The 56,107-nt window shown below is 74.8% G+C and carries 52 protein-coding genes (1 of these 52 cut by a window edge); 28 read left to right on the forward strand and 24 right to left on the reverse strand.

Annotated elements, in window-relative coordinates:
* From WA788_RS20375 to WA788_RS20390, 4 genes are all read right to left on the reverse strand, one after another.
* A partial coding sequence (locus tag WA788_RS20375) for an FAD-dependent monooxygenase (RefSeq protein ID WP_335979348.1) occupies nt 1-1,132 on the reverse strand: 1,132 nt, incomplete at its 3' end.
* A 216-nt stretch (nt 1,133-1,348) separates the two neighbouring features.
* Nucleotides 1,349-2,950, reverse strand: a complete 1,602-nt coding sequence (locus WA788_RS20380) for an alpha/beta fold hydrolase (RefSeq protein WP_335979350.1) — start codon at nt 2,948-2,950, stop codon at nt 1,349-1,351.
* 92 nt (nt 2,951-3,042) lie between these two features.
* The gene (locus tag WA788_RS20385; RefSeq protein ID WP_335979352.1) at nt 3,043-3,723 is read right to left on the reverse strand and encodes a sulfotransferase family protein; all 681 of its coding nucleotides are present in this window, start codon (nt 3,721-3,723) and stop codon (nt 3,043-3,045) included.
* A gap of 60 nt (nt 3,724-3,783) precedes the next feature.
* Entirely contained in the window at nt 3,784-4,230 is a 447-nt protein-coding gene (locus WA788_RS20390) for a carboxymuconolactone decarboxylase family protein (RefSeq protein ID WP_335979354.1), read from the reverse strand.
* 333 nt (nt 4,231-4,563) lie between these two features.
* Here WA788_RS20390 and WA788_RS20395 point away from each other — a divergent pair, with 333 nt between their 5' ends.
* The 5 genes from WA788_RS20395 (at nt 4,564) to WA788_RS20415 (ending at nt 9,601) form a co-directional block, all read left to right on the forward strand.
* Nucleotides 4,564-5,352, forward strand: coding sequence for an SDR family oxidoreductase (locus WA788_RS20395; RefSeq protein ID WP_335979356.1), 789 nt, complete (start codon nt 4,564-4,566; stop codon nt 5,350-5,352).
* 180 nt (nt 5,353-5,532) lie between these two features.
* Entirely contained in the window at nt 5,533-5,892 is a 360-nt protein-coding gene (locus WA788_RS20400; RefSeq protein ID WP_335979358.1) for a non-heme iron oxygenase ferredoxin subunit, read from the forward strand.
* Nucleotides 5,889-6,656, forward strand: coding sequence for a gamma-glutamyl-gamma-aminobutyrate hydrolase family protein (locus WA788_RS20405; RefSeq protein WP_335979360.1), 768 nt, complete (start codon nt 5,889-5,891; stop codon nt 6,654-6,656). The genes WA788_RS20400 and WA788_RS20405 overlap by 4 nt, the downstream gene beginning before the upstream one ends.
* Before the next feature lie 212 nt (nt 6,657-6,868).
* Nucleotides 6,869-8,635 (forward strand): FAD-dependent monooxygenase, encoded by a 1,767-nt coding sequence (locus WA788_RS20410; RefSeq protein WP_335979362.1) that lies wholly within the window; start codon nt 6,869-6,871, stop codon nt 8,633-8,635.
* Between the two features lie 90 nt (nt 8,636-8,725).
* Complete coding sequence (locus WA788_RS20415) at nt 8,726-9,601, forward strand: NmrA family NAD(P)-binding protein (protein WP_335979364.1); 876 nt, start codon at nt 8,726-8,728, stop codon at nt 9,599-9,601.
* A gap of 169 nt (nt 9,602-9,770) precedes the next feature.
* Here WA788_RS20415 and WA788_RS20420 read toward each other — a convergent pair whose 3' ends face one another.
* Complete coding sequence (locus tag WA788_RS20420) at nt 9,771-10,547, reverse strand: alpha/beta fold hydrolase (RefSeq protein ID WP_335979365.1); 777 nt, start codon at nt 10,545-10,547, stop codon at nt 9,771-9,773.
* Between the two features lie 190 nt (nt 10,548-10,737).
* Between WA788_RS20420 and hemG the strand changes: the two genes are divergently transcribed.
* From hemG to WA788_RS20435, 3 genes are all read left to right on the forward strand, one after another.
* Nucleotides 10,738-12,219: a protoporphyrinogen oxidase gene (hemG, locus tag WA788_RS20425; protein ID WP_335979367.1), complete on the forward strand. Its 1,482-nt coding sequence runs from the start codon at nt 10,738-10,740 to the stop codon at nt 12,217-12,219.
* A gap of 47 nt (nt 12,220-12,266) precedes the next feature.
* Nucleotides 12,267-12,875: a mycothiol-dependent nitroreductase Rv2466c family protein gene (locus WA788_RS20430; RefSeq protein WP_335979369.1), complete on the forward strand. Its 609-nt coding sequence runs from the start codon at nt 12,267-12,269 to the stop codon at nt 12,873-12,875.
* A gap of 166 nt (nt 12,876-13,041) precedes the next feature.
* On the forward strand, nt 13,042-13,488 hold the full coding sequence (locus tag WA788_RS20435) for a YdeI/OmpD-associated family protein (protein ID WP_335979371.1): 447 nt from the start codon (nt 13,042-13,044) through the stop codon (nt 13,486-13,488).
* 19 nt (nt 13,489-13,507) lie between these two features.
* On the opposite strand, the gene WA788_RS20440 is transcribed toward WA788_RS20435, so the two are convergent.
* The 3 genes from WA788_RS20440 to WA788_RS20450 form a co-directional block, all read right to left on the reverse strand.
* Nucleotides 13,508-13,951 carry a DUF6059 family protein gene (locus WA788_RS20440; protein ID WP_335979372.1) on the reverse strand — a complete coding sequence of 148 codons (444 nt, stop codon included), beginning with the start codon at nt 13,949-13,951 and terminating at the stop codon, nt 13,508-13,510.
* A gap of 178 nt (nt 13,952-14,129) precedes the next feature.
* A complete protein-coding gene (locus WA788_RS20445; protein ID WP_335979374.1) occupies nt 14,130-14,582 on the reverse strand; it encodes a carboxymuconolactone decarboxylase family protein in 453 nt (150 codons plus the stop codon).
* A gap of 208 nt (nt 14,583-14,790) precedes the next feature.
* Nucleotides 14,791-16,887, reverse strand: a complete 2,097-nt coding sequence (locus tag WA788_RS20450; protein WP_335979376.1) for an MMPL family transporter — start codon at nt 16,885-16,887, stop codon at nt 14,791-14,793.
* A gap of 695 nt (nt 16,888-17,582) precedes the next feature.
* Between WA788_RS20450 and WA788_RS20455 the strand changes: the two genes are divergently transcribed.
* Nucleotides 17,583-18,404 carry an AfsR/SARP family transcriptional regulator gene (locus WA788_RS20455; protein WP_335979377.1) on the forward strand — a complete coding sequence of 274 codons (822 nt, stop codon included), beginning with the start codon at nt 17,583-17,585 and terminating at the stop codon, nt 18,402-18,404.
* A gap of 107 nt (nt 18,405-18,511) precedes the next feature.
* Here the strand turns inward: WA788_RS20455 and WA788_RS20460 are convergent, their stop codons facing one another.
* Nucleotides 18,512-19,303: a hypothetical protein gene (locus WA788_RS20460; RefSeq protein WP_443034070.1), complete on the reverse strand. Its 792-nt coding sequence runs from the start codon at nt 19,301-19,303 to the stop codon at nt 18,512-18,514.
* Between the two features lie 492 nt (nt 19,304-19,795).
* A complete protein-coding gene (locus tag WA788_RS20465) occupies nt 19,796-22,513 on the reverse strand; it encodes an FAD/NAD(P)-binding protein (RefSeq protein ID WP_335979381.1) in 2,718 nt (905 codons plus the stop codon).
* Nucleotides 22,514-22,711: 198 nt separating this feature from the next.
* On the opposite strand from WA788_RS20465, the gene WA788_RS20470 reads away from it, so the two are divergent.
* Nucleotides 22,712-23,182, forward strand: coding sequence for an RrF2 family transcriptional regulator (locus WA788_RS20470; RefSeq protein ID WP_335979383.1), 471 nt, complete (start codon nt 22,712-22,714; stop codon nt 23,180-23,182).
* A gap of 248 nt (nt 23,183-23,430) precedes the next feature.
* Here WA788_RS20470 and WA788_RS20475 read toward each other — a convergent pair whose 3' ends face one another.
* Nucleotides 23,431-24,294 (reverse strand): bifunctional 5,10-methylenetetrahydrofolate dehydrogenase/5,10-methenyltetrahydrofolate cyclohydrolase, encoded by an 864-nt coding sequence (locus tag WA788_RS20475; RefSeq protein ID WP_335979385.1) that lies wholly within the window; start codon nt 24,292-24,294, stop codon nt 23,431-23,433.
* Nucleotides 24,295-24,909: 615 nt separating this feature from the next.
* Between WA788_RS20475 and WA788_RS20480 the strand changes: the two genes are divergently transcribed.
* From WA788_RS20480 to WA788_RS20490, 3 genes are read left to right on the forward strand one after another with little or no spacing between them, the layout of a single operon-like run.
* On the forward strand, nt 24,910-25,512 hold the full coding sequence (locus tag WA788_RS20480) for a sigma-70 family RNA polymerase sigma factor (RefSeq protein ID WP_335979386.1): 603 nt from the start codon (nt 24,910-24,912) through the stop codon (nt 25,510-25,512).
* A complete protein-coding gene (locus tag WA788_RS20485) occupies nt 25,502-26,287 on the forward strand; it encodes a hypothetical protein (RefSeq protein WP_335979387.1) in 786 nt (261 codons plus the stop codon). The genes WA788_RS20480 and WA788_RS20485 overlap by 11 nt, the downstream gene beginning before the upstream one ends.
* Nucleotides 26,288-26,346: 59 nt before the next feature.
* Nucleotides 26,347-26,580 (forward strand): hypothetical protein, encoded by a 234-nt coding sequence (locus WA788_RS20490; protein WP_335979390.1) that lies wholly within the window; start codon nt 26,347-26,349, stop codon nt 26,578-26,580.
* 205 nt (nt 26,581-26,785) lie between these two features.
* Here WA788_RS20490 and WA788_RS20495 read toward each other — a convergent pair whose 3' ends face one another.
* The gene (locus WA788_RS20495) at nt 26,786-27,838 is read right to left on the reverse strand and encodes a zinc-binding alcohol dehydrogenase family protein (protein ID WP_335979392.1); all 1,053 of its coding nucleotides are present in this window, start codon (nt 27,836-27,838) and stop codon (nt 26,786-26,788) included.
* Nucleotides 27,839-27,983: 145 nt separating this feature from the next.
* On the opposite strand from WA788_RS20495, the gene WA788_RS20500 reads away from it, so the two are divergent.
* Together WA788_RS20500 and WA788_RS20505 are read left to right on the forward strand one after the other, a co-directional pair.
* Nucleotides 27,984-28,646, forward strand: a complete 663-nt coding sequence (locus tag WA788_RS20500) for an SGNH/GDSL hydrolase family protein (RefSeq protein WP_335979395.1) — start codon at nt 27,984-27,986, stop codon at nt 28,644-28,646.
* 149 nt (nt 28,647-28,795) lie between these two features.
* On the forward strand, nt 28,796-29,632 hold the full coding sequence (locus tag WA788_RS20505; RefSeq protein WP_335979397.1) for an SDR family NAD(P)-dependent oxidoreductase: 837 nt from the start codon (nt 28,796-28,798) through the stop codon (nt 29,630-29,632).
* A 161-nt stretch (nt 29,633-29,793) separates the two neighbouring features.
* Here WA788_RS20505 and WA788_RS20510 read toward each other — a convergent pair whose 3' ends face one another.
* The 3 genes from WA788_RS20510 to WA788_RS20520 form a co-directional block, all read right to left on the reverse strand.
* The gene (locus WA788_RS20510; protein ID WP_335979399.1) at nt 29,794-30,504 is read right to left on the reverse strand and encodes a G1 family glutamic endopeptidase; all 711 of its coding nucleotides are present in this window, start codon (nt 30,502-30,504) and stop codon (nt 29,794-29,796) included.
* 419 nt (nt 30,505-30,923) lie between these two features.
* Nucleotides 30,924-31,820 carry an SDR family oxidoreductase gene (locus tag WA788_RS20515; protein WP_335979401.1) on the reverse strand — a complete coding sequence of 299 codons (897 nt, stop codon included), beginning with the start codon at nt 31,818-31,820 and terminating at the stop codon, nt 30,924-30,926.
* Between the two features lie 190 nt (nt 31,821-32,010).
* On the reverse strand, nt 32,011-33,537 hold the full coding sequence (locus WA788_RS20520) for an MFS transporter (protein ID WP_335979403.1): 1,527 nt from the start codon (nt 33,535-33,537) through the stop codon (nt 32,011-32,013).
* Between the two features lie 75 nt (nt 33,538-33,612).
* On the opposite strand from WA788_RS20520, the gene WA788_RS20525 reads away from it, so the two are divergent.
* The 3 genes from WA788_RS20525 to WA788_RS20535 all read left to right on the forward strand — a co-directional run bounded on the left by WA788_RS20525 (nt 33,613) and on the right by WA788_RS20535 (nt 36,337).
* Nucleotides 33,613-34,509 carry a LysR family transcriptional regulator gene (locus tag WA788_RS20525; RefSeq protein WP_335979405.1) on the forward strand — a complete coding sequence of 299 codons (897 nt, stop codon included), beginning with the start codon at nt 33,613-33,615 and terminating at the stop codon, nt 34,507-34,509.
* 242 nt (nt 34,510-34,751) lie between these two features.
* The gene (locus WA788_RS20530; protein ID WP_335979407.1) at nt 34,752-35,603 is read left to right on the forward strand and encodes a helix-turn-helix domain-containing protein; all 852 of its coding nucleotides are present in this window, start codon (nt 34,752-34,754) and stop codon (nt 35,601-35,603) included.
* Nucleotides 35,604-35,653: 50 nt separating this feature from the next.
* Nucleotides 35,654-36,337, forward strand: coding sequence for a hypothetical protein (locus tag WA788_RS20535; RefSeq protein ID WP_335979409.1), 684 nt, complete (start codon nt 35,654-35,656; stop codon nt 36,335-36,337).
* A gap of 362 nt (nt 36,338-36,699) precedes the next feature.
* Here the strand turns inward: WA788_RS20535 and WA788_RS20540 are convergent, their stop codons facing one another.
* Entirely contained in the window at nt 36,700-36,897 is a 198-nt protein-coding gene (locus tag WA788_RS20540; RefSeq protein ID WP_335979411.1) for a DUF397 domain-containing protein, read from the reverse strand.
* 905 nt (nt 36,898-37,802) lie between these two features.
* On the reverse strand, nt 37,803-38,453 hold the full coding sequence (locus WA788_RS20545) for a VOC family protein (protein WP_335979414.1): 651 nt from the start codon (nt 38,451-38,453) through the stop codon (nt 37,803-37,805).
* A 323-nt stretch (nt 38,454-38,776) separates the two neighbouring features.
* On the opposite strand from WA788_RS20545, the gene WA788_RS20550 reads away from it, so the two are divergent.
* Together WA788_RS20550 and WA788_RS20555 are read left to right on the forward strand one after the other, a co-directional pair.
* A complete protein-coding gene (locus tag WA788_RS20550; RefSeq protein WP_335979416.1) occupies nt 38,777-40,375 on the forward strand; it encodes an alkaline phosphatase D family protein in 1,599 nt (532 codons plus the stop codon).
* Nucleotides 40,376-40,390: 15 nt separating this feature from the next.
* A complete protein-coding gene (locus WA788_RS20555; RefSeq protein ID WP_335979418.1) occupies nt 40,391-41,242 on the forward strand; it encodes a discoidin domain-containing protein in 852 nt (283 codons plus the stop codon).
* Between the two features lie 103 nt (nt 41,243-41,345).
* Here the strand turns inward: WA788_RS20555 and msrA are convergent, their stop codons facing one another.
* Entirely contained in the window at nt 41,346-41,861 is a 516-nt protein-coding gene (gene msrA / locus WA788_RS20560; RefSeq protein WP_335979421.1) for a peptide-methionine (S)-S-oxide reductase MsrA, read from the reverse strand.
* A gap of 16 nt (nt 41,862-41,877) precedes the next feature.
* On the opposite strand from msrA, the gene WA788_RS20565 reads away from it, so the two are divergent.
* The 3 genes from WA788_RS20565 to WA788_RS20575 are packed head-to-tail and all read left to right on the forward strand — an operon-like array spanning nt 41,878 to nt 43,308.
* The gene (locus WA788_RS20565) at nt 41,878-42,096 is read left to right on the forward strand and encodes a hypothetical protein (RefSeq protein ID WP_335979422.1); all 219 of its coding nucleotides are present in this window, start codon (nt 41,878-41,880) and stop codon (nt 42,094-42,096) included.
* A gap of 34 nt (nt 42,097-42,130) precedes the next feature.
* On the forward strand, nt 42,131-42,703 hold the full coding sequence (locus WA788_RS20570) for a COG4315 family predicted lipoprotein (RefSeq protein WP_335979423.1): 573 nt from the start codon (nt 42,131-42,133) through the stop codon (nt 42,701-42,703).
* Nucleotides 42,661-43,308 (forward strand): DUF6529 family protein, encoded by a 648-nt coding sequence (locus WA788_RS20575; protein WP_335979425.1) that lies wholly within the window; start codon nt 42,661-42,663, stop codon nt 43,306-43,308. The genes WA788_RS20570 and WA788_RS20575 overlap by 43 nt, the downstream gene beginning before the upstream one ends.
* A 41-nt stretch (nt 43,309-43,349) precedes the next feature.
* Here the strand turns inward: WA788_RS20575 and WA788_RS20580 are convergent, their stop codons facing one another.
* The 3 genes from WA788_RS20580 to WA788_RS20590 are packed head-to-tail and all read right to left on the reverse strand — an operon-like array spanning nt 43,350 to nt 46,004.
* Nucleotides 43,350-44,366 (reverse strand): NAD(P)/FAD-dependent oxidoreductase, encoded by a 1,017-nt coding sequence (locus WA788_RS20580; protein WP_335979427.1) that lies wholly within the window; start codon nt 44,364-44,366, stop codon nt 43,350-43,352.
* Nucleotides 44,363-44,923: an isoprenylcysteine carboxyl methyltransferase family protein gene (locus WA788_RS20585; RefSeq protein WP_335979429.1), complete on the reverse strand. Its 561-nt coding sequence runs from the start codon at nt 44,921-44,923 to the stop codon at nt 44,363-44,365. Before WA788_RS20585 ends, WA788_RS20580 begins: the two co-directional genes overlap by 4 nt.
* A gap of 7 nt (nt 44,924-44,930) precedes the next feature.
* Nucleotides 44,931-46,004 carry a type III polyketide synthase gene (locus WA788_RS20590; RefSeq protein WP_335979430.1) on the reverse strand — a complete coding sequence of 358 codons (1,074 nt, stop codon included), beginning with the start codon at nt 46,002-46,004 and terminating at the stop codon, nt 44,931-44,933.
* Between the two features lie 134 nt (nt 46,005-46,138).
* Between WA788_RS20590 and WA788_RS20595 the strand changes: the two genes are divergently transcribed.
* On the forward strand, nt 46,139-46,984 hold the full coding sequence (locus tag WA788_RS20595) for a UbiA family prenyltransferase (RefSeq protein WP_335979603.1): 846 nt from the start codon (nt 46,139-46,141) through the stop codon (nt 46,982-46,984).
* A 45-nt stretch (nt 46,985-47,029) separates the two neighbouring features.
* Here WA788_RS20595 and fahA read toward each other — a convergent pair whose 3' ends face one another.
* Complete coding sequence (gene fahA / locus WA788_RS20600; protein WP_335979432.1) at nt 47,030-48,268, reverse strand: fumarylacetoacetase; 1,239 nt, start codon at nt 48,266-48,268, stop codon at nt 47,030-47,032.
* A gap of 215 nt (nt 48,269-48,483) precedes the next feature.
* Between fahA and WA788_RS20605 the strand changes: the two genes are divergently transcribed.
* The 3 genes from WA788_RS20605 to WA788_RS20615 all read left to right on the forward strand — a co-directional run bounded on the left by WA788_RS20605 (nt 48,484) and on the right by WA788_RS20615 (nt 51,455).
* Entirely contained in the window at nt 48,484-50,049 is a 1,566-nt protein-coding gene (locus WA788_RS20605; protein ID WP_335979434.1) for an SDR family NAD(P)-dependent oxidoreductase, read from the forward strand.
* 39 nt (nt 50,050-50,088) lie between these two features.
* Nucleotides 50,089-50,538: an SRPBCC family protein gene (locus tag WA788_RS20610; RefSeq protein ID WP_335979437.1), complete on the forward strand. Its 450-nt coding sequence runs from the start codon at nt 50,089-50,091 to the stop codon at nt 50,536-50,538.
* A gap of 182 nt (nt 50,539-50,720) precedes the next feature.
* Nucleotides 50,721-51,455 (forward strand): dienelactone hydrolase family protein, encoded by a 735-nt coding sequence (locus WA788_RS20615; protein WP_335979439.1) that lies wholly within the window; start codon nt 50,721-50,723, stop codon nt 51,453-51,455.
* Between the two features lie 67 nt (nt 51,456-51,522).
* On the opposite strand, the gene WA788_RS20620 is transcribed toward WA788_RS20615, so the two are convergent.
* On the reverse strand, nt 51,523-53,247 hold the full coding sequence (locus tag WA788_RS20620) for a carboxylesterase/lipase family protein (protein ID WP_335979441.1): 1,725 nt from the start codon (nt 53,245-53,247) through the stop codon (nt 51,523-51,525).
* A 479-nt stretch (nt 53,248-53,726) separates the two neighbouring features.
* Between WA788_RS20620 and WA788_RS20625 the strand changes: the two genes are divergently transcribed.
* Nucleotides 53,727-55,448, forward strand: a complete 1,722-nt coding sequence (locus WA788_RS20625) for a penicillin-binding transpeptidase domain-containing protein (protein WP_335979442.1) — start codon at nt 53,727-53,729, stop codon at nt 55,446-55,448.
* Between the two features lie 151 nt (nt 55,449-55,599).
* On the opposite strand, the gene WA788_RS20630 is transcribed toward WA788_RS20625, so the two are convergent.
* Nucleotides 55,600-56,107: the 3' end of a LacI family DNA-binding transcriptional regulator gene (locus WA788_RS20630; protein WP_335979443.1), read on the reverse strand. It continues 578 nt past the right edge of the window; 508 of the gene's 1,086 nt are visible here — the last part of the coding sequence; its start codon lies beyond the right edge, outside the window; the stop codon is at nt 55,600-55,602.

Below are 56,107 nucleotides of genomic sequence, written 5' to 3' on the forward strand. Positions count from 1 at the left end.
CGCCCATCGGATACCGGATGCCCAAACCGCTGACGACGCCGGCCAGTTGCCCGGCCGCGTCCTTGTGCGCCACCAGCTCGGCCAGCACCTCGCGGACCGGGTCCATGGCGTCGTCGCCCAGGTACAGCATCGACGCGGCCTGCGCGTTGCGCACCAACGCCGCGCCGACCGGGTGGCGTTCGGCGTGGTACGTCTCCAGCAGCCCGTCCGGGGCCCGCCCGGCCAGCACCAGCGCCAGCTTCCAGCCGAGGTTCGCCGCGTCCTGGAGACCGGCGCTCAGCCCCCACGCGGCCAGCGGCGGCATCGCGTGCGCGGCGTCGCCGGCCAGCAGCACCCGGCCCTGCCGGTACCGGTCGGCGAGCCCGGCCGCATTGCCGCAGGCCCACAGCCACAGCGGCCGCGCGCCGTGGATCGACTCGCCGGTCAGCCGCTGCCACGCGTCGGCGACCCGCTCGAAGGTCAGGGTGCCGGGGTCGGGGTCGGGCGGCAGGGTCCGGTCATGGACCACGACGCGGTAGCGGCCCTCGCCCAGCGGCGTGCACACCACCATGTTCCCGCCCGGCAGCCGCTCGCCGATCGGCCGCGGGCGCAGCGTGACGCCGCTGATCTCCGCGGTGTACATGCCCCGTGTCGCCGCCCGCCCGGTCACGGTGATGCCCGCCGCCGCACGGACCGCGCTGTGCGGGCCGTCGCAGCCGACCACGTAGGCGGCGGCCGCCTCGCCGGGGCCGTGCGGCCCGTCGAAGGACACGGTCACGCCGTCGGCCGTCTCGCGCAGCCCGGTCACCTCGTGGCCGCGCCGCACCGGGACGCCGAGTTCGGCGAGCCGGCCCTCCAGCATTTCCTCGGTGCGGGCCTGCGAAAGGCCCAGCACCCCGCTGTGGTCCTCGTCGAGCATGCCGAGGTCGAAACGCACCCCGCCGAAGTGCCCCATCGGGCCCCAGCGGAAGGGCGCCAGCCGGGACAGCAGGCCGCGCTGCGCCAGGGATTCCGCGGCCCGCCGGTTGAAACCGAGCGCGCGGGATTCCCCGGACCGGGCGGAGAGCTTTTCGTAGACGGCCACCTCCACGCCGCCCAGACGGAGTTCGCCCGCCAGTAACAGGCCGACCGGGCCGGCCCCGACAATGATCACGCCAGTTTCCACAAGGGCCCTCCAACATAGGGCGGGTGGTGAGTCATCGGCTCAGAATTGCATGCCGCCGGGCGCGCTCGCAATGAGAAGAGGCGGTGCGTGAAAAGGCCGGCGGAGCCTTGCGAAAAAGCGGCGGATACACCGCGTGCGAAAAGGCGTTCAACCGCGGAATTTCCGCGGTTGACGCCTTGTCGCGGCACTTCGTGAAAGCCGGTGTCAGCTTTCGGCGGGCGGCGCCGGTGCCGGATTGGCCGCGCAGGTCGCGTCGGCGCCCGGGCCGGCCGCCGGGCGGCTGCCGTCCTTGAAGAAGGCGCTGACGTACGCGTTCATACAGGCGTTGGCGTTGCGGGACATGGACGTCTCGTGTTCGAAGCCGCCGTGCTCCACCACCAGCCGGGAGTCGGGGAACTCGCGCTGCATCCGCAGGGCGCCCGACAGCGGGGAGTTGCCGACGTCGTCGCCCTGGAGCAGCAGCACGTCCGCGCCGCTGCCGATCCGCTGCGGTGTCGCGGCCGGCACCGGCCAGAAGGCGCAGGGCGCGTTGTACCAGGCGTCGGACCAGGTCATCATGTGGTCGCCGGCGGCGTACCGCGCCGCGTAGTCCTGCTGCCAGCGCTTCCAGTCGTGCGGCCAGGGCGTGTCGACGCACTGCACCGCGCTGTACATGGCCTGCTTGTTCTGCGTCGGCGTGCCCGGCACGCCGAAGCCCGCCTGGAGCCCGGCCGGGTCCGCGCGCAGCACCCAGTCGGCGAGCGCCTTGGCGTTCGCGGCCCAGGAGGAGCGGCGGTAGAGGCTGACGAGGAAGATGTCGGAGTACTCCGACGGGCCGATCTGCCCGCTGATCGGCGCTCGGCGGACCGCGTCCATGCCCTGGTAGTAGCGGGCCTCGACGGCGGCCTCGGTGGTGCCCAGGTGGTAGGTGGCGTCATGGGCGGCGATCCAGGAGAAGTACGTGCCGGCGCTCTTCTCGAAGGTGTCGCTCTGCGCCAGGTCCGTGGCGTACCAGGTGCCGGCCGGCGCGACCACGGTGTCCAGCACCATCCGCCGCACCCGGCTGGGGAACATGGAGGCGTAGACCGCGCCGAGGTAGGTGCCGTAGTCGTAGCCGAAGTAGCTGATCCGCTGCTGGCCGAGCGCCTGCCGGATGCTGTCGAGGTCCCGGGCGGCGTCCTTGGTGCCGAGGTACGGCAGCACGTCGCCGTAGGCGTCGCCGCAGCTGCGGGCGAAGCTGCGGGCCCGGTCCACCCAGGTGCTCATCTCGGCGGCCGTGCGCGGCACGTAGTCCGGCCGGGCCTGGCCCGGCCACAGGTAGGCCGGGTCGCAGGTGACCATCGGCTCGCTGGCGCCGGTGCCCCGCGGGTCGAAGCCGATCCAGTCGTACTGGGCGCCGGTGCCGGTCGGCAGGCCGGAGGTGCCGGTGGCGAAGCGGGTGGGCAGGTCCCGCCCGAACTGGCCCGGCCACTGGCCGCGGTTGAGCAGCACCACGCCCTGGTACTGGTCGTCGGGCGCGGTGTGCCGGGCCCGGGTCAGCGCCAGGGTGATCTGCCGGCCGCCGGGCTCGGCGTAGTCGAGCGGCACCCGCAGGGACCCGCACTCCAGCCCCTTGAGGAGGGTGCCGACGAGCGGGTCGCTGTCCGGGCAGGGCGACCAGCTGATGGTCCCCGCCGCCGGCGTGACCGCCGTGACCGCCGCCGCAGCCGTCCTGGCCGCCGCGGGCCCGGTGGCCGCCTGCGCCGGTGCGGCCGCGGCCACCCCGGCGAGCGCGGCCGCCGTGGCCACCGCCGGGACGAGTCTTCGTCTCCGTGACGTCTTCCGCATCGTGTCTCCCCCATCGTGTCCGGCGGCCCGCCGGCGTCGGCCGGCCGGTGCCGCAGCTGCTCTCTGGTTGCGTCGCGCCGACGGGCGGGCGGTCAGGGCCGGTTGACGCCCTCGGGCGCGAGCGGACCGCCCGCGCCGCCCATCCGCCGCATCCGATCCCGCATCGAGGCGGTGGTGTTGACGTGCGGGAACTCCTCCGCCGGCACCTCGACCCCGAGGAAGTCGCACAGCGGCTCCCAGCCCTGCTGCACGTCGAGGACGAGCAGCCGCTCCCGGGGGACGGAGTCGATGATCTGCTGGTTGCGCCGGTGGTACACCTCGATCGCCTGGGCCCGGTCCTCGAACCGGCCGTCGAAGAGCCCGTCCCACGTCATGGCGGTCGTCATCCGCAGCACCCGGGCCTGCCGGGAGCCCTCCTGCGGCGGGTCCTCCCGGCCTTTGAGCACGAACTGGAAGAGCGTGCGGTACGTGCTGTCGTACCAGCCCTCCGCGTCGCGCACCGTGAGCACCACCTTGGCCGCGGGGAACGCCTCGGCGATCGGGCGGTAGTAGAAGGAGGGCGGACCGTCCACGGCGGAGGTGTAGCCGTCGAACACCGCGGCCCAGTCCGGCTCCTCGCCGTCGCAGACGATGCCCTCCCACTGCCGCAGCCGCTTCTCGTCGCCGACGATGTCGAACATGTGGTAGCAGGGGCCCAGGCCCAGCCGCTCCAGTGCCACCTGCAACGACGTCGTCCCGGTCCGGCCCAGGCCGGCGTTGATGAGCTTGAGCATCGTGATGACTTCCCTCCGTGCGTACGGTCGGCAGGCGCCTGCCGAGGCGGTCGGCGCGCGTCAGCGCCAGTCGGCCGGTACCTGCCGGGTGGAGACGTTGACCCGGTTCCAGAGGTTGACCAGGCCGATGTGGAGGACCAGCGCGGCGAGTTCCTCCGCCGTGAAGTGCGCCTCGGCCTGCGCCCAGACCTCGTCGGCCACCGGGTCCTCCCGCCCGCTGATCTCGGTGGTCGCCTCGGCCAGCGCCAGTGCGGCGCGCTCGGCCCCGGAGAAGCAGTCCGCCGCGCGCCACCCGGCCACCCGCGGCAGCCGCTCGTCGGCCGCGGCGGCCGGCCCGAGGTCGGCCGGCAGCGTGTAGCGGCGGCCGTTGATCTGGCTCACCCGCAGCCGGACCAGGTCCAGGGTCCGCTGCGGCACACCGGTCGCGCCGATGACCTTGGACAGGTCGAGCAGCGGTTGCAGGGCGTCCGGCACGATCAGCGAGGGGTTGTTCATCCGCGGTGGCATCGGGTCATCTCCTGGGAGTCGGGGCCGAGCCGCGCCGCCCGAGCGCCCCCTTCCGGGTGCGCGGCGGCGGGTGCCGGGGCCCAGGCTGCCGCCCGGCACGCGGCGGCGGCAACTGAACGCACCGGAACGCCGTGCGGCCGGTGGCACCCGGCGTGCTCGACTGCGGAGCGGGCGCGGTTGAGCACGCCCTGAACGGCCCGGGCGTCGACAACCGCCGTGCCGGTGCGCACAGTTCGGGGAACCCCCGCCACCACGGGAGGGGCCTCGCACACGCCGGCCGGGGCGGCCGGACCACCGCAGAAGGGACGGGCCACGATGACCGGGGAGGCCGCGATGACCGGGAAAGCCGCCGTGACCGGAGAAGCCGGGGAAGTCGGGGAAGTCGGGGAAGCCGACACCGCCGGGAAGGTCGCGCTCGTCACGGGCGCCAACAAGGGGATCGGGTACGAGACGGCGCGCCAGTTGGGGCAGCGGGGCATCCGCGTCCTGGTCGGCGCCCGGGACGAGGGACGCGGCAAGCAGGCGGCCGACGCGCTGGCCGCCGGCGGCATCGACGCCGAACCGCTGCGGCTGGACGTGACCGACGCCGCCGGCGTCGCCGAGGCGGCGGCCCGTATCGAGCGGCGCCACGGCCGCCTGGACATCCTGGTGAACAACGCGGGCGTCGCCGGCGGCTTCACCGGCGCCCCCAGCCAGGCCACGGCCGACGACCTGCGCGCGGTCTACGAGACCAACGTCTTCGGCGTGGTCACCGTCACCCGCGCGATGCTGCCGCTGCTGCGCCGCGCCCCGGCGGGCCGCATCGTCAACATGTCCAGCCACATCGGGTCGCTGGCCCTGCACGCCGACCCGGACTCCCCGCTCGCCGGGGTCAACATGATCGCCTACCAGTCCTCGAAGACCGCCCTCAACGCGCTGACCCTCGCCTACGCGAAGGAGCTGCGGGGCACGGCGGTCAAGGTCAACGCCGCCCACCCCGGCGTGGTGGCCACCGACATCAACCACCGCCGCGGGCACCGCACCCCCGCCCAGGGCGCCGTGATCGCCGTACGGCTGGCGCTGCTGGACGCCGACGGGCCGTCCGGGGCGTCGCTGGCCGAGGAGGGCCCGGTGCCGTGGTGACGGCCGCGGGCGGGCGGGACAGCCGGGCGGGGCGGGCGGGCCCGGGTGCAGCGAGCCTCGTCCGCTCCTCGGGCCGTACTCCACCGCGCGCGGGCAGGGTGGCGGGCGGCCGGCTCCCCGCCCCGCTGCGGCGGGGACCGAGCGGCCGCCGGAATCCGACGGAGGAGGAGAGCCCGACCGATGAGCTTCGTCAAGGTCTGCCCGGAAGAGAAGGTCCCGGCCGAAGGCGCGATCGCGGTGGAGGTCGACGGCACCGCGGTCACGCTGGCCCGCAGCGGCGGCACGGTCTACGCGGTCGGCGAGCTGTGCTCCCACGCCGAAGTGCCCCTCGCCGGGGGCGAGGTCTACGACGGGACGATCGAGTGCTGGCTGCACGGCTCCTGCTTCGACCTGAAAACCGGCGCCCCCTCGGGCCCGCCCGCGACGCGCCCGATCCCCACCTACCGGGTGAAGGTCGAGGACGGCTACGTCCACGTCGCGCCGGGCCCCGCGGTCGCGGCGGGTGAGCCGTCCGGCGAGCTGACGGGCGGTCAGGCGTGACGGCCGCGGCAACCGGAACCCGGCGCCCGGTCGTCGGGATCGCCGCGCGGACCGCGCCGGTCACCCTCCAGGGCAGCGCGCTGACGGTCAGCCTGGCGCTCCAGTCCCATGTGGACTTCCTCGCCGCGGCCGGCTGCCTGCCCGTGGTGCTGCCGCTGGGCCACGGCGCGCAGGAACTCGCCGGCACCCTCGACGGCCTGCTGGTGCCCGGCGGCCCCGACGTCGACCCCGCGCTGTACGGGCAGCCGCCGCACCCCAGCACCCGGGCCGTCCGCCCGGACCTGGACCGCGCCGAACTGGCGCTGATCGGCGCGGCGCTGGCGGCGGACCTGCCGCTGCTCGCCGTCTGCCGCGGCATGCAGCTGCTGAACGTGCAGCGTGGCGGCACCCTGCACCAGCACCTGCCGGAGACCACCGGCGACGACTCCCACCGCCCGGCCACCGCCGGCTTCACCTTCGGCCGGCACGCGCTGGAGCTCCGGCCCGGCAGCCGGGTCGCGGGCATCCTGGGCGACAGCGGCGCCGAGTCGTTCTGCCACCACCACCAGGCCGTCGACACCGTCGGGACCGGCCTGACCGCGACCGCGTGGGCCCCCGACGGGACGGTCGAGGCCGTCGAGGCCGACGGCCGGCCCTTCGCCGTGGGCGTGCAGTGGGAGGCGGGCCAGACCGCGGACGACCGCTTCCACCGGGCGCTCGCGGGGGCCGCTGCCGCACGGGCCGGGCGCCGGCACCCGCAACCCGCGGGGTCCACCCGTCCTTGACCGCGGCTACAGACGCCGTCGGCACGCTACGAGAACACCGCGGCCGAGCACACCGCCGCGCACCCGCACCACCACTCCCGCACACCACCACCCCTGCGCACCACCCCAGTCCGCGTCAGTGCCAGGACGCGGCGGGCCGACCGGCGACCGGCGGCCCGGCCCGTGCGGCAGCCCCCGCGAGCGCGCGGCTGCCACCTCCAGGAAGGACCACAATGGCAGCAGTCGAGGTTCCGGTACTGATCGTGGGCGGCGGCGGATGCGGCCTGGCCGCCTCCAACTTCCTGTCCGACCACGGTGTGGCCCATCTGCTGGTGGAGCGGCACTCCGACACCGCCCACGTGCCGAAGGCGCACTACCTCAACCAGCGCACCATGGAGATCTTCCGGCAGCACGGACTCGACCGGCCGATGACCGAGCAGGGCGCGCCCCTGGAGCTGTTCGGCGGCCTGCGCTGGCTGACCTCGCTGGCCGGGGACGAGCCCATGGACACGCGGCTGATCCACGAGATGGACGCCTTCGGCGGCGGCGTGCTGCGCGAGCGCTACGCCGCGGCCGGCCCCGTCCTGCCGGTCAAGCTGCCGCAGGTCAGGCTGGAGCCGATCCTGCGCCGCACCGCGGAGGAGCGCAATCCCGGCCGGGTGCGCTTCGGCCACGAGATGACCGGCTTCGAGGACCGGGGCGACCACGTGGTGGCCGAGATCCGCGAGGTCGCGACCGGCGAGACCACCACCGTCACGGCGCAGTACCTCATCGGCGCCGACGGCGGCCGCACCATCGGCAGCGCCCTCGGCATCGAGATGCAGGGCCTGCACGGCCTCCTCGACGTCACCACCGCCTACTTCGCTGCCGACCTGTCGCCGTGGTGGCAGGAGGGCACGCTGCTCACCCACTTCCTCAACGCCTACGACCCCGACCTGTGCAGCAACCTCATCGAGATGGGGCCGAGCTGGGGCAAGGCGTGCGAGGAGTGGGTGCTGCACTTCCCGCCGATGCCGGACGGCCGCCTGGACGAGGAGGCGGTCACGGCCCGCATCCGCGAGCTGCTGCGCGTGCCCGACCTGGAGCTGACCCTGCACCACGTGACGAACTGGACCGTGGAGGCGCTGGTCGCCGAGCACTACCGCAAGGGCTGCGTGCTGCTGGCCGGGGACTCCGCGCACCGCCAGCCGCCGACCGTCGGCCTCGGCCTCAACTCCGGTATCCAGGACGCCCACAACCTCGCCTGGAAGCTGGCCGCGGTGCTCTCCGGCCGGGCCGGCGACGCCCTCCTGGACAGCTATGAGGCCGAGCGGCGCCCGGTGTGCCGGCACAACGTCGACTGGGCGGTGTCCGCCGCCTCCCACCACCAGACGGTCCTGGAGACGATCGGGCTGGGACCGCACGCGCCCCAGCAGCGCCGGGAGCGGATGTTCGCCCGGTTCTTCGAGGAGTCCCCGATCGGCGACGTGGTGCGGGCGCGCACCGCGGAGATCCTCGACACCCACCGGGCCGGCGGGCAGGCCCACGACCTGGAGATCGGCTTCGCCTACGAGCAGGGCGCGGTGCTCCCCGACGGCAGCGCGCCGCCGCCGCGCACCGCGATGCGCGACGTCTACCACCCCACGACCCGGCCCGGGCACCGGCTGCCGCACGCCTGGCTGGAGCACGACGGCCGGCGCGTGTCGACCCACGACCTGGCCGGCCCCGAGCGCGGCTTCGTCCTGCTCACCGGCCCGGACGGGGCCGCCTGGTGCGAGGCGGCCGCCCAGGTCGCGGAGAAGCTCGCCACCCCGGTCACCGCGGTCCGGATCGGCGGCGCCGGCGCCCCGTACACGGACACCGACGGCGGCTGGGCGGCCGTACGGGGGACCGCCGCGGACGGCGCGATCCTGGTGCGCCCGGACAACCACGTCGCCTGGCGTGCCGCGACCGCCGCGGACGACCCGGCGGCCGCCCTGGCCGACGTGCTCACCCGGCTGCTGGCCGGCCCCGGCGCGTAGCGGTTCGCGGCCCGGACACGGCAGGCGGTCCAGGAAGGCCCGCACAGCGCAACGACCAGGCGGCTGAGGCAGCCGAGACGGAGGCAGACGGTGACGGTGGACGGGACGGTGCTGGTCCTGGGCGGGACCGGCAGACAGGGCGGCGCGGTGGCCCGTGAACTGCTGCGCCGCGGGCGGACGGTGCACGCGCTGGTGCGTGCGCCGCAGTCCGCGGCGGCGCAGGCGCTCGCCGCGCGGGGCGCGGTGCTGGTGCCCGGCGACTTCGACGACGAGGCGTCGCTGCGCGCGGCGATGACGGGGGTGCACGGCGTCTTCAGCGTCCAGACCTTCCGCACGCCGGGCGGGTCGGACGCCGAGGAACGGCACGGCAGGACAGTGGCCGACGCCGCCGCGGCCACGGGCGTCGCGCACTTCGTGTACAGCTCGGTGGGCGGCGCCGAACGCGGCAGCGGCATCCCGCACTTCGAGAACAAGTGGCGCATCGAGCAGCACATCGACAAGCTCGGGCTGCCCGCGACCGTACTGCGGCCGGCGATGTTCCACGACGTGCTGCGCGACATCGGCCCGCGCCGCGCGGACGGCGGGCTCGTCCTCGGCCTGTGGCTGCGCCCGCAGGTCGCGGTGCAGGTCATCGCGACCTCCGACATCGGCGCGTTCGCCGCGGACGCCTTCGACGACCCGGACGCGTGGCTGGGCCGGCAGGTCGAGATCGCGAGCGACGAGTTGACCGGGCCGCAGATGGCCGAGGCGTTCGCGCGCGTCTCGGGCCTGCCGACCCGGTACGAGCAGCAGTCCTTCGAGCCGCTGCGGGCCGCCCGCCCGGACCTGGCCCGGATGTTCGACTGGCTGGACCGCGAGGGCTACCGCGCGGACCTGCCCGCGCTGCGCCGCCGGCGCCCGGACCTGGTCGGCCTGGAGAGCTGGCTGCGGGCGAACTGGACGGTGCCGCCCGCCGCTTCGGACTGACCGCGCGCACCGCGACCGGCCCGCCTCCGCGGCACAGGGGAGGCGGGCCGGTCGTGTGTGCCGCAGGCGGCGCTGCGCCGTCGGCGCGGGGAGCGCACGTGCGCGTACGGCACGGGGACCCGCGGGTCCCCGTGCCGTACGCGGTGGTTCGGGCGGTCGGCGCCGCCGCTCAGGAGGTGGCGAAACCGGCGAGCACCCGGCCGAGGATGTCGGTGTGGATGCGGTGCCAGGTGCCCGGCAGCCCCATGCCCCAGCCGTTGGGCAGGGCGCGGGCGGTCGCGCGGGCGGCGTCGCGCAGCCAGTCGCCGGTGCTCTCGCTGTGGACGACGAGCGCGGGGACCCGCAGCGTCGCGAGGCGCTGCTCGGGCACCTCGAAGTCGCCGAGGATCGCGGTGTCGTACAGCAGCGTGTGGGCGTTCGTCTCGTTCGTCGCCCACAGCGGGCCGCGCCGCCAGTCCGCGAGGACCGCGGGGGACAGGCCGAGCAGTTCGGTGAGCCAGTACTCCGCGGTCTCGCCGCGCCGCCCGTCCGCGAGCAGCCCCCGCAGCACCTCCATGCAGTCGGCCGGCGGCTTGGGGTACCCGGCGGTGCGGAAGTACGGCTCGTGCAGCGCCAGTCTGGTGATGGGCAGCCCGGCCATGGCCGCCTCGAGCGCGAGGTTCGCGCCGGTGGACCCGGCGAACACCACCGCCGCGCCGCCCGCCTCGTCGATCAGCGCGGCCAGGTCCTCGATCTCCCGCTCGACGGCGTACGCCGGGCTGTCGCCGCTCTCGCCGCGCCCCCGGCGGTCGTAGACGTACACGGTGCAGTGCGGGGCGAGTTCGGGCACCAGCGCGTCGAAGATCGTGTGGTCGCGGAACGCGCCGTTCATCAGGACGATCGGCGGGCCGTCGCCCGCCGACCGGTAGGCGATCGTCGTGCCGTCCCGCGATACGACCTTCCGCATGGCGCTCTCCTCACGCTGGGCTGGTGGTGGCCGGTACCGCCACTGTCCGGCAGGCCGGTGGACGGCCGGTCGAGCGCCGATCGCACGCCACCGCCCGGGCCGCGGGCCGGGGTCCACCCGGACTCGACCGGGACTGCCGCCGGGCCTGTCGACACTGGGGCCACACCCAATCCATGAGGGAGCCGGCGGAATGGCGGACAACGGAATGTCTCGGACGCGCGAAGTCCCGCATGTGGTCGTCGTCGGGGGCGGTGTCGCGGGCCTCGCGGCGGCGTTCTTCCTGCGGAACGAACCGGTGCGGGTGACGGTCCTGGAGGGGTCGTCGCGGATCGGCGGGCAGCTCGCCGTCTCGGAGCTGGCCGGCACCGTCGTCGACGAGGGCGCCGAGTCCACGTACGCCAAGCGCCCCAAGACCGCGCGGCTGCTGAAGGAGGCCGGGCTCGCGGACCGGGTCGTCTCGGCGGGCACCAAGGCGATGGCGATCAGGACCGGCGGCGCCCTGCGCCCCCTGCCGGACCGCCAGTTCATGGGGGTGCCCTGCGACATGGACGAGCTGGCCGGCGCCGGCCTGTTGTCCGGCGCCGCGGTGGACCGGGCCCGCGAGGACGCCGTGCGGCCCATGTCAGCGCCGGACGGCGACGTGTCGGTGGCGCAGTTCGTCGGGGCGCGGCTGGGCCGCGAGGTCGTGGACCGGCTCGTCGACCCGTTCCTGGCCGACGCGTACTTCGGCCGCGCCGACGAGCTGTCCGCCGCGGCCACGCTCTCCCCGCTGGTCGGCGCCGCCCGCCGGCACCCCTCCCTGGCACAGGCGGCGGCCGCGCTGATCCCGCCGCTGCCGGCGGACGGCGTACGGCCCCCCACGGGCATCTCCACCCTCGTCGGGGGCCTGGGCCGGCTGCCCCGGGTGCTCGCCGACGCCCTGCTCGCCGCGTCGCCCGGCTCGGCGGTGCGCACCGGGTCCGCGGTGCGGGAACTCGCCCGCGCCGCACACGGCTGGCGGCTGACCGTGGACACCGCCGCCGGGACGCAAGTGGTCGACGCGGACGCCGTCGTCCTCGCCGCGCCCGCCGGAGCGGCCGGCCGGCTGCTCGCCGGGGTGCCCGGAGCCGGCGCCGCCGCGAGTGAGCTCAGCGGAGTCCCGCACGCCGGCTCGGTGATCATCACCCTCGCCTACCCGCGCGGCGCGCTCGACGCCATGCGTGCCCTGGGCCACAGCGGCTACCGGGTGCCCGCGGTGGACGGGCGGCCGATGAAGGTCGTCACCTTCTCCACCGTCAAGTGGCCGCACCTGGCCGGCGAGGTGGAGATCGTACGCTGCCAGGCCGGGGGCAGCGGAGACGGCGCCGTGCTGGAGCGCGACGACGCCGACCTCGTCGCGCTCGCCGCGGCCGAGGTCGCGGGCGCCGCCGGGGTGGTGGGCGACCCGGTGGCGGCCCGGGTCAGCCGCTGGGCCGACGCGGTGCCCCAGTACACCGTCGGGCACCTCGACCGGGTGGCGCGGATTCGCGCGTCCGTGGCCGCGCAGCCCTCCCTCGCGGTCTGCGGCGCCGTGTACGACGGCGTCGGGATCGGCCAGTGCGTGGTCAGCGCGCGGGGGGCCGCCGACCAGGTGCTCGGTTCGCTGCGCGCCGCCGCGCCGGCCGCCCCGGCGGCGGCGCGGGCCCGGGACTGACGTGCCGTCCGCACCGCATCCCCGTTCCGTCCCTTTGGAGGCCCGACGTGGCGCAAGGCACCCCGACCCCTGTCGACTTCTGGTTCGATCCGCAGTGCCCCTGGGCGTGGATCGCATCGCGCTGGATGCACGAAGTGGCGCTGCTGCGGCCGGTGGAGGTGCGCTGGCGCGTGATGAGCCTCGCCGTCCTCAACGAGGGCCGCGACCTGCCGGAGCGCTGGCGGGCGGCGAACGGCATCGGCCCGGTGCGGGTGTGCGCCGCCGCCGAGCAGAAGTACGGCCCCGAGGTGCTCGGCCGCCTCTACACCGAGCTGGGCACCCGCTACCACCATGAGAAGGCGCCGCGGGACCGGGCCACCGCCGCGGCGGCGCTCGAAGCCGCGGGCCTGGACGGCGACCTGGCGGAGGCGATGGACACCGCCGAGTACGACGCGGCGCTGCGGCGCTCGCACCGCGAGGGCATGGAGCAGGTCGGCGACGACGTCGGCACACCGGTGATCTCGGTGGCCGGGAACGCGTTCTTCGGGCCGGTGGTCACCCCGGTGCCGCGCGGCGCGGCCGCCGCGAAGCTGTGGGACGGGGTGCTGGCGGTCACCTCGACCGACGGGTTCTTCGAGTTGAAGCGCACCCGCGACCGCAGGCCGAGCTTCGACTGACCGCGGCCGGCCCGCTCCCTCACACCCGAACACGCCGTGCCCCGTTCGCCGTTGCGGACGGGGCACGGCCAATGGTGATAATGCTCGCAGAACGCCGAGGGGGCCGCGCCCCCGCGGCCGGATCGCGACACTGGACCCGGACCGGCCCCGCCGACAGGAGCAGACGATGAAGTTTCGGACCCAGGTCGAGCCCCCGGAGCCCATGCGCGGGCTGGAGGTGCCGCCCGAGATCGTCGAGGAACTCGGCGGGGGAGCGCGGCCGCCGGTGACCATCACCGTCAACGGCCACACCTGGCGCAGCCGGCTCGCCATCATGCGCGGCCGGCACCTGATCGGCTTCAGCAAGGCCAACCGGGCGGCCGCGGGCGTCGACACCGGCGAGGAGGTCGAGGTCGAACTCGCCCTGGACACCGCGCCGCGCACCGTGACCGAGCCCGAGGACTTCGCCGCGGCGCTGAAGGCCGACCCGGTGGCCGCCACGGCCTACAACAGCCTCACGCCCAGCCGCAAGCGCGAGCACATCCGGGCCGTCGAGAGCGCGAAGAAGCCCGAGACCCGGGCCCGCCGCATCGCCAAGGCGCTGCTGACGCTGCGGGAGCAGGACCTGTCCTGACCGGCCGGGGGAGCGGCGCTCAGCGCTTCGGGCGCCGCTGCTCCCGCGCGTCCGGCTGCCGTTCCCGTGCGTCCCGCTTCCGCGGGTGGTGCTGCTCCCGTGCGTCCCGCTCCCGCTCGCGTTGCTGCTCCCGCCGCTGCTCGCGGTGCTGCTCCCGCTGCCGCCGGCGGTGCTCTTCCCGCTGCCGTTCCAGGTGCCGCCGCTCGGCCTGCCGGCGACGGCGCCGCTCCTGCCGGTCCTGCCGCCGCCACTGGCGCAGCAGCGAGCGCTCCAGCGCGCTCAGCGGGTCCTGCGGGCGCAGGCGTTCGGGGTGCGCGGGCGGCGGGCCGTCCGGCTGCTCCGGCTCCTGGTCGAAGGGCGGCCAGCCCGGCACCCACAGCCCCAGGGCGTGCATGGCCCCGTAGGCGCCCAGGGAGCGGCACACCTCGCCGACGAAGCGCCTGAGCAGGGCGAGGGCGGCCATGGACGGGGTCCCTTCGCGTCGTGCCCCCCGGTGCGGGAGGCGGTGACGCTACTGTCCGCGGCACGGTTGGAGCCGGGCTGGAAGCCCGCTCAAGCAGGTGCGGGGCCGCCGGGCGCGCACGCGGACGGCCCCGGGTCCCCGCCGGGCGGGGAGCCGGGGCAGTGCCGCGCGGGGCCGGTCAGCCCCAGTCGCCGGCCATCTGCTGGGTGGTGACGTTGAGCCGGTTGAAGAAGTTGGTGAGCGCGACCATCAGCACGATCGCGGCCAGGCCCTTCTCGTCGAAGTGGTCGGCGGCCGCGTCCCAGACCGCGTCCGGCACCGGGTCGCTGCGGTCGGCCAGCCGGGTGGCGTGCTCGGCCAGCGCCAGCGCGGCGCGCTCCTCGTCGGTGAACAGGGTGGTCTCGCGCCAGGCGGCGACGGCGAACAGCCGCTCCTCGGTCTCGCCGCTCTTGCGGGCGCCGCGGGCACCGGAGTCCACGCAGGAGCTGCACCCGTTGATCTGGCTGGCGCGCAGGTGGACCAGGTCCAGGGTCGTCTTCGGGACGCCGCCGGAGTAGATCGCCTTGTACATGTCCTGGATGGACTGGGTGGCGCCGAGGATCATCGCCGGGTTCTTCATGCGCGCTTCCATGGTCATTGCCTTTCGTGCCTTTCGGGGGTGAACACACGGCGCCGCCGCGGGGCGGCGCCACTTCTATGACGACCGCCGCCGCGGGAGTGTGACAGCGGGGGCGCACCGGCACCCGAACGGCCCCCGGCGGTGGTGCGCCGGGGGCGGGAAAGCGGGGCGCCGCACCGCGGGGGTCGGCGCGACGCCCCTCGTGACCCGTCGCGGCCGGTCAGGCGCCGACGTCCGCGCGGGTGGTCTCCACCGGGCGCCCGCCGTCGGGCGGCGCCTGGGTCTCGGGGTGGCCCGGGCGCCAGATGCCCGGGCCGATCGACAGCGACAGGGCGGGCACCAGCAGGCTGCGCACCAGGAAGGTGTCCAGCAGGATGCCGACCGCGATGAGCAGGCCCTCCTGGAGCGAGGAGACGGTCGGGATGGTGGCCAGTACGCAGAAGGTGGCCGCCAGGACGATCCCCGCGGAGGTGATCACCCCGCCGGTGACGGTCAGGCCGGTGAGCACGCCCTCGCGGTGCCCGCGGCGCCGGACCTCCTCGCGCACCCGCGCCATCAGGAAGATCGTGTAGTCCACGCCGAGGGCGACCAGGAACAGGAACCCGATCAGCAGCAGGCTGCGGTCCATGTGCGGGTAGCCGATCGCGTGGAAGAGCAGCGAGGCGGCGCCGACCGCGGCGGCGTAGGACAGGATCACCGACAGCAGCAGCACGATCGGCGCGACCACCGACCGCAGCACCAGCATCAGCATGGCCAGGACCACCAGCAGCACCAGCGGGATGAGCAGCATCTCCTCGTCCTTGGTGGCGTTCGCGGTGTCGAGGGCGATGGCGCTCTGGCCGCCCACGACCGCGTCGGAGGTCTCGCCCGGCGCGCTGCCCAGCGCGCTGCGCATGCGGTGGACGGTGGCGCGGGCGGCCGGGGTGTCCGGGGCGTCCTTGAAGACCGCGGTGATGTGGGTCCAGCCGCCCGCGGTGCGCTCGATGTCCGCGCTCTGCACGCCGGGCACCGACTCCACCACGCGCAGCGCGCTGTCGCCGGACTGGCTGGGCACGTAGACGTCGGCGGGCTCCGAGGCGCCGGCGGGGAAGTGCGCGGCCAGCACCTTCTGGCCCTCGATGGAGCCGACGGACTTGGTGAACTGCTGGGCCTGGGTCTGGCCGGTCTCCACCGTGGCGGTGCCGGCGGCGAGGGCGGCCAGCACCACGATGCAGCAGGCCCACACCACCCGCGGCCGGCGGGCGACGGCGCCGGCCACCCTGGCCCAGGCGCCGTGCTCCTGCTCCGCGCCCGCCCGGTAGCCGGGGGTGTGGCGCGGCACGAACGGCCAGAACGTCCACCGGCCGAGTACGACCAGCAGCGCGGGCAGCAGCGAGGTCATCGCCAGGAACACCACCGCGATGCCGATCGCCACCACCGGGCCGAGCCCGCGGGTGGAGGTCATCCGGCCGAAGACCAGGCACAGCGAGGCCAGCACGACGGTGGCCGCGGAGGCCGACAGCGCCGAGATCGAGCGGCCCACCGCGATCCGCATCGCCTCGTGCCGGTCCTCGTGCCGGTGCAGTTCCTCGCGGTAGCGGGCGATCAGCAGCAGCGCGTAGTCCGTGCCGACGCCCACGCACAGGATCATCAGGATGTACGTGCTCAGGCCGTTGACGAGCAGCCCGGCGTGCGCGGCGAACAGGTACACCACGCCGCTGGCCACCTCCGCGGCCAGGAAGACCGACAGCAGCGGCACCAGCCACAGCACCGGGCTGCGGTAGGTCAGCAGCAGCAGGATCGCGACCACGGCGAGGGCCGCGCCCAGCAGGGCGCCGTCCATCCCGCTGTACACGTCGGCGAAGTCCCGGATGCTGCCCGCCTCACCGGACACCTTGGTCTCGAGCCCGGCCGGCGCGCCGTCCCGGACGACCGTCTCCGACCGGTCCACGGCGTGGGTGAGCACGTTGTTGTCGCTGGGGCTGGTGCGCAGCGACAGGCTGATGAAGGCGGCGACGTGGTCGGTGGAGAACTCGGGGGCGGACACCGGGCCGACGGCGACGTCCTTCAGGGCGCCGCTGTCCGCGGTGATCTTCGCGGTGTCGGCCGCGGTGAGGCCGCCGGCGCGGGTGTAGACGATCACCGCGCCGCTGGTGTGCCGGTCCGCGAAGTGCTTCTCGGCGATCTTGACCGCCTGGGTGGACTGGGCGCTGGAGGGCAGCCAGGTCTCCTGGTCGTTGTTCTGGACGTGGCCGATCTTGGCGCCGAGCGATCCGCCGGCCGCGATCAGGACCAGCCATATCACCAGCACCGCCCACTTCGAGCGGCGCCCGCTCACCAGCCGGGCATAGCCCGCGGTGAAGCCGTCTTTGGGCCCCGACCTGACACTTTGTGTGATCGGTTGCTCATTCTTGGTAGTCATGCCAGCTCGCAAGAGGTCGGGGAGGCCGTTCTCCACGGCTCCGGTCAGCGGGGTGGGGCGTGCGCGTCGGGACGCGGCTTCGTCGGTCACTGCTATGACGGCCGGCGGCCGGAACATGTGACAGCCGGCCGCGACCGGGCCGAGCGGGCGCGCCCCAGGGGAAGTCGACCGGGCGTCCGTCACGGACGGCGACGTGCCGGCCGCCCCGGGCGCGGCGGCTGCCGCAGGTTCCGGCCGCCGGTTTCCGGTGGCGGCTCCCACCCGTCCCACCGGTCCGCCGCGCCCCACCCGGCTCAAGGGCCGCCTGACCTGTTCGTGACGGACAGCAGGCGTTCCCTGACAGTACGTCAGAGCCGCACTTGCCGCTCCGGCGACCGGTCGCGAGAATCGCGCTGGTCCGCCCCTCGCGGTTCGACAACGCCTCATGCGCCGTTGGAGAACCGTCGGAAGAGCGGCGGACAACCTGTGGAGTCGGGTCGCGTCAGTGGTTACGTACTCGACGGCTCGTTTCGCAGAGAGAGGCCGCGTGATTGTGCCCGTGCGACATGCGCTACGGATCGGATTCGGTGCCGGCTCGTCCACGTGCGGCCGGCCGACGCGAGGAGGAACCAGTGAGAGCGAAGGTCCTTGGCCCCTTACAGGTCGATGTCAACGGACTGACCGTCGTCCCCACCGCGAGTAAGCCCCGCCAGATCCTGGCGCTGCTGGCGCTCTACCCCGGCCGGGTGGTGCCCATCTCGACCCTCATGGAGGAGATCTGGGGCAGCAACCTGCCGGCCAGCGCGCTGACCACGCTCCAGACGTACATCCTCCAGCTGCGCCGGCGGCTCGGCCGGGCGATGGGACCGGACGAGCCGGGCACCGCCAAGGACGTCCTGGTCACCCGCTACGGCGGCTACCTGCTCCAGGTGCGGCCCGAGCACGTCGACGTCCACGAGTTCGAGCGCCTGGTCGCCACCGGCCAGCGCGCCTACGACGTGGGCGACGACGTCACCGCCGCCGACCTGCTGCGGCGCGCCCTCGACCTGTGGGACGGCAGCGCGCTGGTCGACGTGCGGATGGGACCGGTGCTGGAGATCGAGGCGGCCCGGCTGGAGGAGAGCCGGCTCGTGGCCGTGGAGCGGCGGATCGACGCCGAACTCCGGCTGGGCCGGCACCGGGAGTTCATCGCGGAGCTCACCGACCTGATCGCCCGCCACCCCGAACACGAGGGCCTGCACGCCCAGGCGATGGTCGCCCTGTACCGCTCGGGCCGCCAGGCGACCGCACTCGACGTCTACCAGCGGCTGCGCGCACGGCTGGTGGAGGACCTGGGCGTCGACCCCTCGCCGCAGTTGCAGCGGCTGCACCACGCGATCCTCACCGTCGACCCGCGCCTCGACGTGGCCGCCGGCCCGCGCCCGTCCTCGGCCTTCGGCTGGTACCCCAACTGAAGCGCGGCGCGCGGCCGTCCGGGGGCCGTGTCGACTGAGGAAATTCCTCAGTCGACACGAGCGCCGGAGTCGGGCCGCCCCGGGCGGGGCCGCACCGGGCGGACGGATCAGCCCGACGACGGCGGGGCGTCGTCGCCCGCGAGGTCCATCCGCATGGCGATGCCGTTCCAGTTCGCCGCGCACGCCCGCGCCAGGACGGCGATCTTCCTGGCCTGATGGGCCGGGGCCTGGAGCACCAGCCCCAGATCCGCGTCCCGGACGACATGCGTCTCCAGCCAGCGGATCATCTCCCGGCCGTCCTTGCTGTACTTCAGCGCCGGATCGCGCTTCAGCGACGCCAACTGCGTGTCCGGGTCGGCGTACCCGCCCAGGGCGTGCGCGGCCGGCGCCGCGGACAGCGCCCCCGGCCCGGACACCGCGGCGCCGTCGGCGCGTTCGCCGCCGACCAGCCGCGGGGTGAAGCGGCTGCGGGGCGCCGGCAGCGCCGCCCCGAGCTGCTCCCGGGCCGGCCCGACGGGCCGGCCCGCGAGCCGCTCCGCCGGCGGGTCCGCGGACCGGCCGGGCGGCAGCCCGACGGCCGCCCGGCCGCTCTCCTCCCGGTGCAGCGGCCGGGCCCGGCCGTCCCGGCCGACCCGCACCGGCGCCTGCGCGATGCGGCCCGCCGCCTTCCGGCGCAGCGCGCCAACGGTCTTGCCGGACAATCCTGTTCGGGCGGCTATGCCCCGGTCCGACCACTCCGGGCAGCCCTCGAGGATCTTCATGGCCGACTTCTTGCGGTCCGACAAGGTCAGCGGCAATCCGTGCCGCATGTTCAACTCCACGGCCAGCAGGAACGCTTCCCATTCCGATCCGTCGAAATAACGGACCTCGACCTCCCGCTGGCCGTTCAATCGCGCCACATGCAGACGGTGCATCCCGTCGACAACCTTCATTGTCGGACGATGCACGATGATGGGTGGGAGTTTTCCCTCGGTCGCCACCAGAGAACGTACGTGGTTGCGATCTATACCCTCCAACCGAGGCGAGTCCGCGTCGCGAAGCAATGCGACAGGAATGCGGAAGATCGACTCGGAAAGCCTCGCGGGCTGGTCACGACCCGCAAGCCGAGGGGTCCGGCGTTCAGGAGGTTCGGACCCGGCGGAGGCATCCCCCGACGCGCTGATCACCACACTGTGTCCTTTCCCGAAGCAAAGTGAACACCATGGACAGCACGTACCCACGGGATTCGGTCCTGAACCGGGCGGTGCGCGGCTCTCTTCGGACACAGTTGCGTTGTACCGGAAGCATACTTCGGACATGGTGCCGCAGAACCGGAACCATACTCCGCCGCCGCCGACCGGGGTGCCTGCCGGGTAGTGGGCACCGGGGAGGCGCCCCGGCCGGCGGCGGTTTCACGCCATCGACAGCGCCGCCAGACTGCGGTCGTCCCGCGGCGAGGAACGGCGGGCCAACCGCTCCTCCAACCGCAGCCGGGCCGCCCGGTGCCGGCCGGCCGACACCAGCGCGTACAGCATCGTCTCCTCCACCACCTCGCGCTGCGCGGCGCTGCCGCCCACCCCGCCCAGCAGCGGCAGCACCCGCTCCAGGCGCCCGGCCGCCTCCACCCACTGCTCCTCCACGACGCAGGCCAGCGCCTCGCACAGCGGCGCGACCACCTCCCGCTGCACCGCGTCGGCCCCCAGCGCGTGCACGCGCAGCCGGTTCAGACCCGCCAGGTCGTCGGCCGCCGCGAGCGCGAGCGCCGCGTGCAGCGCGGTGAAGGCGGTCGCCGGGCGCTCCAGGATCTCCGCGCCCACCGCGCCCAGCACGTCGTCGATCGGCACCCGGCCGGCCCAACTGCCCGTCACCCGGGCCCGCCACAGCAGCGAGCCGGAGTCCACCAGCGCCCGCACCCCGCGCACCTTCGCCGGCGCGAGCTGCCCCGCCCAGCGCCGCCGCACCGCGCCGGTGTCCTCCAACGCCAGCTCGTGCAGGGCCGCGTGCCAGGAGAAGTGCGCGCGGTGGGCGCTGCCGCGCCCGCGCGAGGCCAGCCAGCCGTCCAGCCGCGCCCGGCCCGCCTCGTGGTCGCCGCACTCGTAGTGCACATGGGCTAGCGCGTGCATGGCGTGCCCGGACGCGGGCTCGGCGGCGAGCGCCCGCTCGGCCAGCACCCCGGCCTCGTCGTAACGGCCCTGCTCCTGGCGCAGGAAGGCCAGCAGCGAGGTGTGGAACCAGTGCCCGGCGTGCGCGGCGGCGGTCTGCTCGACCAGGCGCAGCGCGCTGACCTCCTCCAGGTCGTGCAGGCCGGAGAAGGCGATGGTCGGCACCGCGACGGCCAGCGCGAGCGCGTCACCGGGGTGCGCGCCCAGATACCGCACGAGCGCCGCGTCGCCGTCGGCGGCGGTGCCGCGCACCCGGCGGGAGACGACGTCCACGAACGCCCGCTCGCGGTCGTCGGCGCGTTCGCGCGCCGAGCGCTCGGCGGCGGCCAGCGCGCCCGCCACGTCCACGTCAGCGCCGGTCTCGTGGCCCACCAGCGCGAGTGCGGCGTGGCCCAGCGCGAAGCCCGGGTCGAGCGCGGTGGCGCGGGCGAACGCGTCCTCGGCGCCGGCGCTCACCTTCAGCAGCCGCGCCACCCCGGCGCGGTAGGCCGCCGCGGAGTCCGCGCCGGTGGACAGCGCGAACCCCATGCCGTCGGCCGGGCGCCGCGGCCGCCGCGCGGGCCGCGGGCCGGCCAGCGCGCCGAACACCGCCGCCGCCACGGCCGCGGCCTGCACCCGGATCTCCGGGACCGCGGTGGTCTCCCACAACTCGCCCCGGCGCGGCGCCCCGAGCGTCCACAGATGCCGGTCCGCGCGGCCGTGCGCGGAAAGCAGCCGCCCGTCGGCGGTGGCGACGCCCATCCCCGTCGGGTCGGGCACCGCGCGGCCGCCGGCGAGCAGGCCCCGCCACAGCGGGTCCGCGGTGCGGCCCGGCCCGGTGCAGTCCAGCACCCACCCCACCGCCAACTCCCGCCGGGCGCCGCCGCCGGCGACGGTGACAGCCAGGCCGCCCGGGCCCTCGCCGGCCGCGACCACCCGGCCCCGGTGGGTGCGCAGCCGCCCGGCCCGGGCGATCCGCGCCACGCACTCCGCGGTGGCCGGCGGCATACGGTGCCGGTGGACGTTCCACAGCGCGCTGTCGCACGCCAGGAACTCCGCCCGCTCCCGCGCCGTCAGCGCCGTCCACAGCCGGGCCGTGACCGGGCGCAGCCCGTCCACCGCCGGCCGCCAGTCGCCCTGGGCGCGGACCGTGCGGCCCACGTGGCGGTGCACGGCCGCCCGCAGCCGGCTCAGCGGCAGGTCCGGGGTGTGCTCGTCGCTCAGCGCCGGGGGCAGCGGCGCGGGCGGCAGCGGCGCCACCGCGTGCGCCTGCGGCAGCAGGCCGTTGCGGGACACCGCGTGCAGGGTGCGCCCCGGCCGGTCCAGCGTCATGGCCAGGTCCATGGCGGTCAGGCCGGTGCCGACCAGCAGCACGTCGCTGTTCTCGCCCTCGGCCAGCAGCGCGTCCAGCGCCCCGGGCGCCCAGGGGTCGGCGACGAAGCGCGGGTCGGCGGCCAGCGCGCCGGGTGCCCAGCCGGCGTCGGGCGCGGCCGGGCCGGTGGCCAGCACCACGCAGTCCGCGTCCAGCGTGCCGCCGTCGGCCAGGGTGAGCCGGGCGGCGGCGCCGGCTTCGGCGTATCCGGTCACGCGGGTGCGCAGCCGCCGTACGCGGACGGTGCCGCGGGCGGCGATGACGGCCTGGCCGAGGGTGTCGGCCAGGTAGGCGCCGTAGCGGTAGCGCGTCGCGAAGTCCGCGGGGCTGACGTCGGGTTCGCCGTGGCGGCACAGCCAGCGGACGAAGTGCCCGGGGTCGTCGGGGTGGCAGCTCATGTTGCCCGCCGGGACGTTGAGGCGGTGCCGCGGGTCGCGGGTGGCGTACGCGCCGCCGCGGCCGGCCTCCGGCGCCGGGTCGACGAGCACCAGCTCGAAGCGGAACCCGCGGCGCCGCCCCGCTTCGCACAACTGGATCGCGACCATGGTGCCCGCCGCGCCGGCTCCCACGACGGCGACCGTCCGGGCGGGATTTCCTGACGGCATGCCTGACGACATGGGAGCCTCCTGTGCGGACGAAGGGCGCTGGGGCGGGCCGGGGCCCGTAATTCACTATTTCAGTGAAATACCTGCACTCGGCAAGGGCGTTGCGCCAAATCCCCCGGGACTCCACCCGGACTCCAGCCGGACTCCGGTACGGGCGCCGGACCGCGCCCGTACGGGGCCGGTCCGGCGGGTCTGTGAGAGAGTTGGGCCGTGCGGATCACAGCCAAGACCGACTACGCGGTGCGGGCGATGGCCGAACTCGCGGCCTCCGAGGTCCCGCTCACCGCAGAGAAGCTGGCGGCCCGCCAGGACATCCCGGTCCGCTTTCTCTTCGGCATTCTGCGGGAGTTGCGGATGAGCCGCCTCGTGCAGAGCATCCGCGGCCCCGAAGGGGGTTACGCGCTGGCGCTGCCCGCCGACGAGATCTCGCTCGCCGACGTCATCCGGGTCGTCGACGGCCCGCTCGCCAACGTCCGCGACCTCAGCCTCACCGGGCTGAGCTACCCGGGCCCGGCCGCGCCCCTGCCCGACGTCTGGCGCGCGGTCCGCACCAGCCTGCGCGAGGTGCTGGAGACCACCAAGCTCGCCGACCTCGCCGCCGGCGACCTGCCCGACGTCGTCCGCACCCGCGCCCGCACCTACCTCGCCGACGCGCCGGACGCCCCCGACCCGCGCCCGTAGCTCCCCGTCGCTTCCGGGCGGCCGCTCCACGCCGTCCAAGGCCCGGGTGCGTCGGTGCCTCGCAAGGTCCGCGTCCTGCTCGACTTGTTCCGGCTGGTTCGCCGGCCGCGGGCCACGGCCCCAGCGAGCCGCACCTGCCCGTCGGGCCGCCGGCCCGACGGCCCGGCGGCGTACCCCAGCACGAGCCCCGGCCGACGCGGCCCCCGAGCCCGTCCCGGAGGACGTGGGGGAGGCCGCGCGACCACGCGCTACGCGGGGACGGGCTCGCGCTCGGCGTCCCACTCGGCGGCCTGGAGGGTGTTGACCAGGAGCATCGCGATCGTCATCGGGCCGACCCCGCCGGGCACGGGGGTGATGCGGCCCGCGATGCCGTCGAGCTCGGCGGTGCGGACGTCGCCCCGCAGGCCCTCGGGCGTGCGGTGGATGCCGACGTCGATGACGGTCGCGCCCGGCTTGATGTGCTCCGGCCCCACCAGTCCGCGCACCCCGGTGGCGACCACGACGACGTCGGCGGGCCGGGTGACGGCGCCGAGGTCGGCGGTGAACTCGTGGGCGACGGTGACCGTCGCCCCGCGCTGGAGCAGCAGCTGCGCCAGCGGGCGGCCGACCAGCTCGCCCCAGCCGACGACGGCGACGCACGCGCCCTTGAGCTCGATGCCCTCGGCGTCGAGGAGTTCGATGACGCCGCTGGGCGTGCAGGGCCGCAGTCCGCGCTCGCCGCGCGCCAGGCGCCCGGCGCTGGCGGTGGTCAGGCCGTCGACGTCCTTGGTGACGGGGATGCGGTCGATCAGCGGTGCGGCCTGGAGCCCCTGGGGCAGCGGGAGTTGCAGCAGGATGCCGTGCACGTCGGCGTCGGCGGCCAGCGCGTCGATGACGGCCGCCACCTGCTCCTGGGTGGCGTCGGCCGGCAGGTGGTGGTGGACGTCGCGCATGCCCGCCTCGCGGATGGCGCGGCGCTTGGCGGCGACGTACACGGCGCTGGCGGCGTCGTCGCCGACCAGGATGGTCGCGAGTCCGGGCACCCGGCCGCCGGGCGCGGCCTCGGCCACGCGCTCGGCGACCCGGGTGCGGATGGCGCGGGCGATCTCGGCGCCCTTGATCGTGCGTGTCATGGCGGCGAACCGCTTTCTGTCGGCGGACGATTCACCCGGTGGCAAGGACTGCGTACGGGGGTACCACGTCAAGAATATGGCCTCCGTGCAGGGGGCACGGAACCGGGGCGGGCCTGCCCGCGGGCGCCGGTGGCCACGGCGGGCGCGGTGCACGGGTGAAGGGTCGCGCACGCGGCGCGAGGGGCGGCCGGGCGGGCGGGGCGCCGGGGGCGGCGGGCCATGCCGATGTGGTGTTCGTCACAGCGAAGTCGCGGCGGCCGGTGGGCTGCGGCCGCCGGTGGCGGACGGACCGGCCGGGCGGGCGGTGTTCGCGCTGGTGGCCGGTGCGGGGGCGGCGGCCGGGTGGCAGGGGGCGGTCGTGCGCCGGTGCGGAACCGACCAGTCGGTACGTATTGGTGCGTTTATATGCCTGCCGTCGGGTGCACGTTTGGGCGGCGCCGAACGCTATGTAGGCAAGACCGCGAAGGTGCGGTCCCGGAGTGCACACGGGGGTGGCGCTTCTTCTCCCTCAGCGAGAGGAACGGCGAGGGCCGTGACGACAGATCAGAGCGGAGCCGCGCCCGCGGCTGCCGGCGGGGCCGTGGGATGCGCCCGCCGCGGACGGGGAGGCACCCGGTGAACCACGACGAGGCACACGGCGACCGCCTGCCCCGCGCGAAGGCCGACGACGACCCGGACCCGGACGCCGCCGTCCAGCCGCTGGACTTCCAGGCGTTCCACGCGCTCTACCGCGGCGCGTACGTCCGCTGGGCGCAGATGTACCTGGGCTCGCGCGCGGACGCCGAGGACGCGGTGCACGAGGCCATGCTCGAACTCCTCCGGCACTGGCGCAAGGCCCTGGCCCAGCCCGAACCGGCCGCCTACGCCTGGTGGTTGGTGAAGAACCGGGTACGGGACGCGGCCCGCTCCCGCAGCCGCCGGCAGAAGCTGGCCGACGCCATCTTCACCACCGAGCTGGCGCACGACACCGTCGACCCGATCGGCGCGCTGGAGGTCAGCATCGCGCTGTGGGAGGCCATCGACGCGCTGCCCGAGCGCCAGCACGACGTGTTCCTCATGCGGTACAGCCTCGGCTACACCGTCCGGCAGACCGCGGACCTGCTGGGGATCACCGAGGCCACCGTCCGCTCCACCGCCCGCGACGCGCGGCGCCGGCTCGCCGCGGCGCTCGACCCCGACCTGAAGGGACGCGAAGATGCCCGTGTCGATGCCTTTTGAGCAGATCCTGGCGAAGGCGCGGCTGCGCACGCCGGAGTACACCCGTGAGGAGCTGGTCGCCGCGCAGGCGCGGCTCGCCGAGGCCGCCGCGATGCGGCACATCATGTCCGGAGCGCTCACCTTCGACGACGCCACCAGCCCGGACCTGTGGTGCGAGCCGGTACGGCCCGGCCGCTGGGAGTCCGGCCACCGCGGCGAGACCGAGGACCGCGAGCGGCTGGACGCGGCGGACGACCTGCGCCACCTGTGCAAGATCGTCATCACCCAGGCCAACGCGCTCCAGACGATGTCCGCCTTCGTCAGCGGTTCGGTCGAGGCCGCCGACGACCCCAGCCGCATCCTCGAACCCGAGGGCGCCCGGGTGCTGGCCTGCGTCCTGCACCTCGCCGCCCGCGAGGACAGCGCGCGCTTCTGGTGGCAGTTCGCCTCCGGCGCGGACGACGGCGAGGCGAAGTTCTGCCTCTTCCTGCACCACCTCGCGCTCGGCGAGGTACAGGAGGCCAACTGGTGGCACGACCAGATCCCGCGCCGCGGGAAGGAGTTGTGGGCCCGCGCGGTGCGGGAGGGCCGCGACCGTGAGACCGCTGCCGCGGCCACCTGCCTGCACGCCGTCGCCCGCCGCAAGACCGTCCCCGACGAGGCGACCGCCGTCGTCGGCTACGTCCGCTCCGCCGTCCGCTTCGTCGACGACTCCCTCGACCTCCCGCTCCCCGCGGACGGCTTCGCGGCGAAGATCGAGGAGATGACCGGCGGCCGGGTGGCCGCCGGCGCCTGAGCCCGACGGCTCCGACACCCGCGCGACCGGCGGGCGGGCCGTCGCGGAAGGAGGAGGAGATGCCGACCGGCGGTGACGGGTTCGTCGTCCTCGACGAACTGCCCGCGGCGCTCGCCGTGGTCGACCGGCTGCTCGCGGTGGCCGGGCCGGAGGACCGTCCCGGCCTGGAGAAGGCGTCCCGCGCGCTCGCGCTCGCGCTCGCCGCCGGCCCGCGGTCTGGGCGTCCTGGAGGCGGGCGTCCTCGCCAGGAGGGCGGCGGAGCGCGGGGCGGCGGAGACGGCCGGGGAGGGTGAAGGGAGCGGACCTTCGCGGGCGCGTCTGTCAGGGGCGCGACCGCGAAGGTCCGAGGGGAACAACGTAACGATCATTATCCGCGGGCGGGAGCGGTACTCACTCGCAGGCGTGAGGCGGGTCCGGAACTTCACCCGATTGCCCGCCGTCGGCAAAGGGGCTCGCGCCGAGCGGACGACTCGTCCCGCCCACCGACCTGACGGCAAGTCAACTGACGTCGCTGGTAGGGGTGCTGGGCGGGATGAGGACCGCCGCGCCGTTGACGCGGTCGGCGGCGAGGTCGGCCAGCGCGCGGTCCGCCGCGGCGAGCGGGTAGCGGGTCACCGTGGGGTGGATGCCGATCCGCTCCGCGGTCGCGAGGAAGTCCCGGCCGTCCGCACGGGTGTTGGAGGTGACGCTGCGCAGGTTCCGCTCCTGGAACAGGTGGTGCTGGTAGTTCAGCGCGGGGATGTCGGACAGGTGGATGCCGGCGACCGCCAGGGTGCCGCCGCGGTCGAGGGCCGCCAGCGCGACCGGCACCAGGTCGCCGACCGGGGCGAAGAGGATCGCCGAGTCCAGCGGCTCGGGCGGGGCGTCGTAGGCGCCGCGCGCCGACGAGGCGCCCAGGTCCAGGGCGAGCCGCCGGGCCGCGGCGGACCGGGTCAGCACATGGACAATCGCGCCCTCGGCGAGCGCCACCTGCGCGGCCAGGTGCGCGGACGCCCCGAAGCCGTACAGCCCGAGCCGGCCGCCGGACGGGAGCGCGGCGCGCCGCAGCGCGCGGAAGCCGATGATGCCCGCGCACAGCAGCGGCGCCAGCTCGGCCGGGTCGGCGCCGCCCGGCAGCGGGTAGGCGAACTCCTCGGGCAGCAGCGTCAGTTCGGTGAAGCCGCCGTCGGCGTCCCAGCCGGTGTAGACCGACGACGGGCACAGGTTCTCGCGGCCGGCCCGGCAGTAGCGGCACACCCCGCAGGTGCCGCGCAGCCACGCGCCGCCCACCCGGTCGCCCGGCGCGAAGCGGTCCGCGCCCTCACCGGCGGCGACCACCCGGCCGACGATCTCGTGGCCCGGAACCGTGCCCGCCCGGTGCGGCCGCAGATCGCCCTCCGCGAGATGGAGGTCCGTACGGCACACCCCGCACGCCTCGACCCGTACCGCGACCTCGCCGGGTCCCGGCCGCGGCACCGGCCGCCGCACCGGACGCAGCGGTCCCGAGGCGATGGGCCCCGGCTCCGCGACCGCCCAGCCGCCCACGTCCCCCGCACCGGCGGACTCGTCCATACCCCCAGCATGCGCCGCCCCCACCGGCGCGGCAATCCGCGCCCGCCGTGCCCGTTACCGCCGGCCACGGTCTGGTTGCGGGGGAGGGGACCTCGTACGGTGTGAATGATCACCGACCGAGCGCACCCACAGGAGTCCGAGGACTATGCCCGCTGACATCACGCTTCCCTTCGAGAAGGGCAGCCATGTGCTGTTCATCGGCGACAGCATCACCGATGCCGGCCGTACCAAGGACAGGGCGCCCTACGGCGGCGGCTATGTGAGCCTGATCCAGGCCCTGGTGACCGCACAGGCCCCCGAGCTCGCCCTGCGCTGGACCAACCGCGGGGTCTCCGGCGACACCGTGCGCGACCTCGCCGGGCGCTGGCAGGCCGACGTGCTGGCCGAGCGGCCGGACTGGCTCTTCGTGAAGATCGGCATCAACGACTGCTGGCGGGGCATCGAGGGCAAGGCGGACGAGGCCGTGTCCGTCGAGGAGTACCGCACGACGCTCTCCGGGCTGCTGGACCGGGCCATTGCGGAGACCGGCTGCCGGCTGGTGCTCGCCACGCCGTACCTCATCGAGGGCGACACCTCCGACCCCTGGCGGACCGAGTCGGACCGCTACGTCGCCGCCGCCCGCGAGGTGGCCGCGGAGAAGGGGCTGCCGCTGATCGACGTGCAGGCGGCCTTCGACCGGGTCCTCGCGCACACCGCGCCCGCCGACTGGGCCGGGGACCGGGTCCACCCGGTGCTGGCCGGGCACGCGGTGATCGCCCGCGCCTTCCTCGCGGTGATCGGCGAGCTGGGGGCGGCCGGGGCCGCCTGACGGCCGGGCACGGGCAGGGGCGCCGCCGGGACGGGACCGGCGGCGCCCCCTTGCCTGTGCCGCTACCGCGGACCCGCCGCCCCCGTCGCGGCCCAGCCAGGTACTGGCTGTGCCTGTATGCGCCCGAGCCGTTCGACAAGGCTGGTCGCATGACGAACAACAGGGATGATCAGAACAACCCGCACAACCAGCACAACAGCGGCAACCGGGGCGATCGGGGCGCCGCCCCCATCGGCCTGCTCGCCGGCAAGGTCGTCCTCATCACCGGCGCCAGCCGCGGCATCGGCGCGGCCGCCGCGCACCTCTTCGCCGCCGAGGGCGCCTCGGTCGTCCTCGCCGCCCGCGGCACCGACGCGCTGGAGCGGATCGCCGCCGAGATCCGCGCCGCCGGCGGCACCGCGGACGCCGTCCCCCTCGACCTCGCCGACCGCGCGAGCGTCCGCGCCGCGGTCGACCGCGTCGAGCAGCTGCACGGACGGCTCGACGGCGCCTTCAACAACGGCGCGGCCGGCCAGCACCCCGGCCCGCTCGACACCACGAGCGACGAGGTCATCGACGAGCAGTTCGCGGTGAACTTCCGCGCGCACTGGACCGCCATGAACGCCGAGGCGGCCCTCATGCGGCGCGGTGGCGGCGGGGCGATCGTCAACACCTCCAGCATCGGCAGCCGCCGCGCCAACCCGGCGCTGCCCGCCTACGGCGCCATGAAGCGCGCGCTCAACAGCATCACCGAGAGCGCCGCAGTGAGCTGGGCGCCGCACGGGATCAGGGTGAACGGCATCACCCCGGGCGGTACGGCCACGGAGATGATCGACGCGTGGGAGGCGGCCACGCCGGGCGTCGTGAAGGCCATCGCCGCGTCCACCCCGCTCGGCCGCATGGCCGAGCCCCGTGAGGTGGCGGAGGCGGCGGCGTGGCTGCTGTCCGACCGCGCCTCGATGGTGACCGGCGCGATCCTGCCGGTCGACGGCGGCGCCGGCGCCTGAGCAACGGGCGCGGCCCGGTATCGGGCGGTCGCCGGGTGAGACGGGTACGGTCCCCGAGGCGTGGTGCCTCGGGGACCGGTATCCCGTGGGGGGAGTCGACCGGGCCGGCCGGCGCGCCGCCTTCGCGAACGCGCCTGGCCGTACCGCGATGTGACGGTACGTCAGCCCGGGATGATGGAGAACGAGCCGCCGTTGAGCGCGGTCTCGGTGTACTGGCCGCTGTCGATGGCCTCGGGGCCGTAGGTGTCGAAGGACTGGCCGTTGACGGTGATGCCGCTGAAGTCCTGCTCGTCGAAGGACGGGTAGCTGCCGGTGGGCGACTCGATCACGGCCTCGGCGCTCACGTCGTCGGCGGACAGCGACTTCTGGGTGGTCTTGGACCAGCCCTTGGTGGTGTCGGACAGCTTCAGGGTGTACGCGCCGCCGCCGTTGTCCACGACGCTGGCGGTGAAGGCGTCGCCCGCGTCGACGGACTCGTCGTAGTAGACCGGCGCGGCCGGGTACATCTCGTACCAGGCCGAGTACTCCGGGCTGCCGTTGGAGCAGTCGACCTGGACGCCGGTCTGCTCGACGGTCGAGGAGCCGTAGCCGTCGATGCCTATCCACGGCGCGTACAGGTCGTTCGTCGAGTTGCAGGTGACCTCGGGCATCGTCCAGGAGCCGGAGATGTCGGTGAAGCCCGAGCCGCGGGCGACGTAGCCGCCCCAGTTGCTGTCGCCGGAGAAGCCGTGCAGGGGCTGGGCGTAGTGCGCGGTGCCGAACTCGACGCTGGGTGCGACCGCGCTCGCGGGTCCGGCGAGGGAGGCGCAGGACAGTGCGAGCAGTGCGGCGGCGGCCGCCCTTGCGGGGGCGGCTGTGCGGAACTTGTGCATCCGGTGAACTCCAAAGGTGTGGGAGTTGCGAGGGTGGTGGGGGGAGTCGGCCGGCCGTCCGCATGCCCACGTGGTTGTGGGTGGAGGCTGGCCGATCAGGCCGCTGTAGCGATGCTGCGGGCTGTGCCGGGTGGGGCGGAAGGGGCGGGCTGCTACCGGATGCCGCAATGGCGTGAACATGACAACACTCGGAGTGGTGACAGCCGGCGCGCCGAAGTGGCCAGGTCCGGGCGGGAGTTCGCCGCTGATGTGGGGCGGGGCGGCAAGTGCCGTACGCCGTATGCGGGTTCGGGCCCTACGGCAGGGCGGCGAAGGACGGTACGCCCGACGTCCGCGGCGCGAGCGCCGCGGGCGTCGGGAGGGGCGGGTGGGGGCGTGGCCGGTGGTCGGGGGCGCGGGCTCAGCCGTAGGAGCGGGGCTCAGCGGTAGTAGTGGCCACCGTCGAGGTCCTCGGCGAGGCTCGGGCCCTGCGGCGTCCAGCCCAATACCGTACGGGTGGCCTCGCTGCTCGCCGCCATGTCCGTGCCGTAGAACTTCGCGAGCCAGCCGAAGTGCCCGGCCGCCTCGCCGACCGGGACGGAGACGACCGGCAGGCCGAGACCGCGACCGATCACCTCGGCGATCCGCCGGGTGGGTATGCCGTCCTCCGCCGCGGCGTGCAGCGTGGTGCCCGCCGCCACTTCGCGGTCCAGGGCCAGCCGCACCACACGGGCCGCGTCGCCGCGGTGGACCGCGGCCCAGCGGTCGGTGCCGTCGCCGATGTACGCCGAGACGCCCCGGTCCCGGGCGGTGGCCACGATCCCGGCGAGGAAGCCGTGGTCGCCCGCGCCGTGCACGGTGGGCGCGAAGCGCGTGACGACGGTGCCGACCCCGCGCTCCACCGCCTCCAGCGCGAGGTTCTCGCTGCCGCCGCGCAGGGAGTCGACGCCGTGGAACGGCGACCGGTCCTGCTCGGTCGCCACCCGTCCCGGGGTCAGGAACGCCAGGCCCGAGGCGACCACGAAGGGCCGGCCGGAGCCGGCGAGCGCGTCCGTGATCGCCTGTACGGCGCCGCGTTCGGCCTTGTTGGTGCCCGCCTGGTCGGCGAAGTCGTGCTTGTTGGCGAGGTGGACCACGGCGTCGGCGGCGGCTGCCGCGCCGCGGATGCCGCCGAGGTCGTCCAGGTCCCCGCGGACGGCCCGGGCGCCCTTCGCCGCGAGCGCCGTGGCCGAGGCGTCCGAGCGGGCGAGCCCGGCGACCTCGTGTCCGGCGCCGAGCAGTTCGTCGACGACGGCCGAGCCGATCCAGCCGGTCGCTCCGGTGACGAATACACGCATGTCGTTCTTCCTTCGGTTCGGTCCGCGGCACGTCGGGTGCCGCGGCTGGTGGGGTGGTCGGCGGCCCGTGCGGGGCGCGCCGTGGGGGTGGGGGTCTCGGGCGCGGGCCGGGCGTGAAGTCCGCGGCGCCGTCGCGCCGTCGGCCCTGTCCACCGCCTCCGGTCCGCTGCCTCCGCCCAGCCGCCTCCGGTCAGAGCCGGGCGTCCGCGCGGCCGGTCAGGCGGGAGAGGAGGAGGACGAGGGCGCCCGCGGCGAGGACGGCGACGCCGACGGCGCGCAGCCCGGCGTCCGCACCGGAGGTGAAGGCGCCGACGACGGCGGGCGCGCGGTCGGCCGGGGCGGCGGCGAGGGCCTGGGCCACGGTGCGCGGGTGACCGGCGGCCTCGACGTCGGCCGGGAGCGCGGCGGTGAAGCGCGCGGTGAGCACCGTGCCGATGACGGCCACGCCGAGCGCGCTGCCGAACTCCCGTGTGGTCGCCTGGAGTCCGGCGCCGACCCCGGCCTGGGCCGGCGGCAGCGAACCGGCGATGGCGCCGGAGAGCGCCGGCAGGGCCAGTGCCACTCCGGTGCCGGTGACCAGCAGCCATCCGGCGTAGGCGGCGTACGGCGTGCCCGCGCCGACCGTCGACAGGCCCAGCAGCCCGCCGCCCACGAAGGCGAAGGCGAGCGCGAGGGTGGCGTCCAGGCCGATCCGCCGCGCCAGGCGGCCGCTGCGGCGCGCGCCGGCCATGAGCGGCACGGTCAGCGGGATGATGCCAAGTCCCGTGCGCAGCACGCCGAACCCCTTGCCGTACTGGAGGAACGACGCGTTGACGTAGAACAGCGCGAACATCCCGAAGAAGACCGCCGTCATGCCCAGGCAGGCGCTGCGCAGAGCCGGCAGGCGCAGCAGCCGCGGGTCGAGCAGGGGGTGCGCGGCCCGTAGCCCGACCAGGGTCCATACCGCGAACAGCGCGGCGGAGCAGGCGAATCCGGTGACGACGAGCGGACTGCCCCAGCCCTGCTCCGGGCCCTGCACGATGCCGAGCAGCAGGGTGACCGACGCGGCGACCAGCAGCGCCGCGCCGAGCGGGTCGAGCCGGCGGTCGTGGCGGGCGGAGACCGGGGCGATCCGGGCGGTCAGCGCGGCGAGCAGCAGCGCGACCGGGACGGCGGCGGCGAACAGCCAGCGCCAGGCGCCCCCGGACAGCACCGCGCCGCCGCCGACGTTGCCGGCCACCCCGCCGATGCCGGTCATCGACGCCCAGGTGGCGACGGCCGCGCCCTTGCGTGCCTCCGGCACCGCGTGCAGCAGCACGGCCAGCGTGTTGGGCAGCACCGCGGCGGCGCCGACACCGGTGGCCGCGCGGCCGGCGAGCAGCAGCGGCAGGCCCGGCGCGAGGGCCGAGAGCAGCGCGCCCGCGGCGAAGAGCAGCAGCCCGGCGAGCAGGACGCCCTTGCGGCCGAACCGGTCGCCCGCGGCGCCGCCCGGGATCACCAGGCAGGCGAAGACGATCACATACGTGTCGACGATCCAGATCAGCGCCGACGCGGACGGGTGGAGCCCGCTCGACGCGAGCAGCGGGACGGCGAGGTTGACCGCGGCGACCATGCCGACGACGAGGACGACGCAGGCGCACATGACCGCTGTCAGGCCGCGCGGCGCGGCGCCGCCGTGGGAGAGCCGCGGGCCGTCCGGCGCCGGGGCACGGCCGCTGATCATTGCGTGGGTTGGCATGCCGACGACGCTACGAACCCCGGTGCCCTTCGTGCCACGCAACATCAGCAATCACACATTGCGTACCATGCAACTATGGCCGAGCAGCTCGATCTGAACCTCCTGCGCGTGTTCGACGCGCTCCTCCAGGAAGGGAGCGTCACCGGGGCGTCGGAGCGGCTGCACCTGTCCATCCCGGCGACCAGCCGGGCGCTGGGCCGGCTGCGGCGGGCGATGGACGACCCGATCCTGGTGCGGGCCGGCCGCGGGATGGCGCCGACGCCGTTCGCCCTGCGCACCGCGCCGCGGGTGCGGTCCCTGCTCGACGAGGCGTCCGCGCTGGTCAGCGGCGACCGGGAGGTGCCCGTCTCCGAGTTGGAGCGCACCTTCACCGTCCGGATCAACGACGGCGTGGCCGCGACCCTCGCCCCCGCCGTCGTCGACGCCGTCGCGGCGGCCGCCCCCGGAGTGGTGCTGCGCTTCGTGGCCGAGGGCAGCGAGAGCGTCGAGGCGCTGCGGGACGGCTCGGTCGACCTGGACATCGGCGTCGGCGATGTCGCGGCGCCCGACATCCGCAGCGCCGTGCTGTACCGCGAGCGGCTGGTCGGCGTGGTGCGCGCCGACAGCCCGCTGGGCGCGGCCCGCCGCCCGACCCTGGCCCAGCTGTGCCGCCACCCGCACGTGTCCGCCTCCCGGCGCGGCCGGGCCCGCGGCCCGCTCGACGACGTGCTCGAAGCGGCGGGCCTGCGCCGCCATGTCGCCGCCGTCGTCCCGACGTTCGCGGTGGCGTCGCTGCTGGTCGCCTCCAGCGGCTACGTCGGCCTGGTCCCGCAGCGCCTCGCCGAGCAGTACGGGGCGACGCTCGGCATCCGCTGGTTCGCGCTGCCCGCGGACCTCCCCGAACTCGACGTCCGCCTCCTCTGGCACGCCCGCCTGGACGCCGACCCACCCCAACGCTGGCTCCGCACCACCATCCGTACGGCTCTGGCCTGACGAGGGCCCCCACGCCCGCCTGCATGTGCGCGCCGGCCGTTTGGTCACGGTATGCCCGCTCGGAACATCCCAGGCAACTGCGACCGGTGACCTTCGGAACACGAGGTGCGACCTTCTGCTGGCGGGGCGTCAGCTAGAGTGCGACGAATAGCTAGTCGCACAATGCGCCTAGCAGAGTGAGAAGTTGGCCACGGGACGTGCTGATGTCACCGCCCGCGTGGCGAGTTGGCCGAAGGAGTGACATGACCCGAACGGTGGACCCGAGCGTGACCAGGCGCAAACTCCGCAGGGACCTGCGCCGGGCTCGGGAGCACGCCGGCCTGACGCAGCGCGAAGCCGCGAAGCTGCTGGAATGGTCACCGTCGAAGCTGATCCGGATCGAAACGGGTCAGGTCGGTGTGTCCGTCACCGATGTCCGTGCGCTGGCCGATCTCTACCAGGTGACCGAGCGGGCGCAGGTGGAGCAACTGGTGGCGGACGCCCGCAACAGCAAGGGGTCGAGCTGGTGGGCGAAGTACCACGACGTGCTGTCCCCGTCGTTCGGCCAGTATCTGGGCCTGGAAGGTGCGGCGGAGCAGGTGTCCGCCTACCATCCGGTCGTCGTGCCGGGGCACTTGCAGACCGGCGGCTACACCGAGGCGCTTCTCGAGCCGCGGGTCGAGCCGGCGCGGGTGGCGCGGGTGGCGGCACTGCGCCAGGACCGCCAGACGCACCTGCTCGACGGGACGGCGAACCTCTCCTTCGTGATCGACGAGGCCGCACTGCGCCGCCGGATCGGCAGCCCGGCGGTGATGCGCGGACAACTGGACCACCTGCTGGAGGTGGCCGGGCATCCGCGCGTGGACCTCAGTGTCCTGCCGCTGGACTTCGGGGCGCACTACAGCACGATGGGCAGCTTCGTCCTGCTGGGTTTCACCGACGACGCCGACGTGCTCTACCTGGAGCAGGCCACCGGCAGTGTCACCACCGGGGACGACCTCGCCCTGCTGGCCCGCTACCAGGAGTGCTTCGAAGTCCTCACCGCCGGAGCCAGGCACGGAGAGGCCGCCCGCGCGCTGATCGAGCAGGCCAAGGAGGAGACCGGCAAGGACTGAACACCTGTCGTCGGGTTCTTGCTGGAGACCGAGAGAGTTTCAGGCCAACAATGCGGAGTACTGCGCAGGACGGCAGCGCTGAGGACGGTGCGGACCCGGGCGGCGACGAGCCCGGCGCGGACCGGTCGGCTGCCGGGCACGTCTCGGACAACGACGTGCTGCTGAGCGCGCTGGGCGACCGGGGGCGCTTCGATCAGGTGCTGGAGTACCGGGCGCGTCGGCACGCACAGGAGATGGAGCGCATCGGCGCCGAGACCGAAGCGTACGAGCGTCGCACCTCGGCCGACGCCGATGCCCTTCGGCGGGTGGAGACCTCGCGTGCGCAGCAGCAGCGGCGCACCGTCATCGTGCTTGGGCTGATCCTTCCGTGCCTCGCGGTCTGCGGCCTGCCGGTGGCGGTGCTGGTGGAGCTGTCGCACCACCGCGCCCTGCTTCCGCTCGGTACGGTCGGGAGCTGCGTGGCCACCGTACTGGTCGGAGTCGTGGTGCCCGCGTGCGTGGCGGGCAGGAGGCGGCCGCCGCTCCAGCGGATCGTCGCGTCGCTGACGCGCTCGGCGGGCGGGGCCCGGGACGACGTCAGCGGGCCGACCAGCCGGTCGACGGCCGACGGTTCCGGGACGAGCCCGGCCGCGTCGGAGCACACGGCGACTCCGGCGGCGGGTCCATCGAGTCCCCGGTCGCATGACCGTCCGGGCCGGAACTCGGGCCCTGACCAGCCGTCAGAGCCTGGGTGAGGTCGGGGTGAACCGCGTCCGGAGCGGATGCCGGCGGGGACGGGTACGGGGACGGGGGCGCGCAGCGACGTCGCGCCCGTATCACCTGGGCACACGCCGCCCCGAGGCCGAGTGCGGCGGTGAGGACGACCGCGGTCGCCAGCCACACCGCGGTCCGGGCCGCGGGTCCGTCCACCGCCTGTGCCGTGAGGCCGGCGGCGACGAGCACGAACGCGGCGCTGCCCGCGCCGAGTGCGACCAGCGCCAGCCGGCGCCGCCACCGCGCGCCGGGCACAGGCGGTGAAGGGGCACGGGAGCGCTGCACGCGGTCCTCGCCGTCGGTGCTGCTCACGCGCCTGCCTCTCCCACACTCGCCACGACGATCACGGTGTCCCGAACTGCCCGGTCGCCACGGCCGCGACGAACTCGCGCCAGGATTGGGCCGGGAACACCAACTGAGGGCCGGTACGGTCCTTCGAGTCGCGAGCCCGCACCTGGTCGGTATGGAGAGCCACCTCCACGCACTCGTACTCGTTTCCGCTGAAGCTGCTCTTGCGCCATCCGCCGGACGTGTCGGGCATCAAGATCACCATCCCCCCAACCGGCCGGTCGTAGGCCGGTCCCGCAGTCGCGCGCCGCTCGGTCCGGATCGCTTCGGTGAGCGGAAAAGGTGCGGTGGAATTCCGCAGTATCTGTCTCCGCGCACAGAGCGGTCCATACCCGTGCCGCGCCTCCGAATAAGGGGGATACCCATTTTGCGGTGGCAAGACACAACCCAGCCCGCGTTGAACGCTAAAGCACCGGGTCGACCGGTGGCAAGAAGCATACCGAAGGGCATGTGCGGCGGCTGCAGGCGGTCATGGTCTCGATGAGAGGGCTACGAACGCCCGCTCGGGCGCGCCCGAACGCCAATAGCGAGCCGGCGTACGCGCGGTCGCCCGATCGTGCCGCGCACCGGCTTATGCGGGGCATGTTTGACACCCCATCAACGAAGCCTGGTGGCGGGGGCGTCGAAGCGGCCGATGGCCGGTCGTGGGCGAACTCGCCTCGTTCACCTGCGAGGTAGTGGGCTTTGGTACGTCTGCGGGCGGGGTCGGCGGCTGGGATTCCCGGATTCCGCGGGCGCCGCCCGAGCCCGGTGCGGCGGCGGCCAAGAAGGCGGAAGCGGTACGTTCCCGGGTGAATCTGCCCGTCGCTGCTCGATTTCGGCCCATCCCTGTGTGCGGGTCCACTAGGTTGTGAACCCCGATCCGCGCCATTCGGGTGGTCATTTGACTTATGACTATGCCAAGAGCGCGAGCCGAACTGCCACGTGTGCTCGCATGATCGCGGAATGTAGTTCCCGTGAGGGAAATATGGAAAATACGTGCCCCGGGGCAGCGGGTCGGACCTTCTCCTTGAGAGGCGAGTGCCGGAGCCGTTGCCAGGGGCAACGGGCAAGGGAGCAGGAGCGAAGGGGGCGGGGCAGCGGTAAGGGGTGGGTGGGTCAGTCGCGGGACATCCAGGTGGCCACGTCGGCTTCGTTGCCCTCGGGGTCCACGAGGGTCCACCACGCGGGGGCGTGGGCGTCGGAGAGCAGGCGGCCGCCGGCGGTGATGGCCGCGGCGATCCGCTCCTCGGCCTGGTCGTGGGGGACCGCGACGTCGATGTGGAGGCGGTTGCGCTCGGTGCGCGGGGTGCTCATCTCCTGGAACCAGAAGGGCGGTTCGCTGCCGTTGGGGTCCACCAGGTCGGCCTCGCCCGCGTCGCGGTAGCCGAGCAGGGCGCGCCAGAAGGGCATCACCTGCGGGCCGACGAGGGCGTCCACCGTGATCTGCACGGACTTCAGCGCGCCCGGGTCGGCGGGCGCGCCCAACTCCCGGGCCGCCCCGGAGATCGCCCGGGCCAGGGCGACATCGCGCTCGCTGAGCCCGCCGACCTCATGGGTGGTCAGCCGCACCGTCACGCCCGGGTAGCGCAGGTCCACGTCGGGGTGGTGGTTCGCGGAGTCCGCGAGGGCGCCGATCGCGTCCACCAGCCGCACGCCGGTCGCGAACGACCCGGTGCGGAAGTACGCGCTCGCGCCGTCGAAGAGCACCCGCCAGTCGTCGACCCCGGCCGCCTCGTGGAACTGCCTCGGTGTGATGCGTTCGACCATGCGCGGCAACGTAACACCGCCGGGCCCGGCGGTGCCCCAGGCGGGCGGCGCGGCCGTGGCGGGCCGCCGGATTCCACCCGGGCGGCGGCGCGGCCCCGACCGCCCGCACCCCGTCCCTCCCGGCGTCCCGCCGGCCCGTCCCGCCGGGTGCACCTTTGCCGGTGCGGGCCGGCGAACACCCCCGAAGGAGCGGAGTTCGGACGGATTCCGGTCATCTTGCGCACGCCTGGAGGCCGTACGGCGGCCATATGGCACCTTGCTAATGAACAGGCGGCCGCCCGAACTTCCGGGGCGGCCGCCCGACGTTGGAAGGAGCCTCACACGTGACATCCGACGCATTCCCACCGCAGGCGGCCCGGCACACCCGGCGGCGGTTCCTCACCGTGACGGGCGCGGCGACCGCCCTCGCCTTCGGCGTCAACGTGGCGCACGCGGCAGCGGCGGGCGCCGCCACGCCGTTACCGGGCGACCCGTTCACCCTCGGTGTCGCCTCCGGCGACCCGCTGCCGGACGCGGTGGTCATCTGGACCCGGCTCGCCCCCCAGCCGTACGAGCCGCTGGGCGGCATGCCCTACCACGCGGTGCCGGTGAGCTGGCAGGTCGCCAGCGACGAGCGGTTCCGGCACGTGGTGCGCTCCGGGACCGCCACCGCGCAGCCCGAGTACAGCTACAGCGTGCACGTCGACGTGCGCGGGCTGCGGCCCGGCCGCCACTACTGGTACCGCTTCAGATCCGACGGCCACCTCAGCCCGGTCGGGCGGACGAAGACCGCGCCCGCGCCCGGCGACCGCCCGGACCGCCTCACCTTCGCCGTGGCCTCCTGCCAGTCCTGGCCCGACGGCTACTACACCGCGCACGCCCACCTCGCCGCCGAGGAGGTCGACGCGGTGCTGTTCGTCGGCGACTACATCTACGAGTACGGCATCTCCGCAGCGGGCGGGCTGCGCAACACCGCCGACCCGGTGCCCGACCAGTTCCGCACCGAGGCCGACACCCTCGACCGCTACCGGCTCCAGTACGCGCTGTACAAGTCCGACCCCGACCTGCAAGCCGCCCACCAGAACACGCCCTGGATCGGCACCTGGGACGACCACGAGGTGCAGGACAACTACGCGGGCCTGTACTCCAAGACCCTCGCCCCCATCGACGACTTCACCGTCCGCCGGGCCAGCGCCTACCGCGCCTACTGGGAGCACATGCCGCTGCGCACCCCCGCGCCGCAGGGCCCGGACTACCTGCTCTACCGCCGCCTCACCTTCGGCCGGCTCGCCGAGGTCAACGTGCTCGACACCCGGCAGTACCGCTCCGACCAGGCCGACGGCGACCTGTGGAAGCCGGACAACCCCGGCCGCGACGACACCGCCCGCACCTTCGCCGGCGCGCAGCAGCGGCGCTGGCTGCTCGACGGGATGGGCGCCTCGCACGCCACCTGGAACCTGCTCGCCAACCAGGTCGTGCTGAGCCGGATGGACCTGGACGCGAGCGGCACCCCGACGTACAACATGGACGCCTGGGACGGCTACACCGCCGAGCAGACCGCCCTGCTCGACGGGCTGGCCGGGCTGCGCGCCCGCAACCCCGTGGTGGTCACCGGCGACGTGCACGCCGCGTACGCGATGGACATCAAGCGCGACTTCGACGACCCGGACTCGCCGGCGATCGGCGTGGAACTGGTCGGCACCTCGATCAGCAGCGGCGGCAACGGCGTGGACGTCTCCGTCAACGGCCAGAACTTCCTGGACCACAACCCGCACCTGAAGCTCGTCAACGAGCGGCGCGGCTACATCGTGGTGGAGCTGACCCCGCACGCGCTGCACGCGTCCTACCGCGCGGTGCCGTACATCGACCAGCTCGGCGCGCCGATCAGCACGATCAGGAAGTTCACCGTCGAGGCCGGGCACCCCGGCCTCAACCCGGCGTAGGGGGAGAGCATGCGAGTGACGACTTCGCCGGGGCTGCGCGGGCTGGCCGCGGCCGCCGTGGTGCTGCTGTGCGCGGTGTTCGCGCCGGGCCGGGCCGCGGCGGCCGGCCAGCAGCTCACGCTCGGCTCCGACGTCGGCCAGGTGCTGGTCGACCCGGTGCCCTGCGCCGTGCAGGGCTTCCAGTTGCAGTTCGGCAACGCGGGCTCCGCCGCGGTGTACGCCGACGCGTTCATCGACGCGCCCGCGCCGCTGACGGTGTCCCGCTCGCTGGTCTCCAGCTACCTGCCGCCCGGCTACACGCTCAAGGTGGAGATCGACGTGTCCGCGCCGCGTACGACGCCGCCGGGCGACTACACGATCAGCGTGCACGCCGGCGACCAGCAGCTGTCCCTGCCGGTGCACGTCAACGCGGCGCCGATCAACGACACGGGGAACCTGGTGCGCTACATGCAGGTCTCCGCGTCGTCGGAGAACCTGCCCAACTACCCGGCCTGCGGGGCGGTGGACGGCGACCGGACCTCCGCGAAGTGGGGCGCCGGGGGCGGCTGGAACGACGCCACCAAGGGCAGCTTCCCCGACTGGCTCCAGGTCACCTTCGACGAGCCCACCACCGTCGGCCGGGTGGACCTGTACACGCTGGACTCGGCGAAGTACCCCGCGGCCGGCTACGGCCTGTCCGCGTGGGACGTGGAACTGCTGACCGACGGCAGCTGGCAGACCGTCGCCCAGGTACGGGACAACACCGCGGCCGAGGCCGCCTCGGCCTTCACCCCGCAGACGGCGACCGCCCTGCGCGTGGTCACCCTCGCCAGCAACGAAGGGCCGACCTACTCCCGCGTCGCGGAGCTGGAGGCGTACGCGTCCTGACCCCGCACCGCCGCAAAGGGGGCGGGGCCTGGCGGCCCCGCCCCTGCCGACACGCCCCGGCGCCCTACCGACAGGCCCCGGCACGCGCCCCGGCCCTACGGCCTCAGCCCCGGTCCGCCCGCACCGGCAACCTCCAGTTCGGCCGCGGGAAGTGGCACGTGTACCCCTCCGGATACCGCTCCAGGTAGTCCTGGTGCTCCGGCTCCGCCTCCCAGAACGGCCCCGCCGGCGCCACCTCGGTGACGACCTTGCCCGGCCACAGCCCCGAGGCGTCCACATCGGCGATGGTGTCCTCGGCGACGGCCTTCTGCGCGTCGTCCACGTAGTAGATCGCCGAGCGGTAGCTCAGCCCGATGTCGTTGCCCTGGCGGTTGGGCGTGCTGGGGTCGTGGATCTGGAAGAAGAACTCCAGCAGCGCGCGGTAGTCGGTGCGCTCGGGGTCGAAGAGGATCTCGATCGCCTCCGCGTGCGTGCCGTGGTTGCGGTAGGTGGCGTTCGGGACGTCGCCACCGGTGTAGCCGACCCGGGTCGCGATCACGCCCGGCTGCCGGCGGATCAGGTCCTGCATCCCCCAGAAGCATCCGCCGGCCAGTACGGCCCTCTGCGTCTGCGCGGCCATCTCGGTCCTCCCACTCGTGAGCTCGCTCGCGTTCTCGGCGATCCTGCACGAAGGTGAACGCTTTCCGGCCCGCCGCGATTCCATGCCCGCGCTGCCGCCGCGCAGCGGGGGTGTGCGCCATGGCGGCGACGGCGCGAACCCCGGTGGCCGCACGGAAATGCGCCGTCAGGGTGGAGCGGGAGGCGCGTGCGTGCGCCGGACACGTGAGCCGGGGCGGCGCGGCGCGACGCTGTGATCCTGTCTCCCCGCTCACCTTTCGGAGCCCTCAGATGAAGCGCACTGCCCGGGTGGCCACCTGCGCCGCCGCAGCCCTGGTCGCCGCCGCACTGGCCGGCTGTTCCTCCAGCACCAAAGCCACCTCCGCCGCCGGCTCGTCCCCGAGCGCCAACAGCTCCGGCGGCTACGGCGGCGCCACCACCGCGACCACCCCGACCGGCCCCTCCGCCTCGGTCAGCTCCGCGATCGCCAAGGGCCAGGCCACCGTCGCCACCAAGAGCGCGGGCAAGCTCGGCACGATCCTCGTCGACGGCAAGGGCCGCACCCTCTACCTCTTCCTCGCCGACAAGACGAAGAACGTCTCCACCTGCACGGGCGCCTGCGCCGTGGCCTGGCCGCCGCTGCTGACCACCAAGGGCGCCGCCAAACCCGGCAAGGGCGCCGACCAGAAGATGCTCGGCGTGGCCAAGCGCTCCGGCGGCATCAACCAGGTCAGCTACAACGGCCACCCCCTCTACTACTACAGCGGCGACACCAGCCCCGGGCAGACCAACGGCCAGGGCCTGAAGCAGTTCGGCGCGCTGTGGTACGTCGTGAATGCCCAGGGCAAGCAGGTCACGAGCTGAGCGGGCAGGCCGGCGAGCCCGGCGGGCGGCGGCACGGGCCGGGTGCCCGCGCCGCCCTCGCCGTGCTCGCCGTCCTGGCGCCTTTCGCCGTCGGTGCCGGCCTCTACGTCTTCGGCCGGGAGCACACCCCCGACTACACCAGCGGGCTCTACGGGCAGCACGGCATCGACGCGATCGACCTCAAGGCCCGGCTCGGCAGCGCCCTGTTCTGCCTCGTCCTGCTCCAGTACGGGATCGCGCTGTGGATGACCGGCCGCATCCCCCGGGTGCCGGCCGCGCCCGCCCGCGTACGCACCGGGCACCGCGTGCTCGGCTACCTGCTCTTCCTTTTCTCGCTGCCGATCGCCTACCACTGCCTGGTCACGTACGGCATCGAGACCACCTCGGCGCGTGCGGCGCTGCACTCCTTCGCCGGGTGCGTCTTCTACGGCGCGTTCGTGGCGAAGGTGATCGTGGTGCGCAGCAGGCGGCTACCGGGGGTGCTGCTCCCCGCCGTGGGCTCGCTGCTGCTCGTCACGGCGGCCCTGCTCTGGTACACCGCGCCCCTCTGGGTACTGGGCGGCTACACCGTGCCCGGCTTCTCCAGCGTCTTCCCGCCGGGCTGAACAGCCGGGCCGCACGAGTCGGGGCCCGCGCTGTCACCGCCTCACGCGAGCCGGTTGACCACCGCGGCGAACAGCGCCGGGAAGCGCGCCGCGGCCGGCACGATCCGGGCCGCCGTCCCCGGACAGCCGCGGGCCCGCAGCAGCAGCGTGGTCAGGGCGCGGTGCCGCCGCGACATCGCGGACCACGCCCGTTCGTACGCCTCCGGCCGGCCGGCGCGCACACAGCGGACGAGCTCCGCGGCGCCGCGCACCGCCAGCGAGACGCCCTCGCCGGTCAGGGCGTCGACGTACCCGGCGGCGTCGCCCACGAGCAGGACCCGGCCGGCGACCCGGGCCCGGACCGGCTGCCGCAGCGGGCCGGCGCCGCGCACCGCCGTCGCCGCGGTGGGCGGCAGGCGGGCGGTGAGCGCCGGGAAGGCGGCCAGGTGCTCGTCGAAGGGCGCGCGGTCGCAGGTCAGCAGGGCGACCCCGACCAGGTCGGGCCCGACCGGCGTGACGTACGCCTCCGCGCGGGCGGACCAGTGCACCTCGACGCAGTCGCTCCACGGCGGCACCGCGAAGTGCCGCCGCAGGCCGTAGCGGGCGGGCGCGGGGCCGGGCGGCCCGGACAGGCCCAGGGCGCGCCGGATGGGGGAGTGCAGGCCGTCCGCGGCGGCGAGGTAGCGCGCGGTGAGGCCCGCGGCGGCCACCCCGTCCGCGCCCTGCCGTACCGCGTCGATCTTCAACGGCAGGACGGGCACGCCGAGTTCGGCCGCCCGGCGGGCCAGGGCCGCGTGCAGTTCGGTGCGCCGTACGCCCCGGCCGGGCCCGGCCCGGAAGTGCGCCTCGGCGGCGTGGCGGGCGTCGACATAACGGATGCCGCGCAGCGGGCGGCCGCCGACGGCCACCCCGATCCCGGACAGCGCCGCCACGGCCGCGGGCATCAGCCCCTCGCCGCACGCCTTGTCCACCGGGCCCGGCCGGGGCTCGGCCACCACCACCTCCAGGCCCGCCCGCGCCGCGTGGATGGCGGTGGCGAGCCCCGCCGGGCCGCCCCCGGCGACGAGCAGGTCGATCACGGCGCGGCCACCGCGACGGCCGGCGCCGCGCCCGGGGCGGCGGCCAGCGCCGCGTTCTCGCAGCGCAGCCGGACCGCGAGCAGCGGCGCGTCCAGCAGCGTGAAGCACAGCGCGGTGACCCACGCGCCGTGCACCAGCGGCAGCGCGGCGCCCTCGACGACGACCGCGACGTAGTTGGGGTGGCGCAGCCACCGGTACGGTCCGCCCGCCACCAGCGGCAGCCCCGGCACCACGACCACCCGGGTGTTCCAGCGCGGCCCCAGCGTGCGGATGCACCACCAGCGCAGCGCCTGCGCGGCCACTACCAGGACCAGCATCGGCCAGCCGAGCGCGGGCGTGAACGGCCGCCCGCCCCACCCGGTCTCCAGCAGGCACCCGGCCAGCAGCCCGGTGTGCAGCAGCACCATCGCCGGGTAGTGGCCGCGGCCGTGCTCGACGCCGCCGCGGGCGCGGCTCCACGCGGTGTGGCGCCGCGCGGTGAGGAGTTCGGCCAGTCGCTCGACGGCGACCAGCGCCACCAGCACGGTGTACGGGGCGGGCGGGGCGAAGGACGTCATCAGCGGCCTACCAGGTCAGAAGGACGAGTTCGGAACTGAAGCCCGGGCCCATCGACACCATCAGCCCGGGCGTCCCGGCCAGCGGCAGCGGCCCGTCGAGGATGTCGCGCAGGATGTGCAGCACCGACGCGGAGGAGAGGTTGCCGACCTTCGCCAGCGAGCGCCACGACGGCTCCAGGGCGCGGGCGGGCAGATCGAGGCCGGCCCGGACCGCCTCCAGCATCTTCGGGCCGCCCGGGTGGCAGATCCAGCCGCCGACGTCGACCGGTTTCAGGTCGTGGCCGGCGAGGAAGTCCCGTGTCTCCGGGCCGACATGGCGCAGCACCGTGTCCGGCAGGTCGGGGCCGAGCACGATCCGGAAGCCGCGGTCGGTGGTCTCCCAGCCGAGCAGCCCCTCGGTGTCGGGGTAGAGGCGGCTGCGGGTCGCCACCGTCCACGGGCCCTGGCCGGGCGGGGCCGCCCGCGCCGCCGGGTGGTCCCGGCCCACCGCCACCACCGCGGCCGCGCCGTCGCCGAACAGGGCGCTCGCCACCATGCCCGCCGCGGACGGCTCGCCGGGGCGGACCGTCAGCGAGCACAGCTCCACGCACAGCAGCACCGCCACGCCCGCCGGGTGCCCTTCGAGGTAGTCGTGCACCCGCGCCAGCCCGGCCGCGCCCGCGACACAGCCGAGCCCGAAGATCGGCACCCGTCTGACGTGCGGGGACAGCCCGCACCGGGCGGCCAGCCGCGCCTCGACCGACGGCACCGCGAGGCCCGTCACCGACGTCGACACCACCAGCTCCACGTCGTCGGCGGCGAGCTCCGCGCGTGCCAGGGCGCCCCGGAGCGCCTCCTCCGACAGGCGGGTGGCCGCGTCGACGTACGCGGCGTTCGCCGCGCCGAAGCCGTCCAGGGCGGCGTACTGCTCCAACGGCAGGGCCAGATAACGGCACTTGACGGTCGAGGCCGCGTGGAAGCGGTCCAGCACGCCCCGGCCCTGCCCGCCCACCGCCCCCATCGCCACGAGGGCGTCCGCGATGTCGCGCTGCTCGTACCGGTGCGGCGGCAGCACAGCGTGGACGCCCACGATTCGGCTCATCGCCTCAGCATAGGAAGAACCACCGCAAATCCGGCCAGGCGCGACCGAGAGCCGCCCGGACGACCCACCCGTCGCGGGCGCGGCGAGCCGGGGCCGCCGCCGGGGCCGGGCCGCCTAGCGTGGCGGACGTGGCAATGGAGGCGAGGGTGCGCGGCGGCGCGGTGCGGGGCCTGGTCAGGGCGTCGCACCCGGAGCCGACCGCGGCGGTGACCGTGCTGGTGACGGCGCTCGCGGCCGCGTCCGGGCAGAGCCCGGGCGGGTGCGTGCTGGTCGCGGTCGCGGTGCTCGGCGGCCAGCTGTCGGTCGGCTGGTGCAACGACGTGGTGGACGCCGACCGGGACCGCGCGGCCGGCCGTACGGACAAGCCGCTGGCCGCCGGGGTGCCGGCGCGTGCCACCGCCGCGGCCGCGGCCGCCGCGGCGCTCGCCGTGTGCGTCGTGGCGTCGCTGGCGTGCGGGGCCGCGGCGGGCGCCGCGCACCTGGCCGGGGTGGCGGCGGCCTGGGCGTACAACCTGGGCGTGAAGCGCACCGCGCTGTCCTGGCTGCCCTACGCCGTTGGGTTCGGGCTGCTGCCCGCGTTCGTGACGCTCGGCCTGCCCGGGCACCCCGGCCCGCCGGGCTGGGCGGTCGCGGCGGGCGCGCTGCTCGGGGTCGGCGCCCATGTGACGAACGTGCTGCCGGACATCGACGCGGACCTGGCCGCGGGGGTGCGCGGGCTGCCGCAGCGGCTCGGGCGGCGCCGCAGCCGGCTGCTCGCGCCGGTGCCGCTGCTGGCCGCGGCCGTCGTCCTCGTCCTCGGGCCGCCCGGGCCGGTCGGCCCGGCCGGGTGGGCCGCGCTCGCCGTGACCGGCGGGCTGGCGGTCGCCACGGTGCGCACCGCGGGCGCCGGCACCGGCAGCCGGGCGCCCTTCCTCACCACGCTGGCGATGGCCGTCACCGCGGTCGTCCTGCTCCTCGCGCACGGCGGCGCGCTGGCGTGAGGGCCGCGGCGCCGGGCCCGGAGACGGTCGCGGCGCCGGTCGCGGTCAGGGGCGGGCGGGCCGGACCCGGCCGCGCACCTCGGCCAGCGCGAGGCGGGCGCCGTCCGGGCCCGGCGCGGTCGCCGAGATCGCCACCTCGTCGCCGTCCTCGAGGAACGCCCGCTCGGTGCCGTCGGGCAGCCGCAGCGGCTCCGCGCCGTTCCAGGACAGCTCGATCAGCGCCCCCCGGGTCTCGCGCACCGGCCCGCTGACGGTGCCGGACCCGAAGAGGTCGCCGGTGCGCAGCGAGGCGCCGTTGACGGTGAGGTGGGCGAGCATCTGCGCGTACGTCCAGTACATCCCGGCGAACGGCGGCCGGGCGACGACGTGCCCGTTCAGCCGCACCTCCAGCGCGAGGTCCAGGCCGTAGGGGACGGGCGCGGCGCGGTCGTCGAGGTAGGGCAGCGGGGCCGGGTCGCGCGGCGGCGGGTCGGTGCGCGCGTACCGCAGCGCGTCCAGCGGCGTCACCCACGCCGACACCGACGTGGCGAAGGACTTGCCGAGCATCGGCCCCAGCGGGACGTACTCCCACGCCTGGATGTCCCGCGCGGACCAGTCGTTGAGCAGGCACAGCCCGAAGACGTGGTCGTCGGCGTCGGCGAGCGCGACCCGCTCGCCCCGCGCCGAGGGCGTGCCGACCACGAAGCCGACCTCCGCCTCGATGTCCAGCCGTACCGAGGGCCCGTACGACGGCTCCTGCTCGCCGGGCTCCCGGCGCTGCCCGCAGGGCCGTACGACGTCGGTGCCGGACACCACCACGGTGCCCGCCCGGCCGTGGTAGCCGATCGGCAGGTGCTTCCAGTTCGGCGGCAGCGCGTCGGCGCCCGGGCGGAAGATCCGCCCGACGTTCGAGGCGTGGTGCTCCGAGGCGTAGAAGTCGACGTAGTCCGCGACCTCGAACGGCAGGTGCGGCACCGTGTCCGTCAGCGGCAGCAGGCAGGGCGCGACGGCGGCGCGGTGCTCCGGTGCGGTCAGCCAGGAGGTGAGGGCGGCGCGCACCGTCGTCCAGGCGGGGCGGCCCGCGGCGAGCAGCGGGCCGAGTGACGGCGCGGCCAGCAGGTCCGCGAGGTCGGTCGGGGCGCCGGTGGCGCGGGCGGCGGCGCCGGCGTCCAAGACGTGGTCGCCGTAGCGCACGCCGAGACGGCGGCGGGTGGGGTCGGCGGGGGTGCTGAAGACGCCGTACGGGAGGTTGTGCACGCCGTAGGGCGCGTCGTGCGGGAGGTCGAACGGGTCGGCGGGGCTCAACGGACCTCCACGGGGGTGCGGGTGCGGCTGGTGCGGTGCGGGCGGTGCCGTGGTCGCGATGATCACGGAAACGTCCCGAGGGTATCGGGGGCGGCGCGGGGCGGGGCGGCAATCGGGTTTGGAGCTGCCCGGGCGGCAAACGTAAAGTTCGCCCCACGGGTGGGCGGGGCGCAGAACCCGGCACCCATGGGGATCACACGGAGAGCAGCGGTTTCATGACGGCGACCACGCAGGACCTGTACGGGCCCGGGCCGGACCCGGCCCACGGCGGCGAGGGCCTGCCCGACGACGGCGACCCTGCCGCTGCCGCTGCCGCTGCCGCTGTCGTGCCCCCGGCCGACCCCTCGGACGTCCCCGGGATCGACCCCGAGCGCCTCGCGCTGTGCCTGGCCGTCCTCGCCGAGCTGGACGACCTCCCGGTCGACCACCCCGACGCGATCGCCGTACGCCGCGCCACCGCCGGGATCTACCGCACGGTCAAGCAGCGCCGCCGCCAGGAGCGCCGGGCCGCCAAGACCGCCAACGACAAGGCCGTCACCGAGGCCACCGCCACCGGCGCCGCCGACCGCATCGACGACGAGACCCTCGGCATCCAGCTCGCCACCTCCGTGAGCACCGAGCTCGCCGGCATCCTGGAGCGGCCCCGCTCCTGCTACGTGTGCAAGACCCGCTACGTCGAGGTCGACGCCTTCTACCACCAGCTGTGCCCGCCGTGCGCGGCCGAGAACCGGGCCCGCCGCGACTCCCGCACCGACCTGACCGGGCGGCGCGCGCTGCTCACCGGCGGCCGGGCCAAGATCGGCATGTACATCGCGCTGCGGCTGCTGCGCGACGGCGCCCACACGACGATCACCACGCGCTTCCCGAACGACGCGATCCGCCGCTTCAAGGCGATGCCGGACAGCGCGGACTGGCTGCACCGGCTGAAGATCGTCGGGATCGACCTGCGCGACCCGGCTCAGGTGGTCGCGCTCGCCGACTCCGTCGCCGCCGACGGGCCGCTGGACATCCTCATCAACAACGCCGCCCAGACCGTACGCCGCTCGCCGCGCGCCTACAGCGAGCTGGTCGCCGCCGAGAGCGCGCCGCTGCCCGCCGGGGAGCTGCCCGCCTCCGAGGTGCTCGGCGCCTTCGGGTCGGGCGCGCAGACCGCCGCCGCGCTGCCCTCACCGCGCGGTGAACTGCTCACCCCCGACGACGTCACCGGCCTCGCCCTGGTCAGCGGCTCCGCCTCGCTCGCCCGGATCGCGGCGGGCACCGCGATCGACGCGGGCGGGCTCGTACCGGACCTCGACGCCAGCAACACCTGGGTGCAGACCGTCGGCGAGGTGGACCCCGTCGAACTGCTCGAGGTCCAGCTCTGCAACGTCACCGCGCCGTTCGTCCTCATCAGCCGGCTGCGGCCGGCCATGGCGGCGGCCACCGCCCGGCGCAAGTACGTCGTGAACGTCTCCGCCATGGAGGGGCAGTTCAGCCGCGGCTACAAGGGCCCAGGCCACCCCCACACCAACATGGCCAAGGCCGCGCTCAACATGCTCACCCGCACCAGCGCGCAGGAGATGCTGGAGACCGACGGCATCCTCATGACCGCGGTCGACACCGGCTGGATCACCGACGAGCGGCCGCACCCGGACAAGGTGCGGCTCGCCGCCGAGGGCTTCCACGCCCCGCTCGACCTCGTCGACGGCGCCGCCCGCGTGTACGACCCCGTGGTGCGCGGCGAGCGCGGCGAGGACCTCTACGGCTGCTTCCTGAAGGACTACCGCCCCTCGGCGTGGTGAGGGCCCGGGCGGTGTGAGCGCGCGCCCTACCCTTGCCGGGTGGCCCTCTTCACCGTCGAACGCACCACCGACCTCCCGCCGGACGAGGCGTGGCGGCGCCTGACCGCCTGGGAACGCCACACCGCCACGGTGCCGCTGACCCGGATCGAGGTGCTCACCCCGCCCCCGTCCGGCGCCGGCACCGTCTTCGTCGCCCGCACCGGCCTCGGCCCGCTCTCCTTCGCCGACCCCATGCGCGTCGAGGAGTGGCAGCCGCCCGGCGCCGACGGCCGCGGACACTGCCGCCTGGTCAAGACCGGCCGGGTCGTCCTCGGCTGGGCCGAACTCTCCGTCCGCCCCTCGCCCACCAGCCCCGGCACCCACGTCCGCTGGCGCGAGGACCTCCGCGTCCGGGGCCTCCCCGACCCCCTCTTCGCCCGCCCCACCACCCTCACCGCCCGCCCCCTCTTCACCCGCGCCCTCACCACCCTCCTCACCACCCCCGCCTGACACCGGCTCACGCTGCCGTCCGCCGCGGAAGCGGCCGTTGGGTATGCTCCGGGGGTATGAGGACCGGGACGGCGTCGCGCCATGCACGGATGGGTGACCCGGGGGTGTTCTGAGCGCCGGGCGGGGGCCGCCTTCGTCGCGTTGGTCAGGGGTGTGGAGGATCGACGACGACAGGAGAGCTGATGTCCATCAAGACGGTGCACGTTCCGACGGCGGACGGGGTGGCCGACGGGTTCGCGGCGCTGCCGGAGGGCGGCGGGCGGCACCCCGGGGTGCTGATGTACGCCGACGGGTTCGGTATCCGGCCGGTGGTGCGGGAGTTGGCCGAGGAGTTGGCCGGGCACGGGTACTACGTGCTGGTGCCGAACTACTTCTACCGCCACGGCCCGACGCCGGTGGTCGAACTGCCCGCGTATATCGGGGCGGAGACCCGGCCCGCGGTGTTCGCGCAGGTGATGCCGCTGATCAAGGCGCACACCACCGACCGCGTCCTGAGCGACGCGGAGGCGTACCTGCGGTACCTCGCCGCGCGGCCCGAGGTCGCCGCCGGGCCGGTCGCGGTGACCGGCTACTGCGTCGGCGGATTGCTGGCGCTGCGCACCGCCGTGGCCCACCCGGACCAGGTGGCCGCCGTCGCCGCGTTCCACGCACCCGTGGGCGCCGTCGGGCCCGACGATCTCGCCCGGCTGACCGCCGAGGTCCACTTCGGCCACGCCGAGGGCGACATGACGCCGGACGCCCTCGCCGAGTTCGACCGGAACCTGGCAGCCGCCGGCATCGCCTCCACCTCCGAGGTCTACCCCGGCACCGTCCACGGCTTCACCATGTCCGACACCGACTCCTTCGACCCTGCCGGGCTGCGACGCCACTGGACCCGCCTGCTCCCCCTCCTGGCCCGCACCCTCCGGACGCCCTGACCGCCCCCGGGCCGTTGCCCCGGCCGGCCGCGCGTGACGGCCGGCCGGGGCAACGGCGGCTGCCTGCCTAGCCGTTCGTCTGCTGCCAGAAGCCGCAGTTGTGCTGCTGGGCCAGGACGGAGGCGGGGGTGAGGACGCTGTCCCCGGCCGGGGCCAGGTCCATGACGAGCCCGCCGGTGGCGCCGGAGGTGTTGCGGAAGGGCGACCAGGCGGGGGCGCCGTCGACGGTCGGGTTGCCGGTGCGGGCGAAGCCGGACCACTGGGCGACGAGCTGGTCGCGGAACGCGGCCTGGTCGGGGTCGAACTGGACGGCCGGGGGTTCGAAGAAGTCGGGGGAGAGGTAGACGACCTGGCCGCTGTGGGGCGAGCCGAGCGGGTAGCCCCCGTTGGGGGACAGCGCGTCGGTGTCGTCGAAGACGTAGGAGAACACGGTGGTGTGCCGGGCCAGTTCGGCCGCCGCGCGGAGGGACGGGCAGACGCTGAAGGCGTCGGCCATGACCGTCCGGTAGGCGATCAGCGGGGAGGAGTCGGGGTAGCGCGCCAGCGGGTAGCGGGCCATGACCGCGGCGGTGCTGTCCCCGAACTGCTGGGTGAGCAGGGCCTTGTACTGCGCCGGGGTGGTGGCGAGCACCGACGGCTGGTAGATGCTGCCGTTGATCTCGTCGCGGGCCACCCCGATGACCAGGCTCGCCTGGTTGATCCGCCCGGTGGCGAACGCCTGGGCCGGCGACACCGGCAGCGTCGTGCCGTTGACGATGGGACCGATCGCACCGCCGACGGTCGGCGTGAAGAGCTGTCCCGCCGCGGTGACGAGCGTGTCCTCGGGCACGGCCCGCAGGCAGGCCGCCACGTCGCCGGACGACCCGCACCCCACCTTCGCCGCGAACGAGGCGCCGAGTTCCTGCGCCTGCGCCTCGGTGGGAAGGTCGGACTTGCAGTCCGCGGTCCACCAGATGGTGTCGTCGTTGTAGTTGTAGAACCCGCTCTCGCTGATTCCCTTTTGGAACAGCCCCTTCGCCTCGGGCGACGCCATGGCGGCGCACACACTGGCCCCGCCGGCCGACGAGCCCTCCAGCGTGACGTTTTCCGGGTCGCCCCCGAAAGCCGCGATGTTCTGCCGCACCCAGCGCAGCGCCATGTACTGGTCCTGGAGGCCGTAGTCGCCCGAATGCGCGCCGAGGGACTTGTCCGCGAGGAAGCCGAGGATGCCGAGGCGGTAGTTGATGGACACGACCACCGCGTGGCCGTTCGAGGCGATCTCGGAGTTGTCCAGCGGGTTGGCGAGGAGGAACCCGCCGAAGTGGATGTCGACGATCACCGGCAGCTTCGCGCCCGGCGCGGCGGTCGTCGGCTCCTGGATGTCGAGGTTCAGGCAGTCCTCGCTCATCACGGCCGGCGGCGCCTCCCCCTCCACGACCGGCTGCGGGCACGCGGCGCCCTCCCGCACGGCGCTGAACACGCTGGTCCAGGGGGTACGCGGCTGGGGTGCCTGCCAGCGCAGGTCGCCCACGGGCGCGGCGGCGTACGGCACGCCGAGATAGCTCCGGGTCGCGTCCTTGTCGATGCCGCAGAGCGGGCCGGCGGCGGGCCGCACCGTCGTACCGGCCGTACAGGAGACAGCGGACGTGGTGGCGGTGGCGGAGGCGTCGGCGGCCGAGACGGCGTCGGCGGCGGAGGCCGCCCCTCCCGCCGAGCCGGCGAAGAAACCGCTGCCGGCTATCAGGAGCAGGGTGAGCGCGACCGGACCGAACAGCCGGAACCGCCGCAAGACGGACTGAACAGATCTCATCATTCGTGGACTTCCATCGCGGAGTGGGTCGAATGCGGGAACGGATCGAATGCGGGAATACGGGAACGCGGGAACACGGGAATGTGACAATACGGCGTGACATGCCGGCGCCGCGGCGATGACGCGCCTACCAACGGCCTCGGCCGCGCGGCGCATTGACGTACCGGAGGCGTCGGAGTTTCACCGGGAACACGTGTGCGTGACGTTCCGGTTAATCGGCGGCGGGGGATCTCGGCGCGACTTTATCAAGAGTGCGTTCAGGTGGAAAGAAGATGCCGGGCGCGAATGCGCCGCCGTGTTCCCGCGGCGGATTACCCGGTCCAACGGGACGGAGTTCGCCGGGGGTTCGCCGTGTTTTCACCGGTTCGCCGCCGGGCGGCGGTGTGCGGGGGCCGGGCGCCTGGCCAGGCGCCCTATGCTGGGCGCGCGCGTCGCAGTGGGGGCGCGCGGGGGCGTTCACAGACACAAGGGGGGAGCGGGCCGTGCCCGTTGCGAGAGGCGTGAAGATCGGCGTCATAGGCGTCGTGTGTGCGGGGATGTTCGGCGTGGCCGGGTACGGGGCCTACAACGTGTACACGGCGCTGGACGGTTCGGGGGGCGGGCACAGCGGGTCCACGGCGGCCGCGACACCGGGGCCGTTGACGGCGAAGCAGGTCGCGGACACGGCGGGCAAGTTCCTGACCGCGTGGTCCGGGGGCGAGATCGCGAAGGCGGCGGCGCTGACGGACTCGCCGCAGACCGCCACGACGGCCCTCACCGGCTTCCGCAGCCAGGGCCACGTCACGTCGTTGGCGATCAGCGGCATCGTCCCGACGGTCACCGCGACCCCGGCGGGCGCGACGGCGGGCGCGACGGCGACGGCCGCCACGACGGCCCCGGCCGCCCCGGCCACCGCCACCCCCGCGGGCGGCGGCCAAGCCGACTTCACGGTCACCGCCCACCTGTCCGCCGACGGCGTCGCCACCACCTGGACGTACGCCTCGTCGCTGGCGGTGGACCACGACAGCACCGGCGCACCGGTCGTCACCTGGCAGCCGTCCGTCATCAACCCGGAGCTGGGGGAGGGCGACTCGATCGTCACGGGCACGGGCGGGGCACCCGCGATCGACGTGACCGACCGGAACGGGAAGGCGCTCACCGCCGCCGCCTACCCGTCGCTGGCCAGGATCATCGAGGACCTCAAGTCCCGCCACGGCGACCAGGTCAAGGGCGGCACCGCGGGCCTGGAGACGTATGTGCAGCACAGCGACGGGACACAGGGCAAGGTGCTGAAGGTCCTGCGCAAGGGCACGGACAAGAAGCTGCGGACGACGCTGGACGCGGGTGTGCAGGCGGCCGCGGAGAAGGCGGTGAAGGGCAAGAACGGCGCGGGCGTCACCGCGCTGGACATCGATGACGGCACCATCCTGGCCGTGGCCAACAGCGACCCGAGCGGCACCGACATCGCGTTGCAGGGCGCCGACGCCCCCGGCTCCACGATGAAGATCGTGACGTCCGCCGCGCTGATCGAACGCGGCATGGGCACGGGCTCCGCGGCGCCCTGCAACAGCACGGACAACGTGCAGAACGGCCGGATGTACCACAACGACTCGCCGAGCCTGCACAACGCGAACGCCGACCTGCTCTGGGACTTCGCCAACTCCTGCAACACCGGCTTCATCACGCAGGCGCCCAAGCTCGGCGCGAACGGACTGCGCGACACCGCCGCACAGTTCGGCCTCACCCAGCCGTGGAACATCGGCACCGCCACGCCCGACGACCAGCCGGGCTTCCCCGACGGCACCGGCGCCGACGAGCTGACCTCGGAGATGATCGGGCAGGGCCGGGTGGTGGCGAACCCGCTGATCATGGCGTCGGTCGCCGCGACCGCGGCCACCGGCAGCTTCCACGAGCCGCGGATCGTGGCCGCCGGGATGATCAACGGACGCATCACCGCGGCCGGCGTCGGCTCGCGCGTGTCGGGCGACCTGCGGGAGCTGATGCGCGGCGCGATCACCAACGGCACCGCCACCGGCGTGATGAGCGGCTTCGGGCCGGACTCCGGGGCGAAGACCGGCTCCGCGGAGGTCGACGGGCAGGCCGCCACCAACGGCTGGTTCACCGCGTTCGCCGGCCGGGTCGCGGTCGCCGCGGTCGTCCACGACGCGGGGTTCGGCAACACCTCGGCGGGCCCGATCGTGGCGCAGGTGCTGCGGGCGTCCTGACGGCCCCGCCGGCCGTGGACGCGGAGGTGCGGTCGTTCCGGTCCGCACACGGGCCCGCGGTCGACGGCGCCGTGGGAGCCCGACACCCGGAAGGCGCCGACCGGTTCGTCGGCGATGCGCCCGCGCCCCGGTCCGCAGCGCACCCCGACCGTCAGCTCCCCGGCGCCCGCGGCGGCGGCGCGGTGCTGTCGCGGACGACGAGTTCGCTCGCCACCTCCACCCGCGTGGTCTCGGGCGCCTGCCCGGCCAGCAGCGTGAGCACCATGCGGGTGGCGACCGCCGCCATCTCCGGCAGCGGGGTGCGGACGGTGGTCAGCCGCGGCGTGACCCAGTCCGCGAAGTCGAGGTCGTCGAACCCGACGACGCTCAGGTCCGTAGGGACCCGCAACCCCAGGCGGTCCGCGGCGCGGTACGTGCTCAGCGCCTGCTGGTCGCTCCCGGCGAAGATCGCGGTCGGCCGGTCCGGCAGCCGCAGCAGGTCGAGCGCGTGGTCGTACGCCGGGCCGCGGGAGAAGTCGCCGTAGCGGACCAGCGCCGGGTCGTAGGGCAGCCCGGCCTCCTCCAGCGCCGAGCGGTACCCGTCGACCCGGGCGCGCGAGGCCAACCGGTCCGGCGGGCCGCCGATCACCGCGATCCTGCGGTGGCCCAGCCGTACCAGG

Source organism: Streptomyces sp. CA2R106 (assembly GCF_037034245.1).
GTDB lineage: Bacteria > Actinomycetota > Actinomycetes > Streptomycetales > Streptomycetaceae > Actinacidiphila.

Excerpts from the sequence above, each read along its gene's own strand:
- WA788_RS20410 (WP_335979362.1), top strand. The coding sequence starts at position 6,869 with ATGGCAGCAGTCGAGGTTCCGGTACTGATCGTGGGCGGCGGCGGATGC.
- WA788_RS20540 (WP_335979411.1), bottom strand. The coding sequence starts at position 36,897 with ATGCCCGACACGTCCGGCGGATGGCGCAAGAGCAGCTTCAGCGGAAAC.
- WA788_RS20590 (WP_335979430.1), bottom strand. The coding sequence starts at position 46,004 with ATGAGCCGAATCGTGGGCGTCCACGCTGTGCTGCCGCCGCACCGGTAC.
- WA788_RS20570 (WP_335979423.1), top strand. The coding sequence starts at position 42,131 with ATGAAGCGCACTGCCCGGGTGGCCACCTGCGCCGCCGCAGCCCTGGTC.
- WA788_RS20490 (WP_335979390.1), top strand. The coding sequence starts at position 26,347 with ATGCCGACCGGCGGTGACGGGTTCGTCGTCCTCGACGAACTGCCCGCG.
- hemG (WP_335979367.1), top strand. The coding sequence starts at position 10,738 with ATGGCGGACAACGGAATGTCTCGGACGCGCGAAGTCCCGCATGTGGTC.
- WA788_RS20485 (WP_335979387.1), top strand. The coding sequence starts at position 25,502 with ATGCCTTTTGAGCAGATCCTGGCGAAGGCGCGGCTGCGCACGCCGGAG.
- WA788_RS20545 (WP_335979414.1), bottom strand. The coding sequence starts at position 38,453 with ATGGTCGAACGCATCACACCGAGGCAGTTCCACGAGGCGGCCGGGGTC.
- WA788_RS20520 (WP_335979403.1), bottom strand. The coding sequence starts at position 33,537 with ATGCCAACCCACGCAATGATCAGCGGCCGTGCCCCGGCGCCGGACGGC.
- WA788_RS20420 (WP_335979365.1), bottom strand. The coding sequence starts at position 10,547 with ATGCGGAAGGTCGTATCGCGGGACGGCACGACGATCGCCTACCGGTCG.
- WA788_RS20390 (WP_335979354.1), bottom strand. The coding sequence starts at position 4,230 with ATGCCACCGCGGATGAACAACCCCTCGCTGATCGTGCCGGACGCCCTG.
- WA788_RS20515 (WP_335979401.1), bottom strand. The coding sequence starts at position 31,820 with ATGCGTGTATTCGTCACCGGAGCGACCGGCTGGATCGGCTCGGCCGTC.
- WA788_RS20380 (WP_335979350.1), bottom strand. The coding sequence starts at position 2,950 with ATGCGGAAGACGTCACGGAGACGAAGACTCGTCCCGGCGGTGGCCACG.
- WA788_RS20530 (WP_335979407.1), top strand. The coding sequence starts at position 34,752 with ATGACCCGAACGGTGGACCCGAGCGTGACCAGGCGCAAACTCCGCAGG.
- WA788_RS20395 (WP_335979356.1), top strand. The coding sequence starts at position 4,564 with ATGACCGGGAAAGCCGCCGTGACCGGAGAAGCCGGGGAAGTCGGGGAA.
- WA788_RS20525 (WP_335979405.1), top strand. The coding sequence starts at position 33,613 with ATGGCCGAGCAGCTCGATCTGAACCTCCTGCGCGTGTTCGACGCGCTC.
- msrA (WP_335979421.1), bottom strand. The coding sequence starts at position 41,861 with ATGGCCGCGCAGACGCAGAGGGCCGTACTGGCCGGCGGATGCTTCTGG.
- WA788_RS20615 (WP_335979439.1), top strand. The coding sequence starts at position 50,721 with ATGTCCATCAAGACGGTGCACGTTCCGACGGCGGACGGGGTGGCCGAC.
- WA788_RS20385 (WP_335979352.1), bottom strand. The coding sequence starts at position 3,723 with ATGCTCAAGCTCATCAACGCCGGCCTGGGCCGGACCGGGACGACGTCG.
- WA788_RS20605 (WP_335979434.1), top strand. The coding sequence starts at position 48,484 with ATGACGGCGACCACGCAGGACCTGTACGGGCCCGGGCCGGACCCGGCC.
- WA788_RS20440 (WP_335979372.1), bottom strand. The coding sequence starts at position 13,951 with ATGGCCGCCCTCGCCCTGCTCAGGCGCTTCGTCGGCGAGGTGTGCCGC.
- WA788_RS20585 (WP_335979429.1), bottom strand. The coding sequence starts at position 44,923 with ATGACGTCCTTCGCCCCGCCCGCCCCGTACACCGTGCTGGTGGCGCTG.
- WA788_RS20445 (WP_335979374.1), bottom strand. The coding sequence starts at position 14,582 with ATGGAAGCGCGCATGAAGAACCCGGCGATGATCCTCGGCGCCACCCAG.
- WA788_RS20510 (WP_335979399.1), bottom strand. The coding sequence starts at position 30,504 with ATGCACAAGTTCCGCACAGCCGCCCCCGCAAGGGCGGCCGCCGCCGCA.
- WA788_RS20505 (WP_335979397.1), top strand. The coding sequence starts at position 28,796 with ATGACGAACAACAGGGATGATCAGAACAACCCGCACAACCAGCACAAC.
- WA788_RS20535 (WP_335979409.1), top strand. The coding sequence starts at position 35,654 with ATGCGGAGTACTGCGCAGGACGGCAGCGCTGAGGACGGTGCGGACCCG.
- WA788_RS20620 (WP_335979441.1), bottom strand. The coding sequence starts at position 53,247 with ATGATGAGATCTGTTCAGTCCGTCTTGCGGCGGTTCCGGCTGTTCGGT.
- WA788_RS20465 (WP_335979381.1), bottom strand. The coding sequence starts at position 22,513 with ATGTCGTCAGGCATGCCGTCAGGAAATCCCGCCCGGACGGTCGCCGTC.
- WA788_RS20500 (WP_335979395.1), top strand. The coding sequence starts at position 27,984 with ATGCCCGCTGACATCACGCTTCCCTTCGAGAAGGGCAGCCATGTGCTG.
- WA788_RS20435 (WP_335979371.1), top strand. The coding sequence starts at position 13,042 with ATGAAGTTTCGGACCCAGGTCGAGCCCCCGGAGCCCATGCGCGGGCTG.
- WA788_RS20495 (WP_335979392.1), bottom strand. The coding sequence starts at position 27,838 with ATGGACGAGTCCGCCGGTGCGGGGGACGTGGGCGGCTGGGCGGTCGCG.
- WA788_RS20400 (WP_335979358.1), top strand. The coding sequence starts at position 5,533 with ATGAGCTTCGTCAAGGTCTGCCCGGAAGAGAAGGTCCCGGCCGAAGGC.
- WA788_RS20475 (WP_335979385.1), bottom strand. The coding sequence starts at position 24,294 with ATGACACGCACGATCAAGGGCGCCGAGATCGCCCGCGCCATCCGCACC.
- WA788_RS20595 (WP_335979603.1), top strand. The coding sequence starts at position 46,139 with ATGGAGGCGAGGGTGCGCGGCGGCGCGGTGCGGGGCCTGGTCAGGGCG.